General features: G+C 43.8%; 45 protein-coding genes (1 of these 45 running past the window's edge). 32 read left to right on the forward strand and 13 right to left on the reverse strand.

The annotated features are described in order from the left end of the window. Positions 1-798 precede the first annotated feature (798 nt). From AC58UU_RS35245 to AC58UU_RS35280, 8 genes are all read left to right on the forward strand, one after another. Positions 799-2,622 carry a sensor histidine kinase gene (locus tag AC58UU_RS35245; protein ID WP_497322156.1) on the forward strand — a complete coding sequence of 608 codons (1,824 nt, stop codon included), beginning with the start codon at positions 799-801 and terminating at the stop codon, positions 2,620-2,622. Beyond that, positions 2,612-4,135, forward strand: coding sequence for a response regulator (locus AC58UU_RS35250; protein WP_497322157.1), 1,524 nt, complete (start codon positions 2,612-2,614; stop codon positions 4,133-4,135). The genes AC58UU_RS35245 and AC58UU_RS35250 overlap by 11 nt, the downstream gene beginning before the upstream one ends. 173 nt (positions 4,136-4,308) lie before the next feature. Continuing rightward, the gene (locus tag AC58UU_RS35255) at positions 4,309-5,778 is read left to right on the forward strand and encodes an ABC transporter substrate-binding protein (protein WP_497322158.1); all 1,470 of its coding nucleotides are present in this window, start codon (positions 4,309-4,311) and stop codon (positions 5,776-5,778) included. Between the two features lie 77 nt (positions 5,779-5,855). Further along, positions 5,856-6,794 carry an ABC transporter permease gene (locus tag AC58UU_RS35260; RefSeq protein WP_029199042.1) on the forward strand — a complete coding sequence of 313 codons (939 nt, stop codon included), beginning with the start codon at positions 5,856-5,858 and terminating at the stop codon, positions 6,792-6,794. A 29-nt stretch (positions 6,795-6,823) separates the two neighbouring features. Beyond that, positions 6,824-7,741 carry a carbohydrate ABC transporter permease gene (locus AC58UU_RS35265; RefSeq protein ID WP_497322159.1) on the forward strand — a complete coding sequence of 306 codons (918 nt, stop codon included), beginning with the start codon at positions 6,824-6,826 and terminating at the stop codon, positions 7,739-7,741. A gap of 46 nt (positions 7,742-7,787) precedes the next feature. Beyond that, positions 7,788-9,107 carry a glycoside hydrolase family 125 protein gene (locus AC58UU_RS35270; RefSeq protein ID WP_497322160.1) on the forward strand — a complete coding sequence of 440 codons (1,320 nt, stop codon included), beginning with the start codon at positions 7,788-7,790 and terminating at the stop codon, positions 9,105-9,107. Then, positions 9,104-12,235 (forward strand): beta-galactosidase, encoded by a 3,132-nt coding sequence (locus AC58UU_RS35275; RefSeq protein WP_497322161.1) that lies wholly within the window; start codon positions 9,104-9,106, stop codon positions 12,233-12,235. Before AC58UU_RS35270 ends, AC58UU_RS35275 begins: the two co-directional genes overlap by 4 nt. A 3-nt stretch (positions 12,236-12,238) precedes the next feature. After that, complete coding sequence (locus tag AC58UU_RS35280) at positions 12,239-14,968, forward strand: alpha-mannosidase (protein ID WP_497322162.1); 2,730 nt, start codon at positions 12,239-12,241, stop codon at positions 14,966-14,968. Positions 14,969-15,133: 165 nt separating this feature from the next. On the opposite strand, the gene AC58UU_RS35285 is transcribed toward AC58UU_RS35280, so the two are convergent. Then, positions 15,134-15,736 (reverse strand): DUF2238 domain-containing protein, encoded by a 603-nt coding sequence (locus tag AC58UU_RS35285; protein WP_497322163.1) that lies wholly within the window; start codon positions 15,734-15,736, stop codon positions 15,134-15,136. Between the two features lie 206 nt (positions 15,737-15,942). Here AC58UU_RS35285 and AC58UU_RS35290 point away from each other — a divergent pair, with 206 nt between their 5' ends. The 6 genes from AC58UU_RS35290 (at position 15,943) to AC58UU_RS35315 (ending at position 22,950) form a co-directional block, all read left to right on the forward strand. Further along, on the forward strand, positions 15,943-16,347 hold the full coding sequence (locus tag AC58UU_RS35290; RefSeq protein WP_497322164.1) for an Rrf2 family transcriptional regulator: 405 nt from the start codon (positions 15,943-15,945) through the stop codon (positions 16,345-16,347). Between the two features lie 78 nt (positions 16,348-16,425). Next, entirely contained in the window at positions 16,426-17,328 is a 903-nt protein-coding gene (locus AC58UU_RS35295; protein ID WP_497322165.1) for an NAD(P)/FAD-dependent oxidoreductase, read from the forward strand. A gap of 227 nt (positions 17,329-17,555) precedes the next feature. Continuing rightward, on the forward strand, positions 17,556-18,611 hold the full coding sequence (gene gap / locus AC58UU_RS35300; RefSeq protein WP_497322166.1) for a type I glyceraldehyde-3-phosphate dehydrogenase: 1,056 nt from the start codon (positions 17,556-17,558) through the stop codon (positions 18,609-18,611). A gap of 154 nt (positions 18,612-18,765) precedes the next feature. Next, positions 18,766-21,447: a pyruvate, phosphate dikinase gene (gene ppdK / locus AC58UU_RS35305; protein ID WP_497322204.1), complete on the forward strand. Its 2,682-nt coding sequence runs from the start codon at positions 18,766-18,768 to the stop codon at positions 21,445-21,447. 80 nt (positions 21,448-21,527) lie between these two features. Then, positions 21,528-22,136, forward strand: coding sequence for a helix-turn-helix transcriptional regulator (locus AC58UU_RS35310; RefSeq protein WP_497322167.1), 609 nt, complete (start codon positions 21,528-21,530; stop codon positions 22,134-22,136). 13 nt (positions 22,137-22,149) lie between these two features. Beyond that, complete coding sequence (locus tag AC58UU_RS35315) at positions 22,150-22,950, forward strand: pyruvate, water dikinase regulatory protein (protein WP_497322168.1); 801 nt, start codon at positions 22,150-22,152, stop codon at positions 22,948-22,950. Between the two features lie 83 nt (positions 22,951-23,033). Here the strand turns inward: AC58UU_RS35315 and AC58UU_RS35320 are convergent, their stop codons facing one another. After that, complete coding sequence (locus AC58UU_RS35320) at positions 23,034-23,225, reverse strand: hypothetical protein (RefSeq protein ID WP_047679978.1); 192 nt, start codon at positions 23,223-23,225, stop codon at positions 23,034-23,036. A gap of 243 nt (positions 23,226-23,468) precedes the next feature. On the opposite strand from AC58UU_RS35320, the gene AC58UU_RS35325 reads away from it, so the two are divergent. The 5 genes from AC58UU_RS35325 (at position 23,469) to AC58UU_RS35345 (ending at position 28,784) form a co-directional block, all read left to right on the forward strand. Next, the gene (locus AC58UU_RS35325; protein ID WP_497322169.1) at positions 23,469-25,301 is read left to right on the forward strand and encodes an assimilatory sulfite reductase (NADPH) flavoprotein subunit; all 1,833 of its coding nucleotides are present in this window, start codon (positions 23,469-23,471) and stop codon (positions 25,299-25,301) included. 38 nt (positions 25,302-25,339) lie between these two features. Further along, positions 25,340-27,061, forward strand: a complete 1,722-nt coding sequence (gene cysI / locus AC58UU_RS35330; protein WP_497322170.1) for an assimilatory sulfite reductase (NADPH) hemoprotein subunit — start codon at positions 25,340-25,342, stop codon at positions 27,059-27,061. Positions 27,062-27,300: 239 nt separating this feature from the next. After that, positions 27,301-27,630 carry an ArsR/SmtB family transcription factor gene (locus AC58UU_RS35335; protein WP_497322171.1) on the forward strand — a complete coding sequence of 110 codons (330 nt, stop codon included), beginning with the start codon at positions 27,301-27,303 and terminating at the stop codon, positions 27,628-27,630. 18 nt (positions 27,631-27,648) lie between these two features. Next, entirely contained in the window at positions 27,649-28,158 is a 510-nt protein-coding gene (locus AC58UU_RS35340; protein WP_171689946.1) for an SRPBCC domain-containing protein, read from the forward strand. 476 nt (positions 28,159-28,634) lie between these two features. Then, positions 28,635-28,784 carry an aspartyl-phosphate phosphatase Spo0E family protein gene (locus tag AC58UU_RS35345; protein WP_084160547.1) on the forward strand — a complete coding sequence of 50 codons (150 nt, stop codon included), beginning with the start codon at positions 28,635-28,637 and terminating at the stop codon, positions 28,782-28,784. A gap of 69 nt (positions 28,785-28,853) precedes the next feature. Here AC58UU_RS35345 and cydS read toward each other — a convergent pair whose 3' ends face one another. From cydS to AC58UU_RS35385, 8 genes are all read right to left on the reverse strand, one after another. Continuing rightward, a complete protein-coding gene (gene cydS / locus AC58UU_RS35350; RefSeq protein ID WP_376769369.1) occupies positions 28,854-28,952 on the reverse strand; it encodes a cytochrome bd oxidase small subunit CydS family protein in 99 nt (32 codons plus the stop codon). A gap of 5 nt (positions 28,953-28,957) precedes the next feature. Continuing rightward, positions 28,958-29,989, reverse strand: a complete 1,032-nt coding sequence (locus AC58UU_RS35355; protein ID WP_497322173.1) for a cytochrome d ubiquinol oxidase subunit II — start codon at positions 29,987-29,989, stop codon at positions 28,958-28,960. Next, entirely contained in the window at positions 29,986-31,329 is a 1,344-nt protein-coding gene (locus AC58UU_RS35360) for a cytochrome ubiquinol oxidase subunit I (protein ID WP_497322174.1), read from the reverse strand. The genes AC58UU_RS35355 and AC58UU_RS35360 overlap by 4 nt, the downstream gene beginning before the upstream one ends. Positions 31,330-31,696: 367 nt before the next feature. Next, on the reverse strand, positions 31,697-32,020 hold the full coding sequence (locus AC58UU_RS35365; protein WP_497322175.1) for a luciferase domain-containing protein: 324 nt from the start codon (positions 32,018-32,020) through the stop codon (positions 31,697-31,699). 31 nt (positions 32,021-32,051) lie between these two features. Continuing rightward, on the reverse strand, positions 32,052-33,428 hold the full coding sequence (locus AC58UU_RS35370; protein WP_497322177.1) for an MFS transporter: 1,377 nt from the start codon (positions 33,426-33,428) through the stop codon (positions 32,052-32,054). 59 nt (positions 33,429-33,487) lie between these two features. Next, complete coding sequence (locus tag AC58UU_RS35375) at positions 33,488-34,057, reverse strand: TetR/AcrR family transcriptional regulator (protein ID WP_497322178.1); 570 nt, start codon at positions 34,055-34,057, stop codon at positions 33,488-33,490. Between the two features lie 148 nt (positions 34,058-34,205). After that, complete coding sequence (pdxR, locus tag AC58UU_RS35380) at positions 34,206-35,648, reverse strand: MocR-like pyridoxine biosynthesis transcription factor PdxR (protein ID WP_497322179.1); 1,443 nt, start codon at positions 35,646-35,648, stop codon at positions 34,206-34,208. Between the two features lie 227 nt (positions 35,649-35,875). After that, positions 35,876-37,108 carry a cysteine desulfurase gene (locus tag AC58UU_RS35385; protein WP_497322180.1) on the reverse strand — a complete coding sequence of 411 codons (1,233 nt, stop codon included), beginning with the start codon at positions 37,106-37,108 and terminating at the stop codon, positions 35,876-35,878. 116 nt (positions 37,109-37,224) lie between these two features. On the opposite strand from AC58UU_RS35385, the gene AC58UU_RS35390 reads away from it, so the two are divergent. Both AC58UU_RS35390 and AC58UU_RS35395 read left to right on the forward strand, forming a co-directional pair. Then, positions 37,225-38,049 (forward strand): LysR family transcriptional regulator, encoded by an 825-nt coding sequence (locus tag AC58UU_RS35390; protein WP_497322181.1) that lies wholly within the window; start codon positions 37,225-37,227, stop codon positions 38,047-38,049. Between the two features lie 142 nt (positions 38,050-38,191). Beyond that, positions 38,192-39,379: a benzoate/H(+) symporter BenE family transporter gene (locus AC58UU_RS35395; protein ID WP_497322182.1), complete on the forward strand. Its 1,188-nt coding sequence runs from the start codon at positions 38,192-38,194 to the stop codon at positions 39,377-39,379. A gap of 192 nt (positions 39,380-39,571) precedes the next feature. Here the strand turns inward: AC58UU_RS35395 and AC58UU_RS35400 are convergent, their stop codons facing one another. Genes AC58UU_RS35400 through AC58UU_RS35410 form a run of 3 tightly spaced genes read right to left on the reverse strand, consistent with a single transcriptional unit; the run spans position 39,572 to position 44,026 of the window. Further along, positions 39,572-40,762, reverse strand: a complete 1,191-nt coding sequence (locus AC58UU_RS35400) for an MFS transporter (RefSeq protein WP_497322183.1) — start codon at positions 40,760-40,762, stop codon at positions 39,572-39,574. A gap of 13 nt (positions 40,763-40,775) precedes the next feature. Then, a complete protein-coding gene (locus AC58UU_RS35405; RefSeq protein ID WP_497322184.1) occupies positions 40,776-42,287 on the reverse strand; it encodes a helix-turn-helix domain-containing protein in 1,512 nt (503 codons plus the stop codon). Then, positions 42,284-44,026: a cache domain-containing sensor histidine kinase gene (locus AC58UU_RS35410; RefSeq protein WP_497322185.1), complete on the reverse strand. Its 1,743-nt coding sequence runs from the start codon at positions 44,024-44,026 to the stop codon at positions 42,284-42,286. Before AC58UU_RS35410 ends, AC58UU_RS35405 begins: the two co-directional genes overlap by 4 nt. A 173-nt stretch (positions 44,027-44,199) precedes the next feature. On the opposite strand from AC58UU_RS35410, the gene AC58UU_RS35415 reads away from it, so the two are divergent. The 11 genes from AC58UU_RS35415 to AC58UU_RS35465 form a co-directional block, all read left to right on the forward strand. After that, the gene (locus tag AC58UU_RS35415) at positions 44,200-45,519 is read left to right on the forward strand and encodes an ABC transporter substrate-binding protein (protein WP_497322186.1); all 1,320 of its coding nucleotides are present in this window, start codon (positions 44,200-44,202) and stop codon (positions 45,517-45,519) included. A 204-nt stretch (positions 45,520-45,723) separates the two neighbouring features. Then, positions 45,724-46,563, forward strand: coding sequence for a carbohydrate ABC transporter permease (locus AC58UU_RS35420; RefSeq protein ID WP_497322206.1), 840 nt, complete (start codon positions 45,724-45,726; stop codon positions 46,561-46,563). Continuing rightward, complete coding sequence (locus tag AC58UU_RS35425; protein WP_497322187.1) at positions 46,560-47,372, forward strand: carbohydrate ABC transporter permease; 813 nt, start codon at positions 46,560-46,562, stop codon at positions 47,370-47,372. The genes AC58UU_RS35420 and AC58UU_RS35425 overlap by 4 nt, the downstream gene beginning before the upstream one ends. Before the next feature lie 169 nt (positions 47,373-47,541). Continuing rightward, positions 47,542-48,318 (forward strand): sugar phosphate isomerase/epimerase family protein, encoded by a 777-nt coding sequence (locus AC58UU_RS35430; RefSeq protein ID WP_497322188.1) that lies wholly within the window; start codon positions 47,542-47,544, stop codon positions 48,316-48,318. 201 nt (positions 48,319-48,519) lie between these two features. Further along, entirely contained in the window at positions 48,520-50,154 is a 1,635-nt protein-coding gene (locus AC58UU_RS35435) for a response regulator (protein WP_497322189.1), read from the forward strand. Continuing rightward, complete coding sequence (locus AC58UU_RS35440; protein ID WP_497322190.1) at positions 50,154-51,950, forward strand: sensor histidine kinase; 1,797 nt, start codon at positions 50,154-50,156, stop codon at positions 51,948-51,950. Before AC58UU_RS35435 ends, AC58UU_RS35440 begins: the two co-directional genes overlap by 1 nt. After that, a complete protein-coding gene (locus AC58UU_RS35445; protein ID WP_497322191.1) occupies positions 51,940-52,929 on the forward strand; it encodes a substrate-binding domain-containing protein in 990 nt (329 codons plus the stop codon). The genes AC58UU_RS35440 and AC58UU_RS35445 overlap by 11 nt, the downstream gene beginning before the upstream one ends. A 27-nt stretch (positions 52,930-52,956) precedes the next feature. Continuing rightward, positions 52,957-54,231 (forward strand): ABC transporter substrate-binding protein, encoded by a 1,275-nt coding sequence (locus AC58UU_RS35450; RefSeq protein WP_497322192.1) that lies wholly within the window; start codon positions 52,957-52,959, stop codon positions 54,229-54,231. A gap of 310 nt (positions 54,232-54,541) precedes the next feature. Beyond that, positions 54,542-55,918 carry an ABC transporter substrate-binding protein gene (locus tag AC58UU_RS35455; protein ID WP_497322193.1) on the forward strand — a complete coding sequence of 459 codons (1,377 nt, stop codon included), beginning with the start codon at positions 54,542-54,544 and terminating at the stop codon, positions 55,916-55,918. Between the two features lie 82 nt (positions 55,919-56,000). After that, complete coding sequence (locus AC58UU_RS35460; RefSeq protein ID WP_497322194.1) at positions 56,001-56,954, forward strand: carbohydrate ABC transporter permease; 954 nt, start codon at positions 56,001-56,003, stop codon at positions 56,952-56,954. 13 nt (positions 56,955-56,967) lie between these two features. Further along, a protein-coding gene (locus tag AC58UU_RS35465) for a carbohydrate ABC transporter permease (protein ID WP_497322195.1) crosses the window boundary here: on the forward strand, positions 56,968-57,671 show its 5' portion. It continues 145 nt past the right edge of the window; the window shows 704 of its 849 coding nt (coding positions 1-704); the start codon lies at positions 56,968-56,970; its stop codon lies off the right edge, out of view.

Here is a 57,671-nt window from a genome sequence, read left to right on the forward strand (position 1 = left end):
CGTTAGGGTACGAGACACCCCATCGATTTGAGCAGCTCTACTATGAAAACTTAGCTTCTTAATGCAACGGTTGTTCCATAAAAGTGTGTCTATTTTATTGACAGAAGTACACTCAACGACATAATCACCGAAATAACGGCTCCTCGTTCCCCGCGATCCTCAGATTTGCAGCCTAAATGTTCGAAATCACCCCACAGAGTTTCGCTTTCAAGCCGACCTATAATCCAGTGGATTTGACCACTTTTTTATTGTATTGGAAATTATGCAAAGCAGTAAATTTCTCGGACTCAGTGGGCGATCTTCGGCGCGCAGAGCTCTCGCTGTGAGCGCGTTTTTCGCGCTTACTTGTCCGGGCGCTCCAGATTAAGCGCGTTTTTCGCGCTTAATTTGCGTGGACGCGTGGGGATGGTCTGCTGAGAAGTCGATTTCCGGCTTCTCGGACTCAGTGGGCGAGCTTCCGCACGCAGAGCTCTGGCTGTGAGCGCGTTTTTCGCGCTTACTTGTCCGGGCGCTCCAGATTAAGCGCGTTTTTCGCGCTTAATTTGCGTGGACGCGCGGGGATGGTCTGCTGAGAAGTCGATTTCCGGCTTCTCGGACTCAGTGGGCGATCTTCGGCGCGCAGAGCTCTCGCTGTGAGCGCGTTTTTCGCGCTTACTTGTCCGGGCGCTCCAGACTAAGCGCGGTTTTCGCGCTTATTTGTTCTTTATTGGGGATGTTAACACATAAACGGATGCGAATTCATGTGCGATCTCTGATATGCTATAATGTACCCGATTAACAGCAGGAGTTGATGGCAGGATGGGGTTCCGCAAGATGTACAGAAATTACTTGAAAAATAACTTGTTTATGAAGCTGCTTCTCCTGTTCTCATTGATAACCGTCATTACGATTATTTCGTTTTCTTATTTCATGTATCATTCGATGTCGCAAGCGGCGATTAATCGTGAGCTGGATATACAGAAGAAGGCAATGACGAATGTGAACAATTATCTGGGGGGGAAATACGATTCAGCGCAGTCTATCGTGTTCGGCCTATATCGGGATAGTTCGCTTGCCGCGGGCATCTCTTTCATGCTGCAGCACCCTTTCCAGGAGTATGTGCAGCATGGTCTGGAGCAATACAATTTAGGCGGCAATAGCACGTGGAATGCCGGCCTGCAATATTTTAAAAATCGGGTGGAAGACGACGAAGATATTCGCAGTCTGATGCTGTACAGCGTGGATCAGATGACCTTATACGTGCTGGATCGTAACCGGCAATTGAAGATCGTTCCCACGAATGCAGCCCACTCTTACATTCCTGAAGTCATGGCGCTTGATAGCAAGAGTGTTACCTTGCCGAATATATGGGTTCGTGAAGCCGCAGGTCAATGGGATAACCATCTGTACTCGATTAGGACACCCATCAACGACAAGCAAACCTTGAAAAATATAGGGCAGCAAGTCGTGTACTTCAGCTCAGACGGCATTTGGAAGATTCTCTTGAATGATAAGGAAGAGTTAAAGGGGACGATTCTCGTTCTCTCACCGGATGGGGGCGTCCTTTTTGATTCTTCGGATCAGTATTATGGCAAGCCCTATCCTTTCATGGATCAGGTTAGTTCGTTATACGAGAATAGTGGTTCGAATCAAAGTGGCTATGTGACGAAGCTGACGCAGAGTAAAGGAGATTTTATTGTCGTCGGTATCATCCCGAAGAATGAACTTGAAGCATCCTCAAGGCGAATCGGGAGTACGATCTTTATGATTAGCGTGATATGTATTTTTTTCGCCATTCTGATACCTTCTCTGGTTGTAATGAATGTCTCTAAACGCACCAACCAGATCATTCGCTTTACACGGAAGGTCAAACAAGGCGATCTGAACGCACGGATTCCAGATGAGCGAGAGGACGAGCTAGGACAAATTTCTCGCAGCTTCAATGAGATGATTGAAGAGTTGAATCAATATATCGATAGGGTGTATAAGGCGGATATTAAGCAGAAGCATACAGAGTTAACGGCTCTGCAAGCTCGCGTCAACCCTCACTTTTTATACAATACACTAGAAGTCATTCGGATGCGGGCAATCTCTCATGGGGCTCATGACGTTGGTGAAATGATTTACAGCTTGTCGGCGTTATTCCGAAGCTTAGTACAGCAGAAAAAGATATACACACTGAAGGATGAGCTTGAAGCCTGCCGCTTATACCTCGAGCTGTTCCAAATTCGCTATAAAGACAAGTTCACGTATTCGATCGAATGGGATCGGAGGCTGGCACCTACACGTGTAATGAAAATGTCGCTGCAGCCCGTAATTGAGAATTACATCGTACATGGCTTGCGAAGCGAATGCACCGATAATGAGCTTCATATCCGTGTGAAACAAACGGAAGAGTTCCTTCATGTGCAAGTGGAAGACAACGGAAACGGCATTACGCCTGAGCGTTTGAGCGAGCTGGAATCCTTCTTACAAGCTGAGGAAACCGAAGGGGAATCCTTCGGCCTGCGGAGCATCAATCAACGCCTCAAGCTGCTCTACGGCAGCAAGTTTGGCGTGAAATTATTTAGTGAACCAGGCAAAGGAACGGTAATAGACATATGGCTGCCTATGGACGACGGAAAAGAGGGTTATGATGTTTAGGGTTTTTCTTGTGGACGACGAGCCTTTCATTATCGAAGGGTTGTATGACATTATCGATTGGGCCGAAGCGGGATTGGAAATTGTCGGACATGCCAGTAATGGGCAGAAGGCTTTGGATGCCCTGCAGGAAACATCGGTGGATATTTTGTTGACGGATATTTCCATGCCGGTGATGACCGGTTTGGATCTGATTCGCCATGCCCGAACGGTTCATCCCGATTTGAAAGTCATCGTGCTTAGCGGCTTCGATGAGTTTACCTATTTAAAAGAAGGCATGCAGCTCGGCATCGAAAATTACCTGCTGAAGCCCATCAACATCCAAGAGCTGAAGGCAACGCTACACAACACCGTTGAGAAGCTGAATACGTTCGAAGAAACTCGGCAGGTTCAGGCCTACAGCAAACAAGTATTGAAAGATAACACGCTTCATCGTTGGTTAACCCATCAGATTGCGCCTTTGGAATTTTACGAACGCGCGGACCTTCTGGGCATGAATCTCGATCGTGCCTATATGATAGCTACTGTACTCCGAGCGACATCTGATGCTGCCGAGGTTTTCGAGGTTATCTCCGATCGGGTGCAATCCTATGATTGGATTACTTCATTCTTCGATATGGATGGCGATATCGTCCTGCTTGCATCTATGGATGATGCTGACCGCGGTAAAACGGATTTGACCGCTTTGCTTCAGCAGCTTCAGGCTGATCTTCAGGATCGTGCTCTCCGCATATCTATGGGCAGTGTAGAGCTTCTCCCTGAACAGGCTGGACAAAGCTATGCGTCCGCGAAGAAAGCGCAGGAATATTTCTGGGTATATCCAGAGCTGAACATGATTGATTATACGGAGCTTGCGATGAATCAAGACAATCGAAAGGTCGATTTCTCCATCATTGATTGGCCGGTCTACGCGAAACTAATTATTGCCAAAGATCAAGAGAATTTGCGTGAGCAAATTCAAAACGATTTCAAACGGATTCAAGCATTACCTGGCATTACGCCGCATGATTTTCAGAATATCGCGTTTGAGATGATCATTCATTTCAAGCTGGAGATCAAAGCGATTCGCCATACCGAGGAACTAGATGCGTATAATCACGCTTTTCACCAAATCAGGAACGCGGTTACGTTGGAAGAACTGGAAACGGCCATCCTCGAGATTGCCCATACGACAATCGGTTTCTTAATTTCAGACGTTCGAAGTCCGATTGTGCAGCAGGTTTTAAAATATATCCATCAATCTTTTGCTGAAGAGCTATCGCTCAAAATGCTGGGAGCGCACTATCATATTCATCCCGTTTACTTGGGACAATTGTTTCATAAGGAAATCAACGAGACGTTTACGGAGTATATCAATCGGTACCGAATTGAGAAAGCAAAGGAACTGCTAAAGACAACGAATTCGAAGGTTCATGTCATTGCCAATGAGGTGGGCTACTCAGAATTGGGTTACTTTTATAAACAATTTAAAAAGTATGTGGGAATCTCCCCAACGGATTACAGAGGATTGCTCTAGGGAAAACTGAAGAGCAGTCCTTTTTTTTGCCGGAAAGGATAAATAGCCGCTTTTTTCTTAACTTTAGACAGGGTTCATTTAGTTTATCGTCTATTTGTAAATGCTTTCATGAGGTACTGTAAAGGTAGCCCAACGGGCGTAAACAATAGAGCACTTAACAGGGAGGATACAAAATGAAAAAACGTTTGGTCACCACACTAGGATTGACGCTAGCAGTTTCAATGGCTCTTAGTGCGTGCGGCAGCAAAGATGCCGGCGGTGCGAAAGGGAATGAAACGACAAATAAACCGGTAGAGTTAATCTGGTACACAATCGGAACACCACAAAAAGACGTGGACCGCGTAATGGCTGAAGTAAGTAAATACACGGCGGAAAAAATCGGTGTTACCGTGAAAATGAACATGGCGGACTGGGGCGACTACGCGCAAAAAATGCAAGTTATGACAGCATCCGGCACACCGATGGACATTATGTTTACGTCTTCATGGGCTTTTGATTACGTGCAAAACGTGCGTAAAGGCGCATTTAAGCCGATTGACGAGCTTCTTCAAAAAAATGGACAAGGTATCGTGAAAGCATTGGATCCTGCATTTCTTAACGGCTCCAAAGTGGACGGGCATAATTACGGCGTTCCTGCCAATAAAGAGCTGCCAGCTCAAGACGTATGGCGTTTCAATAAAAACCTGGCCGACAAATACAACCTTAGCCTAGATAATGTAAGCTCGCTTGAAAGTTTGGAGCCATTGCTTAAAACAATCAAAGAAAAAGAACCTAACATTTATGGACTAGCCGTTGATAAAAATTACATGCCATATGTGCCTTATGATTACATTATTGAGAAAATGCCGATGGCTGTAAAAGTAGAAAATTCGGATTTCAAAGTGGTGAACATTTTTGATACGCCAGAAATGAAGCAAGCACTTAAAACCATGAACAAATACTACAAAGCGGGATATGTTCCTACGGAAGCATCGACGCTTTCCTCGCTTAACGATGTACAAGTAACTGGCAAATGGTTCGCGGATAAAGCAACGAATCAGCCATTTGCGGACAACCTTTGGTCAGCTAGTTATGGCTATCCGGTTGTTTCCAAAGCGGCGAGCCCTGCTCTGATCTACAACTGGTCCGTTATGGGCTCCATGCAAGCGATCTCAGCTAATTCCAAATATCCGGAAAAAGCCATGGAATTCCTGAACTTGCTGAATACCGATCCAGTGCTTCGTAATATGGTTGATTCCGGTATTGAAGGCGTTCACTACAAAAAAGTCGATAACGACAAAATGGAAAATCTACCAGAATCCAAAAACTACGATATGCCGACTTTCTCACTCGGAAACGTTCTGCTGACATATAAAGATGTCAAAGATCCTGCGAACAAATGGGAAGAGTTCAAAAAGTTTAACGATACCGGCAAACCTGCACCTCTACTTGGCTTTAACTTCGATCCATCCAAGGTGATCAATGAAATCGCGGCGGTTCAAAACGTTAAAGAAGAATTCTGGGCAACCTTGATGACTGGTACTGTAGATCCGGATAAATACATTCCGCTAGCTAACGAAAAATTCAAAAAAGCTGGTTTGGATAAAATCATGGCTGAAGCGCAAAGTCAGATTGATGCTTGGAAAGCAGCTAATAAGAAATAATTTCAGGATAGTTGATTAGGCGAATGTTCAACATTCGCCTGATCTTTTTCACTACAATGATCTTGAGGGGTGATTTTATGAAAGGAATAGGAGCATTTTTTAAAGATGTTAAACAAAGTAGAGTTCTGCTGCTGATGGCATTGCCGGCGACGCTTTGGTTCCTGTTCTTCTCTTATTTGCCGATGGCCGGTATGGTGATTGCTTTTAAGCAGTACCGCTATAGCCGCGATGGTTTTTGGGCAAGTATTATGGAAAGCAAATGGGTAGGACTGCAAAATTTCAAATTTTTATTCAGCACCAATGACGCCTATATCATTACGCGGAACACGCTTCTCTACAATATTGTGTTTATCATTGCAGGGCTTGTGCTATCCGTAGGGTTAGCCATTGTGTTATCAGAAATCGTAAATAAAAAACTGGCGAAGCTGTATCAAACAGGGATGTTCCTGCCTTACTTCCTATCGTGGGTAATCGTCGGTTACTTCGTGTTCAGTTTTCTTAGTGTAGATAAAGGTATGCTGAATCACATTCTCTCTGGGTTCGGAATTGATCCGATCCGTTGGTATAACGACAAAACGTATTGGCCTCTTATTATCATTTTTGTTTACCTGTGGAAATCGGTCGGTTACAGCAGTGTTGTGTATTTGGCCGCGATTATGGGGATCGACAAATCGCTGTATGAAGCTGCGATGATTGATGGAGCGAGCAAATGGCAGCAAATCAAACACATTACCTTCCCAATGCTGAAGCCGCTCATGACGATCCTGACATTGCTGGCAATCGGACGCATTTTCTATGCAGACTTCGGATTGTTCCTGCAAGTGCCGAGAGATTCAGGAACGCTGTATTCAGTTACGAATGTTATTGATACGTATGTATATCGTGGTCTCAAATCTACGGGAGAAATCGGTATGAGTACTGCAGCCGGTCTATATCAATCGGTTATCGGTTTCATTCTGGTTATGACTTCGAACTATATCGTTAGAAAATTCGATAAAGATAATGCGTTGTTCTAAACTATTTTCTTGGAAAGGAGGACATTCAAATGATTGCTAAACCAATGAAAAGCCGTGACTTTCATAAATTGCCGCCTGCTTTGAATATAATTTTTAATCTTGTCGCGGGCCTCTTTGCGCTCGCTTGTATCTTTCCTTTTCTGTTTGTAACGATCATTTCATTTACGGATGAGAAGACGTTGAGTGCAAATGGATACCGCATTATTCCGGAAAAATGGAGCCTCGATGCCTATCGCTATCTCTTTAAAGCGGGTGATCAGCTGCTGCTTTCCTATGGAGTTACCATTCTAGTAACTGTGGTAGGGACGATTGTAAGCTTGCTTATCACAGCTACGTTTGCCTATGCGATTTCACGCAAAAGTTTTAAATTCCGCAATTCCTTCGGTTTTTTTGCTTTCTTCACGATGCTGTTTAACGGTGGACTTGTACCGACATATATCGTTGTTACACAATTGATGGGACTTAAAGATTCAGTTTGGGCTTTGATTTTACCGTTGGCCGGAAATGCATTTTATATTATGATTATGCGCACATTCTTCGTCACATCTGTTCCTGACGCCATTATTGAATCTGGGAAAATCGACGGGGCCGGTGAATTTGGGATTTTCGTCAAACTAGTGCTGCCGCTCTCGCTTCCGGGACTAGCCACTATAGGTTTGTTTAGTACTTTGGGATACTGGAACGATTGGTTTAATGCACTGCTCTATATCGATACACCGAAGCTAGTGCCTTTACAATCGATGTTGATGCGGATTGAGAACAGCATGCAATTCCTGCTCCAGAATACAAGCAACCCTTCTGTTGGCGTAGGCTTACTGCAATCGCTGCCGCAAGATACGTCCCGTATGGCGATGGTTGTTCTTGCAACTGGGCCGATTATTTTTGCTTATCCGTTCTTCCAACGGTACTTTATTCAAGGCTTGACGATTGGCGCCGTGAAAGAGTAACGTAAAAGTGCATTCTTCGAAACTAGAAAAATTTGGAGGACTTACCGTGGAACAATTCAGACTGCCGAAAATTCCGATGCCGAAACTGGAGCTGCCAAAGGCAATTCAAGAGGTATTGCTGGAGGCCGAAGAGAAGCTGGCGCATCGTCCGAAGCTGCTGCAGCTATTTAAAAATTGTTTTCCTAATACATTAGAGACGACGACCAAATTGATGGAGGATGGCACCACATTCGTCATCACCGGAGATATCCCGGCGTCGTGGCTGCGCGATTCTGTGGAACAAGTCATGCACTATGTGCCATTTGCCAAACAGGATTCTGATCTACAGCGCATCATTAGCGGCTTAATCAAGCGTCATATCCAATATATTCATATCGATCCATATGCCAATGCGTTCAACGAATCAGCGAACGACTGGCACTGGAACAAGGCGGATCAAACGGAAATGTCGCCATGGGTATGGGAACGTAAATTTGAACTGGATTCGTTATGCTTCTCGATGCGGCTGGCTTATGCGTATTGGAAGGAAACGGAGTTAACGGATATTTTCGATGCGGGATTTAAAGCTGCGATGTTTAAAATCTACGAATTGTTTAAGACGGAACAATATCACTTTGAAAAGTCCCCTTATCGTTTCACGCGCAATAACGGAATTCCGACGGATTCGCTGCGCAATAACGGGATGGGGATGCCTGTGAATTACACGGGCATGGTATGGTCAGGCTTTCGTTCAAGTGACGATGCCTGTGACTTCCATTACAACATTCCAGCGAATATGTTCGCGGTTGTGGCCCTTCGCCATATGCAAGAGTTTGCGGAATGGGTGTTTAGGGATATGGACTTCCTCCATGAGCTTAAAGCCCTTGAAGCGGATATCGACCATGGAATCCAACTGTATGGGATCTATCGCCATCCAACTTTTGGACCGATTTATGCTTATGAGACAGACGGCTTCGGCAACCACTGCTTGATGGATGATGCGGGCACGCCAGGGCTGATGTCGATTCCGTATCTGGGTTATGTATCGGCGGATGATCCGATCTATCAGAACACAAGACGATTCGCGTTAAGTAAAGAGAATCCGTTTTACTTCGAAGGCAAAGTTGCGAGAGGCATCGGCAGTCCGCATACGCCAGACGATTACATTTGGCATATGGCTTTGTCCATGCAAGGCTTGACGGCTTCCACCGATGAAGAGAAGCTGGCAATGATCGCTATGCTTGAAGCAACGGATGCAGACACAGGGTTTATGCACGAGGGCTTTCATGTCGATGATCCAACGATTTTTACGCGGAAATGGTTCGCCTGGTCGAACAGTTTATTCTCCCAGTTGGTGTATAAAGCGATGAAGGATGGTTTACTATGAGTCGACCGGTCATTATTTTCTATGATGCAGAATTCCCGATCAGCAATTCTTCTGAAGTGCATGCTGATTTACTTGCGTCGCAAGGTGCTATTGTTGTAGGTGCCGATGCACTGGGAGAAGCACTCCGAACGGCAGTTGGCGGATGCTTTGTTAATCTGCATGCTCCATATTTCCCTAAGTCCACATGGCCGGAGATCCTTGCATTCTTGAAACGCGGAGGCGGGCTGCTCAGTATTGGCGGCGCAGCCTTCAAACGTCCAGTGCGCCGGGAAGCTGATGGCTGGCATATCGAATCGGAGCAAACCGCCTACCATCAGCAGTTGTACATTCATGAAATACTTCGTGTTGAAGCCGTTCCAATTCGTTCCTATACCGCGTTAGAAACCTTACCGCTGCTTCAGGGGCAGGAATCGATGTTCGCGCTTGCAGATACGTGGAATCTGGTTCCGCATACGACACGCAACAGCGACCTGCCCGATCAAATGGGCGCTGCGGGTACCATGAGCACACAGATTTATCCGCTTTTGAAAAGCATTAGTAAGGAAGGCCGCGAAGTTGCTGCGCCTGTCGTTCTATGGGAAAACTCGCGCGGCGCGTTTATTGGTTCGCGCTGGATGTTTATCAATGTACCGCTTAGTCCTTCGTTTTGGAGCGAAGGCGGTGCCCAAGCTTTGATGGCGTGGGCGGCATTTTGCGCTAATGGCGTTACGGAGCTGTGGATCAAGCCGAATTATGCCAGCTTCGAGCCGGGAGAGCATGCGATGCTCGCGCTCCAAACTCAGCTAATTGGAGGGCGCCAAGCTGGAACTGCCTCGAAGCAGTGGACATTTGATCTCCGTGTAGCGCATGAGGGCAGCGCACAGGACGCGTGGACCCATCGTTTGACGGCCCAAGTGAATAAAGAATTCAACGTGGTGCGAATTCCGGTCCTGCTTGACATACAACCTGGTTTATACCGTGTGACTTGCACGGCAACGTCTGAGGATGGAGAGCTTCGAGTGCTTCGCCAAGGCTTCTGGGGGCACGACTCCTCGCTGCTCGCGGAGGGACAACCGATTACTTGCGATCGTGATTATTTCATCAAGGACGGACGTCCGCTGCCGATCGTCGGCATGACGTATATGACCTCCGATGTCGCTCGCAAATTCTTGTTCCTACCCAATAGTGATGTTTGGGATCGAGACATGGCCCAAATGGCCAAAGCGGGTATCAATTGGATCCGAACAGGGATTTGGACGGCTTACCGCAATATCATGCAGGTGGACGGACATGCTTCCGAAGAGGTTCTGAGAGCTATTGATGCTTTCTTCTTAACGGCTAAGAGGCACAATCTCCAGGTAACGTTCACTTTCTTCTCCTTTACGCCAGAAACTTGGGAGGGGGTTAATCCCTATCTCGATCCGCAAAGCGTAGAGGCACAGAAGCGGTTTATCCGCTCCATTGTTTCGCGTCACCGTTCGACGACGCATGTGGATTGGGATTTGATTAACGAGCCTTCCATGTTTGATCCTGCTCTGATTTTCTCCGAGGGACCGCGTTCCACTCGGGATATCTACGAACGGCAAGCTTTTGTTGAATGGCTTAAGCAGCGTCATGGCAGCATCGAGCTTCTTCAGGAGAGATGGAATATGTCGCCTGAACAGCTTCCGACTTTTGAAGCTGCGGCTATTCCCGAGGCTGGAGAAATCAATTTCGACGTACAGGATATGCACAAGGGCAAGAAAGGAACGCGCTGGCTGGATTACTGTTTGTTCTCGATGGAGATGCATAACCGTTGGGCCAAAGAGCTTTACAATACGATTAAAGAGATCAGTCCTGAACAGCTTGTTGTAGTCGGTCAAGATGAAGCGCTTGGCGCGCAGAGGCCTTCTCCTTTGTTTTATGAGGAGGCGGTGGACTATACAACCGTGCACTCGTGGTGGCTGAACGATAATCTCGTTTGGGACGGCATTTTTGCCAAAACAGCGAATAAGCCGAACGTCATTCAAGAAACAGGCATCATGTACGTGGAGACACCGGATGGGCGCGCTAAACGTTCGGAGAACGAACTGCGCAGCCTGTTGGAGCGCAAATATGCCTATGCATTTGCTACCGGAGGTGCCGGTGCGATTCATTGGATTTGGAATACTAACTTCTATATGGATAATGCCAACGAATCGCATATCGGTGCGCTTCGTGCTGACGGTACGGAGAAGCCAGAAGCTGATGTTTCTTACGATTTCGGGCGGTTTATGGCTGGAATCAGAGATTTGTTCCAGGATCGGGCGTTGGAAGACATCGTAGCGATTTTCCCTTATTCGAACGATTTCTCCAACCGGAAATTGGCATTTGATGCGACGACTAGAATGACGCGCGTGCTGTCCTATCAAATGAAGATGCCGTTCCGTTCGGCATCGGAATATCATTTGGATGCGCTGGAGAACCAACCGGCGAAGTTGATTCTTCTGCCGAGTGCGCATAATCTTGATGAACAAGCTTGGTTGAAGCTTGTAGATATTGTTCAGCGTACGGGTGCGACGCTGCTTGCGACAGGTCCACTCAGCCTTGATGCGTATTGGAAGCAAACGCCGCGTCTAATCGATGAACTAGGTGCAGCTGAGCTTCACAATGTACGCCGTGAAGAAATGCTTGGGCTGCAAGGTGAAGCGCTCCCGGTATCCTTTGACAAGCGCCGAATTGCTGAAGTCGTGAAAGAAGTGCGGGCTGGACGTTCGGAATCAGGTACTGCTTCTAGCAGTGCTGGCGATGCGGTTGTCGATATTCCCCTGGGTAATGGCAGACTCATTTGGAGTCCGCTGCCCGTTGAATTGAACGAGCGACTGGACACGGTTGCTAAACTGTATCGTTATGCCATCGATGCTGCGGTATGTGAAAGTGGATTGCAATGGCTGCAAGGTGGCGACATTGCAGGTGTATACGGTAGGAAGTTACGCTTTAAGAACGGCTTCCTTTATGTATTCGTATCTGAATTTGCATGGAACGTGAATATCGAAGTGAAGGATACGGATAGCGAGGCAACTTATACATTTACGCTAGAGAAAGAGCGTTCCGTTCTCTTTGCTGCAGATGCGCAAGGAAATCTCATCTCCGTATACCGTCCTGAGGAAGTCCATATTGAAAGGAGTTAAACGATGAGCACCAAGAGAACCGCTCATATCATTTCCCATACACATTGGGACCGGGAATGGTATTTACCATATGAGAAGCATCATGTTCGTCTCGTTAAGCTAGTAGATTCGCTGCTGGATAAAATGGATCAGGATCCGAATTATCGCAGCTTCTTTTTGGACGGACAAACGATCATTCTGGAGGACTATCTCCAAGTTCGACCGGATCAAAAGGATCGATTGACCAAATTTATTCAGGACGGCCGTATTTTAATAGGTCCGTGGTATATTTTGCAGGATGCATTTCTGACCAGCGGTGAAGCCAATGTACGTAATATGCAGATCGGGCATCAAGATGCGAAGAAATATGGCGATGTATCGAAGATCGGTTATTTTCCCGATACGTTCGGACTGGTAGGCCAAACGCCGCAATTGATGCAGCAGTCTGGGATCACGAATGCCTTATTTGGCCGTGGCGTGAAGCCTACGGGTTTTAACAATACTGTTTCTGACGGAGATTATGAATCGTCATTCTCGGAACTGCTTTGGGAAGGACCTGATGGTTCCCAGGTACTTGGGATTCTGTTCGCCAACTGGTATTCGAATGGAAATGAAATTCCAGTAGACCGGGAAGAAGCGAAAGCATACTGGGAGCGGAAGCTAGCGGATGCGGAGAAATATGCATCGACTGGTGAACTGCTCTTTATGAATGGCTGTGACCATCAACCGGTTCAGTTGGACTTGCCTGAAGCGATTCAAGCTGCGCGCGAGCTGTATCCAGATACGAATTTTGTTCATTCGAATTTTATCGATTACTTGCAGGCTGTTCAGCGTTCCTTGAAGCATGAGCTTTCTACGGTAAAAGGTGAGCTTCGCAGTCAACGGACAGACGGTTGGTCTACGCTCGTGAACACTGCTTCAGCTCGTGTTTACTTAAAGCAAATGAATCAGCTGGGGCAAGCGATGCTGGAAAAAGTGGCTGAACCGCTGGCTGCTTTCGCGCATGTTCTCGAAGTTGAGGAGAAATACCCGCATCATCTGTTCACATATGCTTGGAAAACATTAATGCAGAATCATCCGCACGATAGCATTTGCGGCTGCTCCGTAGACGAAGTACACCGAGAAATGGTGACTCGCTTCGAGAAAAGCCGTCACGTGGCGGAAACGATCGTCGATGACAGCAAACGAGCGATTGCTGAAGCGATCGATACGTCGAGCTTTGCGCAAGCGGGCGAAAGCGCCCTGCCGGTCGTTGTGTTTAATACCTCCGGTTGGGAGCGTACCGGCGTCGTGAGTATCGAGGTAGATGCCTTACGTTTGTACTTCCGTGATGGATACACGCTTGAAGAAGCAAGCAGTTTTGCAAAAGCGGCGGATCTTTCGGGCCGTGCGCTCGTGGACGAGCTGGGGAATGTCGTAGCATGTACGTTTGAAGACCTTGGACTGCAATTCGGATACGATTTGCCGGACGATAAGTTCCGTCAGCCTTATATGTGTCGTAAAGTGAAGCTGACTTTTGAAGCGGAGAAGGTTCCTGCTTTGGGACTCAAGACGTATGCTTGGGTTAAAAGGGATGAGGAGATTGTTGATTCCTCGCTGTTAGTGGGAGACCGAGTGCTGGAGAATGAATCGCTGAAGATCGAAATCGCGGATAACGGTTCATTCACATTGACAGACAAGAAGAATGGCCGATCTTACCGGGATTTAGGCGTGTATGAGAATACCGGGGATATCGGCAATGAATATATGTACAAACAACCGGATGGCGAGACGCCGCTTACAACACACGGTTTAGCTGCGCATATCGGAGTGTTAAAGGATACACCCTATCAAGCGTCTATTGAAATTGTACATGACTGGGAAATTCCTGCGTCAGCGGATGAATTACTTGAAGAAGAGCAGCGCGATTTGGTTTACTATCCGCACAGAAAAGCGCAGCGATCAGCCCGCATGGTACCTATGCAGATCCGTACCATTGTCAGTCTGAGTCGCGGCGGCAAAGGGGTAGAGATCGAGGCATCCTTCAACAATCAGGCCAAAGATCATCGTTTACGGATGTTGTTCCCAACGGATCTAAATACACAAGTTCACAGCGTTGACTCCATGTTTGAAATCCCGCAGCGCGACAACACGCCGACTGCTGAGTGGGAAAATCCAAGCAATACGCAGCATCAGCAGGCATTCATTGATGTAAGCGAGGCGGAGGCAGGTCTTGTTGTTGCTAACCTCGGATTGAACGAATACGAAGTTCTGCAAGGCGGACGCAATACGATTGCCGTGACGCTGCTTCGTGCAGTTGGCGAGCTTGGCGACTGGGGCTTGTTCCCGACGCCGGAAGCGCAGTGTCTGGGCGAGCACACCGTCCGAATGACCATCATTCCGTATAATGGAGAAGGCGAACAATACGGCGCTTATGAGCAAGCCTACCAGTTCCAAATTCCGTGGACGTTATGTCAAACGGGCATTCACTCTGGACGCATCGCACCTACGTATGCACCATTCCGTTGGGAAGGCGAGAAGATGGCTTTTTCCTCCATGAAAATGAATGAAGGAACTGGCGATCTGCTGCTCCGTTGGTACAACATGAGCTCCCAAAACACCGAGCTCAAGCTAAACTCCAATATACCTCTATACACCTTCTATAAGAGTACGATTATGGAAGTACACGGCCCGAGTATTGAAGCTGACGCCGGAGGCCAAATGTCTTTGCCGACTGGTCCTTGCGAAATTGTTACAATCGGGATTCAACGATAAGATTAGCTTACTGGTAAAAAAATGGGGCTGTCCTATAAGTAGATAAATCTACTTGAGGACGGCCCTTTAGGTTTGACCTTATGGTACCTTCGAATCGCATTCAGGCATCAAAATTGACAAAACTGAATATTCAAAATATGGATTTTTGGGACAGCCCCGGTGAGGTCAGGATTGCACGTCAATCAGAGGCATTTTTCTGTGCTTCGCCTTGAAAGCTAGATAAATACTAGTCGCTACGGCACCTATGGTTCCGCAAATGATATCCGTCATCGTGTCGACCAAGCTTCCGTTTTGCGAATGGAGTCCGAATAGTCCGTCCGTCGTAAACTCGTAAATTTCCCAAACACCCGCCATGGCGGTGGAAAAGAAAAGGCAAAACCACACGGCAACTTTCGCATTCGGCACGGCCGTTTTCTCGCCATTACTTGCTTTCATATAAATCAATAAACCGACGAAGCAAAGGATCAAGCCCGAAAAGATATGCTCGATTTTATCCAGATAAGGGATTACGCTGTAAAATCCAAACTCGTTTGCCAAAAACATTGTGATAAAAATGAACAATAGAACGGAAAACCGCAACGCTGCAAACATCGTGGTTTTTGTGATTTTGACCACGATTCGGATGATCAGCAGCACAGCAACAATCAAGACGGCCTGAAGCATCTTTGCTTGGCTGCCTTTCATCAAAAAATAAACAAAGCAGACTGCGGCAGTCACATACATGGCCAGTTCGAAGAGGTCGTTCCATTTGTCTTTGCGTTTTTCCATTTGCATCTCCATCACTCGCTTCGAAATCCTAAATTAGTCGTTTCAGTAAACATTAAACATTATATTTTACTCTTAAACAAGCCAGAACAATCATTGAAGAGATAAAAATGTACGTTGCTTCTTTAAATAATTGCCCGGGAAATTCTTGACACATTTACATTCGAACGATATTATAGACATATGAAGTCTGTAATTGAGGTGAGATCATGAAATTTTCAAAAGCAACCAATTATGCTTTGCATACGATGCTTATGGTCGTTGCTGCTTCCCCAACCAAGCCCGTAGGCGTTCAGCAATTAGCAGAGACTCAGGGAGTTTCACCAAGCTACCTTTCTAAGATTTTAACCAAGCTTGTGAAAGCAGGGATGATTGAATCGGCTTCTGGGGCCAACGGAGGTTACCGACTTACCCGAAAAAAAGATGAGATAACTTTCTTGGATATCATCCATGCCATTGAGGGGACAGCATCCTTATTTGACTGTGATTTTGACCACGGTACTGAATGTTTGATTCAAAAAGTGATGGTTGAAGCAGAAGATTTGATGGAGCAGCATCTCAAAAAAACAAGGATTATTGACTTGGCTCACAAAGTTAATTTCAGTTTGAGCTAAGTCGTTTTTTTAAAGCGATTATAGATATTAAGAGTCTGTTATAGCTTTAATAGAAAATTTGAATAGGAGATGATCATCTTGATTTATGATTGTGCCATTATTGGCGGAGGACCAGCTGGTTTGAATGCAGCACTTGTACTTGGTAGAGCTAGGAGAAGCGTAGCTTTGATTGACAATAATCAGCCTAGAAATGCCGTAACACACGCATCTCATGGATTTATTACGAGAGATGGCATAGCACCGGCCGAGTTCCGACGTATTGCCTATGAAGAAGTGCTGCGTTATCCATCAGTTAATCATTGGCAGACTGAAGTTACATCTGTTAACAAAACCGAATACGGATTTGAGATGTTCACTTCATCTGGTGTTAGCGTTCAAGCGCGAAAACTGATTTTAGCCACGGGTGTAAAGGAAATCTTTCCCGAGATCGAAGGGTTTTATCCGTTATATGGGAAGAGTTTGTTTAATTGTCCCTTCTGTGACGGCTGGGAGCTTCGGGATCAACCGCTTGTTGTTGTCTCCGAGTTTCCGTCTGCTTTCCACACGACCAAACTTCTTCTCAATTGGAGTAAGGATGTGGTGCTATGCACGAACGGTCATGCGTCATTGTCGGATCAGCAAAAAGAATGGCTTGAATCGAAGGGAATTAGGGTCATGGAACAACCTATTAAGGCCTTTATCGGTCAAAATAGATTGCTTGAGCAGGTCCAATTTACAGATGGTACTCATATCCTGAGAGCTGGTGGATTCGTTACCCCTAAATTTGTGCCAAAAGCATCTTTTGGAGAAAGCTTGGGCTGCGAATTGACGGAATTAGGTGGAATTAAGACAGATGGGTTTGGAAGAAGTTCGATTACGGGTTTATATGCAGCCGGGGATGCGTCGTATTTCATGCCTTCGCAATTAATTTACGCCGCGGCCGATGGCAGCAAAGCAGCTATGGGTGTGAGTATGGATTTGATGGAAGAATATTTCGACTAGGGCTTTTTACATCGGTGTGTGTCAATAACTGCAAATAAGCTCATACTCTTCGAGTATGAGTTTATTTGTTTATTACTTTGATCATTAGTTTTTATATATGACGTCATATATAAAATGTATCCCTATAATAGTGATGAATGATGATATTTATGTGAAATTAAAAATATATATTGTGTATTATATAACAATATGATACATTTATGACATACTAAATAACGAATTGGGGGATGGAGATGCGAGTTGGAATTAGTGGTACAGGTAGAATCGGGAGGCTTTGTTTGAGAAAAGCATTGACCGAGAAACAGCAGGGGTTTGAAATCAACGTGATCAACTCAACAAGCCCCATTCATGTATTGGCCCATTTGTTGAAATATGATTCAGTTCATGGCACTTGGGACGCGAAAATTGATGTGTTAAATGACAACTTAATGAGGATTAACGGAAAGCTGATTTCTGTCATTTGTGAAAGAGAACCGGATTTATTGCCGTGGGAGGATTATGGTGTTGAATTGGTTGTGGATGCAACCGGAAAGTTCAATCATAGGCACGGTGCTGAACGACACTTATTTGCTGGAGCCAAGAAGGTTTTGATTACTGCACCAGGGACGAACATGGACCTCACTGTTGTCATGGGGGTGAATGAAGAGAAGTATGATCCTAAGCAGCATCGCTTGATATCTGCAGCTTCCTGTACAACCAACTGCATCGCACCAGTTCTACATATCCTAGATGAAGCTTTTTCTGTTAAACAAGGTTGGATGACAACGGTTCATGCTTTTACGAATGATCAAAATCATATGGATAACCCGCATAAAGATCTTCGACGTGCGAGGGCATGCACAAATTCTATTATTCCGACTTCGACTGGAGTAGGAAAAGCACTAATCGATGTGATTCCGCATCTGGCATCCCAAATTCAAGGCGTCTCCGTTCGCGTGCCAACACAAGATGTTTCTCTGTTAGATCTTCAAGTGGTGGTCGGCCGTAAAGTTAGCGTTGAAGATGTGAAACTCGCCATCAAAAAGGCGATTGCTGGGCAAATAGGAACATTTGTTGACTACAATGAATTACCGCTTGTTTCTGCGGATTATATAGGTAATGAGAAATCTGCCATCATCGACGGTCTTAGCATTATGACGCACGAAAACCAAATCAAGCTGCTGGCCTGGTATGACAACGAATGGGGTTACACAAACCGAGTCATTGATTTAGTAGCTCATATGTCACGTGCCGAAAGCACACAACTAAAGGGGGAAACGAAATGTCTAACACAAACCATGTAACATTGGAGGCCATTCATCGGTATGAACTTGGTGTTATCATTTGTAAATCATGTAATGAGGTGATTGCAACGTTACCTACGGACGGATATAAAAAATTCTATGTCTTGTGCAATTCACCCTTATGTATCGATAAAAATAAGGAGGCTAACAAATGATGATTCAGAAACAAGTGGTACCCTTTCAAGAGGGAAATGCTTCAATGAAAGCTTTACTGGGAGGAAAAGGGGCTAATCTCGCTGAGATGACTCGTGCCGGCCTTCCCGTACCACCGGGGTTCACCATTACGACCGAGGCTTGCTTAGCTTTTTTTAAGGTTGGCAATCGAATCTCAGAGGAACTGCTTGAACAAATTGCAGCAGCTCTCAAGCAGTTAGAGAAACAGAAGGGACAAACGTTCGGGGATGCGAACAATCCACTTCTTGTTTCCGTACGATCCGGTTCTGTCTCTTCGATGCCGGGTATGATGGATACTATTTTGAATCTAGGTCTCAACGACTTAACTGTTCAAGGGTTGGCAGCGCTTACGAATAATGAAAAGTTTGCATATGATTGCTACCGTCGTTTGATGCAGATGTTTGGTAACGTGGTGCTTGGCATTGAAGGCTATCATTTCGAGCAGCTGCTGCACCGTCTGAAAGAAAAAGAGGGTGCCCTTCAAGATCAGGACGTATCAGCTGAGGGTTGGAAGAATCTAATCGAAGACTATAAGAAGTGCATTATGGCTAAAACAGGCCAAGCTTTTCCACAGCATGTCTACGAGCAGTTGCGTTTAGCCGTGGAGGCCGTGTTCAAGTCATGGAACAATCAAAGGGCTCAGATTTACCGCAAAATAAATCGGATTCCAGATGAACAGGGAACCGCCGTTAACATTCAAAGCATGGTATTTGGCAATATGGGCAGCAGTTGCGGCACTGGTGTTGTCTTTACGAGAAACCCATCCACGGGTGAGAATATATTTTTCGGTGAATACCTGATTAATGCACAGGGGGAAGATGTGGTTGCAGGTATCCGAACTCCGCTGGCGATCGCCGCGCTGAAAAGCGAAATGCCTCAGATTTATGAGCAGTTGTTTGCGGCATCCAAGCAGTTAGAGAAGCATTACAAAGATATGCAGGATATCGAGTTTACGGTTGAAAATAATAAGCTTTACCTGCTGCAAACCCGCAACGGGAAACGAAATGCCCAAGCTGCGCTCAAGATTGCTGTGGATTTAGTCCATGAAGGTTTATTGACGAAGCAGGAAGCCGTTGAACGCATCGAAGTGTCACATCTGGATCAACTGCTCCACAGAGGTATTGATGAAGAGGCTGTAAAGGATGTGTTGGCCAAAGGACTTCCTGCTTCGCCGGGCGCAGCGGTTGGACAGCTTGTGTTTGACGCAGACACGGCTGCAGAATGGAGCCGCTCCGGCAAGACGGTCATTCTAGCAAGAAACGAAACAACACCCGAAGATATTCATGGCGTGATCGCATCGGAAGGCGTGCTCACGAGCCGCGGAGGGATGACGAGCCATGCCGCTGTTGTGGCGAGGGGGATGGGCAAACCTTGCGTATGCGGCTGCGAAGAGGTCCGAATTGTGCATGATGAGAAGCGCATGTTTGCGGGAAGCAGAGTCGTAGAAGAAGGCGATTGGATTACGTTAGATGGCGCAAGCGGGCGCGTCATTATCGGTGCTATGCCTTTACATGAAGCGAGAATGACGGATGAACTTCTCGTTATGCTGAAGTGGGCGGATGATATTCGCACGCTGAAAGTGTACGCGAATGCTGACAATCCGGAAGACGCGAAAATCGCCAGACAGCTGGGTGCTCAAGGGATCGGTTTATGCCGAACGGAGCATATGTTTTTCTCACCAACTCGTCTGCCTGTCGTTCAACGAATGATCCTGGCGGATGACAAAGAGGATCGCTTACAGGCTCTTTCACAGCTGCTTCCCATGCAGCAGTCAGATTTTGAAGGCATGTTCGAGGAAATGGATGGCCTTCCGGTAACGATTCGGTTGCTGGATCCACCTTTGCATGAGTTTTTACCTAACCTCGAAGATCTGCAAAAAAGACATACCCAATTGACTTATGATAAAGGTGCGTCAGACTTAGAAAGAGAAGAGATCGCTCATCTTCTTCGCAAAGTGCAAGCTCTCCACGAGGCTAACCCGATGCTCGGACAGCGGGGCTGCAGATTGGGAATTGTATATCCGGAGATTTATGATATGCAGATAGAGGCCATCTTCCGTGCAGCTTCAGCCTGTATCGACAGAGGCGTCCGAGTTCTTCCGGAAATCATGATTCCGCTTGTGGGCCATGCCAATGAACTGAAAATCTTGAGGGAGCTTGTTGATTTTGTTGGGGAACAGGTGCTGGGGAAAGACAAACTTCGGGAATGTCCGTACAAGGTCGGGACCATGATAGAGGTTCCACGAGCGGCTCTAACTGCGCGCCAAATTGTGGCTTATGCCGATTTCTTCTCTTTTGGCACCAATGATTTGACGCAAATGACGTATGGTTATAGCCGTGACGATGCGGAGGGTAAATTTCTAACCCACTATGTTGATCAGAAGCTTCTTCCGCATAATCCTTTTCAAGTGCTTGATACAGAAGGAGTCGGACAATTGATTGACTTAGCCGTGAATGCGGGTAGGCTCGTTAAGCCGTCGCTCAAAACTGGCATATGCGGGGAGCATGGCGGAGATAAAGAGTCGATTTTCTTTTGCCACTTGATCGGATTGGATTATGTTAGCTGTTCCCCTTACCGAATTCCTTTGGCTCGAATAGCTGCAGCACAAGCGTTCATCATGCATGGTGTTCCCGGTGAACAAAAGGTAGCCCAAGCCATTTGATACAGCGAGAAAATCGGTTAAAATGGGGATGAACATGAAAGTTCGGGGAGGGAAATACGATAGAACTTACATCCCGTCAAATGGAAATCATTGAACGCGTAAAAAAACATGCTCCGATTACCGGAGAACACCTAGCAGAAATGCTCGGAATCGCTCGTCCTACCATCCGTTCCGACCTTGCCCTGCTTGTTATGCTAGGTTATTTGGATGCGAAGCCAAAGGTTGGTTATTTTCTCGGCCAAACGCTGGAACGTGAGGAATCATCGTACAAAAAGCTTGATGGCATTTATGTTAAAGATGTTATGGGTTTACCTGTCGTTCTTCAAGAAACAGCTACGGTGAATGATGCCGTCGTCTCTCTATTTCTTGAGAATGTGGGTACTCTGATGATTGTGAACAGTAATCGGGCATTAGTTGGCATTGTCTCTAGAAAAGATTTGTTAAAGGTAACGTTAGGCAATGCGGGTGCTCCTTCCATGCCGATTAGTCTTGTAATGACGAGACACCCGAACATCGTTACGGTAAGTCCGGAGGACCACGTCATTGATGCAGCGCGCAAAATGATTCATCATCAAGTTGACAGTCTGCCAGTCGTGAGTTTGGACTCAGAACAAGACAAAGATGGCGTTATCGGACGAATAACGAAAACAACCATGACGAAATTAATGTTGGAACTAGCTGCGAATTAGGAGGTATTCACGGGTGGAGGAGAAATTCCATACGATATTCGTTTGTTCGGACTCGGTTGGAGAAACAGCAAACACGGTTGTTCAAGCTACAATTCGTCAGTTTAACGCCAGTCGAGTTCATGTAAGGCGTTTTGGAACTATGCGTACGGAGGAAGAAATCCGAAGTATGATGGAGGAAGCTTCCCGACTAGGCAGTTTTGTTGTTTACACGCTTGTTCTTCCGGAATTAAGAGAGATGATGCGTCAAGAAGCAATTCGCTTAAACGTGACCAGCATAGACATCCTAGGTCCAGTTATGCAAGCTTTCATTGATACTTTTAATGATTCTCCCAAAAGGAAAGCAGGGTTACTGCACCAAATGGACGAAGAATATTATAAGCGGGTCGAAGCGATCGAGTTTGCTGTTAAAAGTGATGACGGTAAAGACACAAGTGCATTAAAGCAAGCTCATATTGTTCTGTTGGGCGTTTCAAGGACGTCGAAAACACCGCTAAGTATTTATTTGGCGCATAAAGGATATAAAGTAGCCAACTATCCATTAGTTCCGGAAGTAAAGCCTCCGCAAGGGTTGTTTACGCTTAACAAAAGCAAATTGATCGGATTGACAATGAGCGCTGAACAGCTTGTGAAGATCCGTACAGAACGGCTGAAAGCAGTTGGGCTGCCATTTGGCGCTAAATATTCGGCGTTAGAAAGAGTGGCGGAAGAGCTGGAGTATGCATTCGGCTTGTATAAGCAGCTTGGATGTACCGTAATCGATGTCACTGAAAAAGCCATTGAGGAAACGGCTGGTATCATACTGGACGCCATGTAACCGCGAATACTTGGTTTAATAATAAAATGCGAAACGAACTTTAGAAGGAATTCTAGAGGTTCGTTTTTTTGCTATTTTTTCGCTTATTTTCGGTCGTTTGGCCGTCGCTTCAAGCCGCTTAAACTGATCGGTTTTTCAATTTCCGCATAGTTATCATCGATATCACTACGAATCGAATTCAGCAGATGAAGAGCGTGGCTTCTTTCGTCGTACTCAGGAATCAATTGGATCAATTCTTCCAACCGTTTTAATCTCGTTTCTGTAACAAATCTCATTAGCGAAGCTCCCTTGCTTAAATCCTGTATCCTATACTATTCGTCTATGACTGTTTATATCGGTCTATACTTTTGACATCCGGTAATAGGTATTTATCCCTTTATCAGTATTACTGATAGATCATATAAAATCATTCTAATTGACCTATTTCGACATACATGATAGTTTCAAGAGAGTGAAAATAATGAGAAAAATGTAATATAGGAAATAATATCATTGCAGGCTATGAGAGGTGGATATTCTTGGTACTTCAAGTAACAAACAGTCCTTTTAATCAGGAACAAGTAGAATTACTTAATCGATTACTTCCTACACTAACGGAATCACAACGAATCTGGCTGAACGGGTATCTTGCAGCACTTCAGGGATCGGCTGTAGTGACGGCTTCTGGTGCAACTCCTGTAGCTCCCTTAGCGACTTTGGCGGCGAATGCGCCGGTAATCTCCAAAGAAGTGACCGTGCTCTTCGGATCACAGACAGGGAAATCTCAAGGGTTAGCGAAGAAAATGTCCAAAAAGCTAGAAGAGCTAGGCTTTCAAGTAGTGCTCTCCTCGATGGCAGACTTTAAACCGAATAACTTAAAAAAGATTCAAAACTTGCTTGTTCTAGTGAGTACCCACGGAGAAGGAGATCCACCGGATAACGCGATTTCCTTCCATGAGTTCCTTCATAGCAAGAGAGCTCCTAAATTGGAGGATCTACGGTTTTCCGTGCTTTCGCTTGGAGATACATCTTACGAGCTTTTCTGCCAAACAGGTAAGGATTTCGACAAACGTCTGGAAGAGCTTGGCGGCAAACGCCTTGCGCCGCGTGTCGACTGCGACGTGGATTTCGATGAGCCAGCAGCAGAGTGGATGAATTCCGTTTTAGGCTCTTTAAGTGAAGCTTCAGCGGGCTCGACTGTTGTAAGTGGCATTGGATCAGCGGTTGAAAGTGGCACTGAATCCGAATATTCGAGAACAAATCCGTTCCAAGCTGAGGTTCTTGAGAATTTGAATCTGAATGGCCGTGGATCGGACCGCGAAACCCGCCACATTGAGATCTCCTTGGAGGGGTCCAATCTTCAATACGAACCGGGTGACTGTTTAGGTATCTATCCGGAGAACCACCCACGCCTTGTGGACGAATTGATCGAAACAATGGGCTGGAAATCCGAGGAACTTGTTACTATTAATAAGAATGGCGAGAAGCGTTCATTGCGCGAGGCGTTGCTTCATAATTATGAAGTTACTGTATTAACGAAGCCATTGCTTGAGCAAGTGGCAAAGCTTACTTCAAGCAATGGGCTGCAAGAGCTGTTGGTTGCAGGACGTGAGCAAGATCTTAAATCGTACATCAATGGGCGCGATTTATTAGATCTGGTGCAGGATTACTCCCTTAAGGGTGTTCCCGCGGGCGAATTTGTAGCGATCCTGCGGAAGATGCCTGCTCGTCTGTATTCGATTGCAAGCAGTTCCAAAGCTTTCCCGGATGAGGTTCACGTTACCGTCCGTACGGTGCGTTACGAAAACCAAGGTAGAGAACGTTACGGCGTGTGCTCCGTACAGCTCGCTGAACGAATCAAGTCTGGCGAAACGCTGCCGGTTTACATTCAAAACAACCCAAATTTCAAGCTACCTGAAAACTCGGAAACACCTATCATTATGATCGGACCTGGCACGGGCGTCGCTCCGTTCAGAGCCTTTTTAGGAGAAAGAGAAGAGACTGGGGCCGAAGGTAAATCATGGCTCTTCTACGGTGATCAGCACTTCTCCACAGATTTCCTTTATCAGATTGAATGGCAAAAGTGGCTTAAAGATGGCGTGTTGACGCGCATGGATGTTGCGTTCTCCCGCGATACCGACCAGAAAGTATATGTGCAGCATCGGATGCTTGAGAAGAGTGCCGAGCTCTATAAATGGCTTCAAGAAGGGGCAGTCGTGTACGTATGTGGTGACGAAAAGAAAATGGCACACGACGTCCATGCGACCCTAGCAACAATTATTGAACAAGAGGGCGGTTTCAGCTCGGAAGAAGCAGCGGAGTATTTGACCCGTATGCAACAGCAAAAACGTTATCAGAGGGATGTTTACTAAGTTCAAATCCCAAAGATCGCGAGAGGAGAAAGGCCAATATGTCAGAAAACAATTTACTTTCAAAAAACAGTGCGCCGCACAGCGAAGTAGAACACATTAAAATAAGAACCAATTACTTGCGGGGGAGTCTCGAAGAGACTCTGAAAGACGCAATTACGGGGTCCATCCCCGAGGATGATAACCGTTTGATGAAGTTTCACGGAAGCTACATGCAGGATGACAGGGATCTGCGCAACGAACGGCAGAAGCAAAAGCTAGAGCCGGCTTATCAGTTCATGCTGCGTGTGCGTGCTGCTGGCGGAGTCGTTACGCCAGAGCAATGGTTGATGATGGACGAGGTCGCACAGAAGTATGCAAACGGTACGATCCGTCTGACGACTCGTCAATCTTTCCAACTTCACGGCGTGCTGAAGTGGAATTTGAAGAAGACGATCCGTGAAGTGAATGATTCGTTGTTAAGCACACTCGCCGCGTGCGGTGACGTTAACCGAAACGTCATGTGTAATCCGAATCCTTACCAGTCGGATGTGCATGCTGAAGTATACGAATGGGCCTGCCGCGTTAGCAACCATCTTGATCCACAAACCAAAGCCTATCACGAGATCTGGCTTGACGGCGAAAAGGTAGTGGACAGTCAAGATGGCGTAGAGCAAGAGCCGATCTATGGAAAAGTGTATTTGCCGCGTAAGTTCAAAATCGGTATTGCAGTACCGCCTTCCAATGATGTGGATGTCTTTTCGCAGGATTTGGGTTTCATTGCTATTGTTGAAGATGGACGTCTGAAAGGCTTCAATGTATCCGTCGGTGGCGGTATGGGGATGAGCCATGGCGATCCGTTGACTTACCCGCAAGTAGCCCAAGTGATCGGATTCATCACGCCGGACCAATTGGTCGATTTGGCAGAGAAGACGGTTACGATTCAACGGGATTATGGCGATCGTTCTGTGCGGAAACATGCACGTTTTAAATATACGATTGATGACCGCGGCATTGATTGGTTCGTTGGTGAACTAACCGCTCGTTTAGGTTGGAAGCTCGAAGCGGCGCGTCCATACCATTTTGATCATAATGGAGATCGCTATGGCTGGGTGAAGGGAAGTAACGGGAAATGGCATTTCAACCTGTTTATTCAAAACGGTCGTGTTAAAGACGAAGATAATTACCTGCTGATGACCGGACTACGTGAAATTGCCAAAGTGCATACTGGGGACTTCAGACTTACGGCGAACCAGAATCTGGTGATCGGTAATGTGAGCACTCAGAAGAAGAAAAAGATCGAAGAGCTGATCAAAGAATATGGTCTTGCGGATGGACTTCAGTACTCCGCATTGCGCAGAAGCTCTATGGCTTGCGTGTCTCTGCCGACTTGCGGTATGGCGATGGCTGAAGCCGAGCGCTACCTTCCCGACTTAATCGATAAAATCGAGCCGATGTTGGAAGAAGCCGGTTTAGGTGATAAAGAGATCGTCATTCGCATGACCGGTTGTCCGAATGGATGCGCCCGCCCAATGCTGGCGGAAATCGCGTTCATTGGTAAGGCACCAGGCAAATACAACATGTATTTGGGCGGTGGGCATTCCGGAAACCGACTGAACAAGTTGTATAAGGAAAACATCGGAGAAGCGGAGATTCTGGAGTCGCTGCGACCGATTGTTAATCAATACGCGAAGGAACGGCAAGATAATGAGCATTTCGGCGATTTTGTTATTCGCGCCGGCTATGTGAAAGAAGTCCGTTCCGGACAAGACTTTCATTCGTAAAATCAGGTTAACTAATTTCAATTATTGGAAATAGAAAGAAGTGCGTTCACTTAGACGCACTTCTTTTTTTTGCCTCTGTTTTGATTTTATGGTTGATTTTACAAACTCACAAAATTAATTCCGCAATATTCCTTGACAGGAATATTCACTTTGAGGTATATTGTAAATAGAAATAAGGTAACTTGCTAACGAAACGAGGTGGCCTGACATGACTAGAACTGGAACAGGAAATCACCATCATGGATAACACAACATTTAACGCACTGGCCGAACCCAACCGTTTACGCATTGTTGAACTCCTGTTAGAAGGTCCCTTGACAGTAGGGGATATCGCCGATGGCCTTGGGCTTCGCCAACCTCAAGCCTCGAAGCATTTACGTGTCCTGCTGGAGGCCGGACTAGTCGAGGTGCAGGCTGTTGCCAATCGCCGGAACTACAAACTTCGCTTGGAACCATTTCAAGAACTGGACACTTGGCTTGAAACCTATCGCAGTGTCTGGGATGAACGACTTGACGCTCTAGAGAATTACCTGCAGAAGCTGAAAGACAAACAAAACAAACAAAACTAAATTTTAGGAGGATTTTCAATGTCAAACAAAATGATTTCTAAGGTAGAGGGTCAGGAACTAATTTTGGAGCGTGTTTTTAACGCGCCGCGCGAGCTTGTATTCAAAGCATTCTCCGAGGCTGAGCATTTAAAGCACTGGTGGGGACCTCGCGGTTGGACGCTTACAGTTTGCAACGTCGATTTTCGTCCGGGCGGTATCTGGCATTACTGCATGAAGTGTATCGATCAGAACCAAGGGGATTTTTACGGATACGAATCTTGGGGCAAAGCAGTCTATGATGAAATCGTTGAGGCGGAGAAAATCATTTACGTCGATTACTTCTCGGATGCCGAAGGGAATGAAACGGAGGGTATGCCGTCGTCTCACGTAACAATGACTTTTGTAGAATTTGAAGGCAAGACGAAGCTTGTCAGCCGTTCAAAATACGCTTCACCCGAAGCACTCAAAACCGTCATGGAAATGGGAATGGAGCAAGGAATTACTGAAACTTGGGATCGTCTCGAAGAGCATCTGCAATCCATTCAATAATCTCTTATCACAAGGCCGTCCGGCATATAGCTGGCGGCTTACTTTTTTGATTAGTGGGTTAGCGACGTAGAAAGGCAAGTTGTATGGAGTACAACAATTCCCTTGATTTCTGCTTGGTAAGCTAAGAATATTGTATGTTATACAACAATTTAGTCTTTTTATAGGTTGTAGAGCTATTTTAGGCTGGAATTTTTGTATTTTTTTACAATCTTCGCGTGGATAAACACGGATTAGCTTGCTTATTGCTGTATAAAATACAACTTTGTCGTTCCATCCAACCATGTTCGATCATGTTAGTTACCCCTCAACAGCAAATGACATTAAGACGCAAAAAAACAGAAATATTATTCTATGTTGAAATAATATTTCACAAATTTGTCATAAAGTTTGTCCACCCAATCATTACCTTTTACAGCTTCCTGTTTTATAATAGGTATACAAACCATTATTGAACAGAATTGGTGTGAATAAGTGATATGGAACTACTACTATTAGAAAAAATCGAAGCATTACGCATTGAAATGATAGAAGAGGCGTATATACGCGGAAGTTTAACGCATGAGAAAGTAGTAGATCTTAGTCAAAAATTAGATGAATATATTGTTAACTTTCAAGAGTTAAAATGATAGTACTTTCATAGAGAATGGACCAGGGGATATGCAACTGCATATCCTCTTTTTTTTAGTTAAGTTCGATTATAACTTATCCTGCCCTCTTGAGAACATCATGAATAAGATCCCGAGGGAAAACGCCACAAGTAGAAGAGGCGCAATCATAAGCAGAAAGAAATCCATAATCATCACCCTTTCTTGGAGGGATTCCCTCGCACATATTCAGCATCGAACAGGAACAGGCGCATCAGTAGAACAAGTGATGGAATAAGCAGACATAATCCAGCAAGGAAAACGACAATTAGCGAGATAGCCATAGCATCGTTCGTGAAATTCTGGTGAATGGTAATGAACGGATAAAGGATATAGGGCAAGTGGGAAGCTCCATATCCGAAGAAGGCAAAGGCGAATTGCAGCATAACAAGTATAAAAGCCCAGCCAAAGCTTTTTCGTTTGAAAATCAGATAGACCGCAGCCAAGAAGCATAGTAACGAAGCAACGAACATCCAAGACAAATCAAGCATAGCTTGAAAATGCTCCGGATTGTGCCAGCGAATAGCGAAAAAAACAAATATACTGCACACGATTGTTGGCGGACTCCAACCTAGTGCGTAGCTTCGGACGATTTCTAGTGCTTCATAATCCTGCGCTTTGTTGGCATAGTAGGAAAGAAACATCGCAGAAATGTATAGAACACTAACAAGTGCAAGCAGTACAACCGACCAGGAATAGGAGCTTGTGAAGAGCTTGCTAAAGTGTAAAATAACCTTGCCATTCTCCTCTGTCATATAGCCACCTTCCGATATCGTCAGGACGGTCGATAAGGAAGCAGGAATGAGGAGGCCGGTTGCTCCATACAAAAATGTATACAAGTGGCTTTGTTTTTGCATTTGTCCATATATACTAAAAGCATAGTAAGAGCCGCGTATCGCAAGTAGAACAATAGCGATGCTGCCAGGCACCAAAAGGGCTGTTCCAAAGTAATACGAGCTATCCGGAAAGAAACCGACTATGCCGACAAAGAAGAAAACGAGGAAAACATTGGTTACTTCCCATACGGGTGATAGGTAACGTTTGATGATGTTTTCAACGAGATGTTTTTTTCCAGTAGCGTAGGAGTAATAGCTAAAGAAACCAGCCCCGAAATCAATAGACGCAACGATCAGATAGCCGTACAGAAATACCCATAGGACCGTAATGCCGATTAACTCGTACTTCATTGTGTAGGTCCCCCCTCAATACCTCTGCTCTTAAGTTCTTCTTGTACATCACTATTCTTGAACATTTTCCTAAGCACTTTGACCAAAGTTAATCCAATCGCTACATATAGGATGCAGAATAAAAGGAGCATCAGATCCACATGTGTGGAGGTGGTCGCTCCATGGACGGTCTTCATATAACCTCGAAGTATCCAAGGCTGTCGGCCTACCTCAGCATAAATCCAACCCAATTCAATCCCCAAAATGGCAAGGGGGCCAGAAAGGACGATCAACTTCAACAGCCAACTTGGATATTGGACACTCTTTAATTTGTAAACCATCCAAACAGATGCCATAGAAAGTACTGTAAGGAAGATGCCTATCGTGACCATCGAATCAAAGTAGTAATGAACAATAAGTGGGGGACGCTCAGCAACAGGTGTTTCATTTAAGCCTTGAACTTCGGAATTCGGGTTATCGTGAGCTAGAATGCTTAGGGCGAATGGGATTTTTAACCCGTATTTAATCTGATGATCTTCTGTTAAAATCCCCCCTAGAACAAGCGGCACCTGTCTAGCCGTCTCAAAATGCCATTCAGCGGCAGCCAGCTTCTCGGGTTGGTATTTGGCCAAAAATTTCCCGGAAAGATCTCCAATGAGTGCAGTTGTAATTGAAAAAATAAGAGCAGCGATCATCGTCAGCTTGAGTGCTTTACGGTGATAGAGCGAATCGCGCTTCTTAAGCAAAGCAGCGCCGGCTATCGCCGCAAGGACAAAGGCGCTAGTCATATATGCAGAAGAAAGCACATGTGCTACCTTCGTTGGAGTAGCGGGATTGAACATGGCTATAAGCGGCTTAATTTCTGTAATGGAGCCGTTGTTCAGCTTAAAGCCCTGCGGGGTATTCATAAACGCGTTGACGGTTGTGATAAAAAAAGCAGACGCTGAGGATCCGAGCATGACCGGAATACTGAGCAGAAAATGAGTGATGGGCTTGCGGAATCGATCCCAAGTGTATAGATAGATGCCTAAAAATATAGCTTCAAAGAAAAACGCGAAGGTCTCCATAAACAAAGGCAAGGCAATAGCTTGGCCGGCAACGCGCATAAAGCTAGGCCACAGCAGGCTGAGCTGGAGACCTATCGCGGTTCCAGTGACAACACCAACAGCAACGGTAATAACGAAGCCGCGGGCCCAGCGCCGCGCAAGAAGCAGGTAGTAAGGATCGTTTCGCTTAATGCCAGACCATTCGGCGAATGCGATCATGATCGGAATACCGACACCTACGGTAGCGAAGATAATATGGAAGGCGAATGTGAGCTCTGTGAGCATTCGGCTATAAAGCACGGGATCATAAGTCATATGTGATGTACTCCTTTTCAGCTTGAAAATTGCTTGGGAAAGCATTTATTACGAATATGCGATCATCTGTCGGAGCCAGGAAAGAAGCATGAGAGAAGCGACGATGATACAGAGCCATATTAACCATTTCTCTTGCTTTTTGTACTTATCTATATAGATCACCTACTGTAGGGGACAGAATGAATGGTTACATCCTATTAGAATGCCAATATTATGAAATTTTACTCCATGTACTTGATTGCCAATCCGACATTTTGGAGAATAGTAAAAACTATTGATATTCATACATACAGAAAAACCCTCAGGCAAAATGCCTGAGGGTTCTCCATCGACAACAAACTAAAAATAATATGGAGTGCTCTTATCATCATTCATTTCGTTTTGCCACTAGATAATCATACTTGAATCGTAGAAGTTCAATGGCGTTAGTAACATCCTCATTTGACGTTAAATAAACAGATACCCAACCAGAATCAGGATACATATGATGGGGTTGCGCACGCCCTGAAACTATAAGCTGATCACGAAACGATTTTGGCATGAGCAAGTCGACTAGATGATCTCCGTGTAGATGACCAATTTCTTTTCCGATAAACAGAAATTTAATCCCTCCGAAACGGTGTGGCTGCTGAGTTACTTCTGGCCATGAAAGCAATTGGTCGATAATAATTTGTCTCACATTACCATTCATCTTTATGTTCCCTCCCTAATCAATGATTTGTTCAATGTTCTATTGCAACGCTTGGTTTCTTGGTACGGAATTGTAAGTGGTAGAAGAACAAGATCCCCACATGCATTGCGGCAAGAACGAGATAAAAATTGCTGAATAGGTAACTGTTCGGATCGACATTCAACGGATTCCAATTAACGGAGGGACCCTGTGCAACCATAATACCGTAAACGCCTGCAGCTATTCCTTGGGCTATAAAACTGACCATAGAGAAAAGCCCCATCCCCACTCCAATCTGATCTTTGGGCAATGATCTTGAAATGGAATTGGACATTGCAATCTGCAAGAAAGATTGGCCTACATTACCGAAAATCAAGAAGAATGAAATCCATAGCGGCGAGATTCCTGTAAAGATGGACAACAAGACAAAACAGGTAATTAAAGAACTGGAAGCAACAGAGAATAGATAGGAATTACCTTTCAGATCCGCTAGTTTTCCGCCTTTTCTCCCCAGAAGGGCAGAGGCTGCCGCAGCAGGGACCATGGCGAAACCGATCCAATTGGAACCAAGATGATAAACTTGCGAAAACAGAATCGGAGTTAAAAAATACAAGGAAACGCCGATGCCGCTGATGAGAAACGCCAGTGTTATTGCGATGGTATATTTCTTGTTATGAAATAACCGAGGTTGGATAAAAGGTTCTTCAGCGGTACGAATACGTATGATGAAGAGGATTAAGATCGCTAATCCGATAACCAAATACCACAAGGATCGATTCGTGACCCCTAGCAGAAGCAGCGCAATAGATGCGGCGAGTAAGCTTCCGCCAAGCCAATCGAATTTGCGCGGAGCTTGTTTCACTTCATGCTCGAGATATTTTCGATACAGCGGCAGCAATAATAAAATCAATAGGGAAGGCAGAAACAGCCATCTCCAATTCGCAAAGCTGACGACAATCGCGGAAATAACAGGCGCAAGAGCGCTTCCGAGCGCAATCCCGACGGCTGTCATGCTTAATGCGGAGCCTCTCTTTTCAGGCGCAAAATATCTTACAGGGATAATCAATGCAATTGCCGGAATAGCCGCAGCCCCTGCAGATTGCAGACATCTTCCGAGTAGAGCGAACCAGAATGTTTGGGAAACGAGCCCCATTAGAGAACCCGCCGCAAACAACGTCAGACCGAACGTCAATAGGCTCTTCAGTTGAAATCTGTCCGCCAGCTTCCCATAAGTCACGGTTCCAAACGCGTAGATAAGCGTATAGGCGGATGACAGCCAGCTCACCTGAGCAAGGGTAAGATGAAACTCCTCGCTGATTTGCGGGAGCACAACGTTAAACATTAGGGCGCTCATCGATGACATCATAACAGTAAACATCAATAATCGCATTAAGATAGGACCTTTTTGCAGCATTGTTTCAGAATTCATGGTTTATCGCTCCTTTGTATGAATGCAAGTACATACTTGCATTGCGGTTTATAAAAAAGCTAGGGAGTTAATGCCCTAGCGAATATCCGCACGCTTTCTTCAATAAATTCGTCCAAATCTATGTGGGAAAAGTTGCTATTGAACGCACCATGATTCATCAACATGAAAGCATATGCCTGTATGTCAGGTTTTGAAGTTATCACTTTACCTTGCTCAGACATGGAAACCAAATAATTCGTTAAAAGCTTCCGAAGTTCCTGAGGATGGCGGTGGGCCTCTTGATATACTTCTGGAGGGAGGCTGCTGCTTCCTTTTTGAATGATCTGAAACAGTTTTCTATTCCGATTCATGAGATAATGATACTTGCGGCTAATTATAAGAAGGTCCTCATGTAGCTCACCTGTCAGAGATTCGTTAAAAAGCTTAGTCATCTCTAAGGCATAGTGATAACGATTGAAGGCAGCTGTTAGCAGCTTCTCTTTCGTTCCGAAATGGCGAAATAACGTGACTTCGTTCACTCCGGCAACAGCAGCGATTTCCTTAGTTGTCGTACCATCATACCCTTTTTCTGCCATGAGATCGATTGTTGATAATAGAAGTTTATCACTCGTACTTTGATTGTTGCTCATTTATCTACCCTTCTTTAATGCAAGTACTTGCTTACATTTCATATTGTATGAGAGCCATGCTGCAATGTCAAGGACTGGAAGCACAAATTTTTAAAATAATAAACTGCCCTTCCTATGTAAATAGCGAAGGGCAGCTTTCATAATCCTATTAACATTTCTGTGTTAATGCATGAAAAGCCTGAGCTAGTTTGGATATGCCAGGAGCGATCTCATCCATAGAGGGACGAGCAAAGCTTAATCTCAGATGTCCAGGCTCAGAGCCAAATACGGTTCCTGGCATAAACACAACCCCTCGTTTTATCGCTTCCTCCAATAACTTCTGATCGTCAAGCTTGTCCTTGATGGTGCACCATATATTTAGACCTCCTCGAGCGGGAGTAAAGCTGATTTGGTCAGGTAATTCTTGCTGAAGGGATCGAATCATGAGATGCTGCTTCAGAGAAAGGGAGTCTCTTAGGAAGTGCGTATGTTTATCAAACAAATCCGATCCTAGAAATTTATTAGCAAGCCACTGCGGGACAATGCTTAGGCCAAAGTCCATTTGCTGGCGAGCATCCGCTAATCGTTGTACGACAGCCTGGGGAGCTACCAACCAACCGATCCGTAATCCTGAAGCTGCAACCTTGGATAAAGAGCCGACATAGAGTACGGAACCGTGAGTATCGATGGATTTCAACGTATCAGGAGGACAATGATCAAAGGAAGTAAGGCTGAAAGGATCATCTTCTACGATGGGAATACCGAGTTCAGCAGCGATCTTCAGCAAAGCCTCTCTTTTAGATGAATGAAGGATCGTCCCTGTTGGGTTCTGATAGTTCGGATTCAAAAAAATCATGCGAATGCGATGTTGGCGGTACAAAGTCATAATGTCTTCGGGATCGATGCCATCTTCTTTTACGGGTAAGCGAAAAATGCGGAGCCCGGCAGATTGGAACATGGACAAAGAATAGTAATAAGACGGGTCTTCAATGGCAACCGCATCCCCAGGAGCTAACAAACATTGCATAATCAAATACAGAGATTGCTGTGAGCCGGAGGTGATAAGGATGGAAGCTTCTGTCGCTCGAATACGTAATCTTTCCTCCAGAAAACCTACAAGAGTCTCTCTAAGCGGCAAATACCCACTCGGATCGTCATATCCTAAGTAGGCTTCGAAAGGAATGTCCCTCATTAATTGCTTAATCGCATCATTAGGGAATAAGTCGGCAGATAACTCGCCACTAGCAAAGTCAATGATCGATTCTCGTTCACGTAGAACCTCACGGACCCGGCGGATATAGGGAAGATTGGGGGCAAATGTGCCACCTTCGACATATTGACGCCAATTAGGTGTTAAATTGGGCCTAATACCCCAAATATGGTTGCTGACCATGGTACCGCTTCCGCTGATACTTTCGACTATTCCTCTTGCACGTAATTCCTCATAGGCTTGTACGACGGTGCTTCGGTTTACTTCCAGTCGTTCGGCTAGCTTACGTTCAGAAGGCAAGAAACTTCCGGGCGGATATTCGCCATGTATAATACTCCTCTCCATCTCATCTGAGATCTGTTGATAGAGAGGTTTTTTACTCGTTCGGTCAGGTTTGCGCATGTATACCACCATCTTTGAGAAATATCAATTTATTCCATAGTATAATACAGTTCACGAATTCGTTGTTGAACTCTCGAGTAGAATATTTGACAAACTCGCTAATCTTTTAATAATGGTGGGGATAAAATGTGCAAGAATGAAGAAAGGGTCTGGTTATTATTCACGTGATAATTGAAAAATATTCCATGGAATTCGCAGTGGAGTAACCGCACAATTCCAACAAATTGTCATTGAGATACGTATTTGAAATAAGATATTGCCCGCTTTAAACCCTTTATGAGAGCATCAATGTCTTCTTCCGTATTGTAAATATAAAAACTCGCACGTGCCGTGGACGAAACATTAAGCCATCTCATCAAAGGCTGGCAGCAGTGATGGCCCGCTCGAATGGCAATTCCTTCCGAGTCCAGAACGGTTGCGAGATCATGGGGATGCACGTCTGACACATTAAAGGTGATTAAGCCGCTTCTAAGTTCTGGCTGCCTTGGGCCATAGATCGAAACTTCTTCAATCAATGAAAGCTGCTCCAATGCATAGTTGACCAGTTGATTCTCATGCTGACGAATGTTAGTTAGCCCGATTTGTTCTAGGAAATCGATTGCTGCACCAAGCCCGATTGCGCCTGCAATATTCGGCGTTCCTCCTTCAAACTTCCAGGGAAGCTCCTTCCAAGTGGATTCGTATAAGTCCACGTGATCAATCATTTCTCCGCCATATTCATAAGGCGTCATTTTTTCCAAGAGGGCTTTCTTCCCATACAGAACACCTATGCCGGTAGGGCCCGCCATCTTATGACCGGAAATGGCCATAAAGTCACAATCCAAATCTTGAACATCCAGCTGAAGATGTGGTGCGCTTTGAGCCGCATCAACGCAAATCACGGACCCATGACGGTGGGCAATTGCCGCAATCTGTTTCACCGGATGAATAGTTCCCATGACGTTGGAAACATGGGTTATGGATACGAACTTGGTTTTCGAAGTGATAGCTTCCTCGACATCTTCTAAGCGAATGGTGCCATCAGGTTGGATGGGAATATAGCGAAGCGTTGCGCCCGTTTTTTTAGCCGCCTGCTGCCATGGGATGAGATTGCTGTGATGCTCCATTAAGGTGATTAAGATTTCATCGCCTTCTTTAAGAAACTCTCTCACATAACATTGAGCGACTAGATTTAATGAAGCAGTCGTTCCACGAGTGAACACGATCTCGGCCGACTCCCTGGCATGGATAAACGATTTGACTTTATCTCTGGCATTCTCATAGGCATCTGTAGCTAATGAACCTAACGTGTGTGCACCGCGATGAACGTTGGAGTTGTAATTCGTATAATAATCCCGTAGCGCTTCAATGACAGCATAGGGCTTCTGTGATGTGGCCGAACTATCTAAATAGACCAGAGGATGTCCATTAACTTGCTGCTTTAAAATCGGAAATTGGTCTCTTATTTCTTGGATATTCATGGTGAAAACACTTCCCTTCAAAAGAATGACTATAGAATGACACGATTTGATCTATAATACAAATACTATTAATATTATATAATCATAATAATTTTGTTATATATCTGGGGGCGTTTATGAATACTAAACACTTGTCCTTGTTCATGCAGGTTATTAAAAAGGGGAGTATTACTCAAGTTGCAAAGGATACCTATGTGAGCCAACCTGCGATTTCAATGCAGCTTAAGCGTTTGGAGCAGGAAGTAGGAGTTCCCTTGTTTACGGTTGTTGGTCGGGATATCGCTGTGACGGATGCAGGACTTACTCTGATGGAGTATGCAGAGACCATGCTGTCCTTGGAAGGGCAGATTTATCGGGCAATGGAGGAATATCGGCTAGGGAATCGAGGCAAAATCATTGTAGCTGCCTCCCAAGTAGTCGCCGCGTATTTGCTACCGAAAATCATGTATTCGTTTACTCAAACATATTCCGATATCACAGTAGAACTGCAAACAAGAACGGATGAGGAAATTGAGAGATTAGTCAGAATGGGCAGCATTGATATCGGAATGACACTGCAGCCACCAGACGATCATTTTTCATTTCGAGTCACGCCATTCGCTCAGGAGCGATTGATAGGTATTCAGCCTTCGTTGTCATTCCATAGCCGAAAGATGATCGTTCCTCGAGATGTTGTATCCTTACCCATAAACGATACATGGGATATGGAGATCATGCCTCTCGATTCCACCGAAACGGTTAAACAATTTGTCATGCAAGGGATGGGGTATGGAGTGATTTTGGAATCAGCTGCTAGTTTAGAGCTATCTTATGGGAAGCTGCTGCCTTGGACAACGTTCACACCAATACCTGTGGTAGCGAGTGTTATTACAAGGCCTGCCGAGCGTCTGTCCAAGAGTGTTTGGTATTTCTTGAATCATCTAAGGAGTGGAGAGGACTGATGAGATGGGAAATAATGGCGGGATTGGTTGGGAAAGAAATCTCGAAATTGGGTGGTTACTTACCAATGAGGCTAAGCTACTATTATGTAAATAAGTAGTTACCTTTTCATAGGAAAAAACAATAGGATAGATTGGGGAGTATATGTCAGCTCTGAATACACAAAACCTATCGACCGGCGTTATGTCTGCGTTGATGGCCTGCACGGGTGGCGCCATCATGATCATAAATAGTGCTGAAACAGCGGGGTTTAGCCGCTCGCAGCTGATTTCCTGGTTGTTCTGTGTCTACTGCTTAGGCGGTATTCTAAATTTGGTATTGACGTGGAAATACAAGATCCCTTTTGCCGGGGCACACTCGATCACGGCTGTTGCTTTTCTAAGCACGATTGTTGATCAATTTAAGCTGAGTGAATTGGCAGGCGGTTTCATTATGGCGGGGGGACTTATCGCTATATTCGGCTTTACGGGATTATTCAGTAAAGCGTTGGATTTCATCCCAAAGCCTTTTATTGATGCTATGCTAGCTGGCTTGGTTCTTCAATATGTGGTGAATATCATTCCAGCGTTAAAGGATTCACCTCTTATTGGCGGAATGGCCATTTTAGGTTTTTTTATCGCACCCAAAATTTCGAAATCAATCCCACCGTTACTAGGGGTGATACTCTTTGGCGTCTTGGGGCTTTTTATTGGGTATGATTTCCCGGCAGTACCGGAGGCTGCTGAGTTTGCCTTACCTCAAATCATTATTCCTTCCTTTACCGTTCACAGTTTCTTCTCGATTGCGATTCCGATTGCCGTTCTGATTTTGACAAATGATATTGCAGTGGCTTTAGCTGCTTTGAAGAAAAACGATTATCAGCCTCCAGTTAACCAGACGCTTGTGCTTTCAGGGGTTGGCACGCTTATCGCCGGTTTTTTTGGAGGCCATGCCGTGAACATTGGGGGGATGATGACCGCGCTCTGCAGCAGTAAGGAAGCAGGGCCTAAAGAAAATCGGATAGGTGCGGCATTAGTTTCCGGAGGACTAGTTACTTTATTCGGTTTATTTGCTTGGAAAGTCATTGTGATTATTGAAATGCTGCCTTCCGCTTTTATTACGATGTTATCAGGATTTGCTCTCATAGCTGTATTGTTAAATAGCATGCAAGCTGCATTCTCGGAGTCGTCTTATCGATACTCGACTTTGTTTGCTTTTCTAATCGCGATTTCAAATGTCTCATTTGTTGGGGTATCCTCTCCTGTGTGGTCTTTGTTGGTAGGGATTATTTCAGCGCAAATTTTCGGTGAAGGAAAGTTTAATAAGAGAATAGTGCGGGGAGAGCAGACTTAAGCCGTTCCAAATGAGTGAGTGATAAGAAGGTCCATCGGACTTTTTGTTGTCATGAGTTTACGCCTGGCGCGCATACTCAAAAGTTAAGAACGCTTTACGATTACCTGCAAAAGTAAGGGAATTTGAAATTAGTGAATTCGAGGAATAGCAAATAGCGCATTTTACCGTGATGGACGGTGGATGCGCTGTTTGCTATCCTCCTAAAGATCCTGATTTCAAAATTCTCTTCTCCTTATAAAGCACGTTCATAATAATAACTAGCGCAACCATCACCAATGTGATCGGTATGATAAAAATAGTTGGTGATATACCTCGGATCAATACGGGCAGTAAGTAGCCGATGAGTGATGCTGTTTGGGAGATAAAAAGGTACAAACTGGCCCCAAAGCCTGTGTGGTTGATAAACATGCGCTGAACGTAACCCATTGCTACTCCATATAAAATGGAGATGGATAAAGAATAGACAGGCTGGACCGTAAAAAACAGCGCTAAAGGAGAAGACAGTGTATACACGATATAAGTGACGAGCGCACATATGCCGCCTAATACCATGATGGGTTTGCTCCCGAACTTAGCCGCCCAATAACCTGTCAAGGTCATGAATAACAGTTCAAAAACGGCCTGGCCGCTCCACAGGTACGACATGAGATCTGGCTTTCCGAACCTTTCATTGAAAACTAAAGGTAAATACAATCCACGGATGGCGTCAGCACATAAAAGCATCAAGAGCGCTATCAACATGGCCAAAGAGAACGGTTCACCGGCCTTGATGGCTGCGGTTTCGTTCGTCCCTTTAACTTCGCTATAAAACAGCAGCAGTAAGAAGAGACCAGCAAAACCTGCAACATTGCCCCAAAGTACTCCTTGGAATCCTGTAATCAGATACAGATTTGCACCGAACAACAGGCCCATAAAAAAACCAACGCTATACCCAGCACGAAGCCAAAGCATCGCTATTTCCATAATGGATTCGGCTTGTTTTTTGAAATGATTGCGGGCCATAGCAAAGAGTTGTCCCATGATCAATCCAGATGGGCCCACGGCAATCGACATGCCAGTTAGAGCTTCTATATAATTGTCAGCATGCATGTAGAAGATGAGCCCGCTTGCGCAAATTACAGCAGCAATCATCGGAATTGGTTTTTTCCTCTTGATCCTGTCACTCATAATGCCGACGGATAACGTAATGGCCATATTCAGAAACAATGAGATAGAGAAAATGGACGCGATTTCGCCTTTAGATAAACCTAGATGATCCTTCAAATATACCGCATTCATAGGAGCAAGTATGCCAGTGCCGATCCCATAAATAACGATAGCTAAAAGTAGATATCCTGCTCCCTTAATACGCAGAAATAATTTGATATCTGATTTCAATTGCATGTTCTACGTCCTTTCATTGTTTGGTTATATGTTCAAGATACTGCTCTCTAAATTGAGAGGGGGAAGAGCCATGAAATTCCGAAAAGGTTTTGATGAAATGACTAGTGCTGTAATAACCAAGTTGTTTAGCTATTTCTTGAATTTTCATGTTCGTTTTTTCTATCAATATCTCCTTAGCTTTATGCATACGAATCTGGGTAATGTACCGCGAAAACGTGACACCGCATCGTTTGCTGAAGAGTGTGCTCAAATAGTTAGGTGTAATATTGAATTGAGTCGCTAGTTGATGGATGCCGATATCATCCATATAATGCTGCTCAATATGGCGAATGACTTGATTAATCAAATCCTGATTGGCCAAGTCTTTATTAGCAGAAGTAGGTAACAACTTCTCGCCGAGTTCCCTGAGTTTATCTATCCATATTTTCGACTGACTGTTAGGGTCAAACGCTCTTTTGATGGTCGTATTAAAGAATTCACAGATGGCGTGGATGGTTTTGATCTGATGCAGGGGAAGAGAAGTTAATTGTCGCTCCAGGGTGTCGATTTCTTTCTTATAGAATAAGTATTCATTGTTTTGATAAAAACGGACTACCTTTTCAGCAGTTCGGCTGATTTCAACGATAGGCTGATCGTTATTTTGATAGAAATCCAAATCTTTCTTTAACCATACGCCACTATGAGGTAAGACGGCCCTTAGCGGAGCTGAGTTTTGAAGACTTGAAATTTGTTGAATACATGTTTCCAAGTCATCACTAATATCACTTTGCAAAGCAGTTAATGAAAAATAGTCGGTTTTATATTCTATCATCTTGGATTTAATAAAATTAACTAACTCTGAGCGTATACTCATCATAATTGAACGATGCGAAGGATTCCAGGCTGTTATAATCGCATAATCGCCATTACGTAGCGTAATTTTGGCATACCTGATATCTTTATGATTCATCGTTTTTTTCATATGGGTCTGTATCTCTTTCAACCATGTTTGTATCAGCTGCAGCTTTAAAGATTCAGATAAGGAACTGTCTATACAAATAAGGGTGCCGGAAAACTGATGAGATTGGATACCTGATAAATCCTGTAATGTTCTGTTGCCCCATATGAAAGAGGAAATTAAAAACTCAAATTCATCATTACCTTTTACCAAATCATGATTATAATCCTCTGAAATCTCCTCTACACACTCTGACAATGATTGTGGGTCAACTGGTTTTAACAGGTAGTTTTTAACGCCTAGTCGAATGGCCTCTTGCGCGTATTTGAAGTCGGATGAACCTGACAAAATGACCCATCTAGTTTGAGGTGACAGCTCTTTCGCTACTCTGATTGCCTCAAGACCATCTATCTTTGGCATACGGATGTCTATGAAAGCGAGCTGAGGCTGATGCAATTGAGACATTTCAATCAATTCTTCGCCATTGCATGCTTCTCCAACAATATCGAGAGGCATGTCTAGCTCCAGCAGCATATTCTTAATTGTCGTTCTAACCCAAGTCTCATCATCGGCAATGATAATTCTCATAAATGTGCTCCTTTTAGCGGAATGGTAATATGAATAGTTGTCCCCACTCCAGGTCTACTCTGAATCATGAAACTAGCATCAGGATAAAGCATTTCTAATCTTGCCTTTACGTTAGATATTCCAATTTGCTGCTTGGTTGATTGAAAGTCACTCATTTCGAATCCGACCCCAGTATCACGTACTTTGATTTGGATGAATTCCTTATCTTCATGAACATAAATAAGAGCTTTAGCTTCAACAAGACCTGGTTTTTCGCTAGGTTCAATGCCATGAATGATCGCATTCTCCACAATCGGTTGAATTAAAAGCTTAGGAATTTGAAAAGAACCTACAATTTTCTCGTAACCGATATCAATTTGCAGTTTCTCGTTGAACCGGAGTTTTTGAAGCAAGGCATATCCCTGCAAAATTTGAAACTCTTGTTCAATTGTTGTGGTTTGATTATTGGCAAGAATATAGCGGAGCATACCGCTCAAGGCAAATGTGGCATCTTCAAGTTTTCGCTTTTCACCTATTTGATTCAAACCTATAAATCCTGTCAATACATTGTAAAGAAAATGAGGTTGAATTTGTGATTGAAGTGCTTGATATTCTGCTTCTTTTAAGGAAAGGGCCGTCTTATATTCGCGGTTAATCATATCATCCAATTGAAAAATCATCTTGTTTAAGGATTGTCCGAGCTGTGAAATCTCATCCTTTCCGATAGAAGTAAAACGTGCTTGTAAGTTTCCTGTCCGGACTTCTTTCATGACGCCATTCATTTGTTTAAATGGTGTTACGATCCATCTGGTTAAATACATAAAAAGAATGAAAGTGACCACGATACCACCGGCCGAGACAATGATAGCAACAGTGGAAATCCATTGTATTTTAGAATTCATTTCTGACTCAGATAGAAGTACGACAATATTCCAATTCGCAGATTTTAAGTTTTTGGAAAGGGTTACATATTTTTGGTCACCGATTGCAATCTTGCTGCTTTTGTTAGAGAGTTGAGTCACCAAAGTGTCGGGCACTTCTTTATTGGAATAAAGCAGTTGATTGTCCTCATCCATAATGACAATCATGGAATTCATACTAAATGAAATATCTTCAGTTATTTTGCTAAGCGCCCCATAATCTGCATCTGCTATGATAACTGCTATAGGTTCTTTGGAATCGGGATCTTTGATCATACGAGCAACTGAGAATACACGAGTGTTCATCGTTCCGGATAAGTAGTCTTGTTTATGGGATCCTACAAAAGCTGCATTACCATTAGCTAGAAGTGCCTTCTGGAACCAATTTTGCTTCTGATAAGGAAAGCCCTGCACAAGATTAGTCGCATCAAACCTACTACTCAAATGTCCTTGTCCATCATTAGTCACAATAACCGTGTTTAAGATCTCTTTTCTTGTACTGATCAAATAACTGGGCAAGGCCCCATTAAGAGCACGAGAGGTTTTTAGTTTGGTATAATCGTCCAAGCTCGAATTGGACTGGTATGCGGTTATTTTGAGAGCTTGTATAAGTTCATCGTTATAGTAAGGTAATAATGTTAGACGATCCAAGTCATCCAAATACGTTTCTAAGTTTCTTGATAAGGAGTTCATGGCGCCGGAGGTTACATGCTGCGTTTCTTCACTAATCAAGCTTTTGAAATAATAAGGTAGAATAATCGCTAGAGTAAGAAAAGGCAAAATAATGGTTGCCGTAAAAATAATCATTAATTTATTGCGAAGAGATAAGCTGATTGTCATGAAAGCGCCTCCTAAGAGACAAGCATATAGTGAGGGGGCCGACGTGTCAATCCATGTTGAACAGTGTAGAAAATCACAATCAGAGTGTAGATATCCATCATTGAAAACGTTATTACTCATGTTAGGATATGAATGTAAGCAGTTACAAAACATATTTGAGGGGGAAGACAAAGATGAAAAGTGTAAAATGGCAAGCTACATTGTGCGTATTAATCGCTACTACAGGAATTTTGTCCGCTTGTGGCGCTAACAAACAGGTAACCGATATCAAACCTACTGCTACAACGGAAACAAAACAAGAGGATAAGAAGGATTCAGCTAAGCCAGTCACGATTAGTGTTGCAACAAACGTGGTCGGTGAACAAGCCAAAGTCTTACAAACTATCGCTGATAATTTCACGAAAGAGAATCCTACCATCAAGGTTGAATTCAGTGCTCCAGGTAAAGATTACGAAAACATGATGAAAGTAAAAATGGCAAGTAATGATTTACCCGATGTTTTCTCTACGCATGGTTGGGCCAAAATCAGATATGGACAGTATTTGGCTGATTTGAAAGATCAAGCTTGGGTGGGAACTCTGGATGATGCTATTAAATCTGCTGTAACTGACGATAAAGGTAAAGTATACGTTTTGCCAATGGATCAAGATAAATCAGGAATTGCTTACAATGTGGATGTATTAGAAAAATATAACATTGCAGTTCCTAAAACGTATGATCAAATGATGCAAGCGGCAGAAACAATTAAAACCAAAAGTGGTGGTACAGTAGCGCCTTTCCATATGGGAGGTTCAGATAATTGGCCAGTGGGACAGTATTTTGACTATTTTGCTACTCCGCTTTATGCAAGTGCCGCTACAAACAATTCTGCCCAGCTGCTAGATGGTACTTTTGATTGGAATAACTGGGATAAATTCGCTCAAATGTTTGCTGATCTATACAAAAAAGGTTACTTAAACAAAGATGTCTTAACGGCTAAGTACAATGATGATGCGAAAGCATTAGCAGAAGGCAAAACGGCCTTTCTTTTCTACGGAGCTTATGTGATTGAAGAAGCAAAGAAAGTGAATCCACAGTTGAAAGCTGGTTTCATGCCAATTCCATCTATCGTTGAAGGTGACAGCCCTACCTTTGTCGGCGGGGAAAAAACAACCTGGGGAGTCTCTAAAGATTCCAAAAACATAGAAGCAGCCAAAAAGTTTGTCGCTTACTACGCAAAACCTGAGAATGCTCAATTGGTGGCTGTCTCCAATGCATTGCCTTCAGGAATCAAAGGTGCCAAAGTGGATGCCGGTGATTTAAGCAAATACTATGAGCAGTATAAAGACGTGCGTGTACTTCCGTATTTTGACCGTGTATTTTTACCGAACGGTATGTGGGATGTTATGTGTAAAAATGGTCAAGATATCATTGCTGGCGGAATTACAGCGAAGCAATTCTCTGAAAATATGAAAAAAGAATACACTCGTTTAAGAGCAACAGTTACAAAGTAAGGATACATAGATGGAAAAAGAATAGCCCCTAATCGTGCATTTATGTTTATGGGCTATTCTTGTTCCGCCTCGCAGTGGTTTAGGAAGGAGAGAGAAAAATTGAATACTGTAGATACGAAAGCGATACAAAATAAAAATCGCGTAGAAATACATAAATCTAGTTGGATTAAGAAGCTGCTTTTGTCTCCAAATGCGTTAAACATCATGTACTTACCTGCCTTACTTTTGTTTGGTTTATTTATTTTTTATCCATTGGTCAAAGGAATTAGAATCTCTTTTACGGATTGGGATGGCTACTCACCAACGTTTAACTGGATAGGTTGGGATAAATATACCCAGATGTTCACGGATAAAAAAATATTCATTACAATGAAGAATACGCTTATATATGGGCTTGGAAGCACACTGTTTCAAAACCTGTTAGGGCTTGCATACGCCTTGTTCCTGGATCAGAAAATACGTGGAAAAGGCTTGGTCAGAACTATTGTTTATCTGCCAGTTATTATTAGTCCGTTGATTATGGGTTACATTTGGTATTTCTTTTTTCAATATGATGGTGGAGCCATTAACGATATTAGGATCCTGTTTCATCAAGCTCCCGCCGATTGGCTCGCTAATGGCCCTGTGGCTGTAGGGATTATTACTTTTGTTAATACCTATCAGTTTATGGGAGTAGCGATGATTATTTACTTGGCAGGCTTGCAATCGATACCGAAAGATTATTATGAAGCTGCTTCAATCGATGGTGCCAGATGGTTTGCACGATTCCAAAATGTAACGTTACCGTTATTGATGCCATCGATTACGATTAATGTTGTCGTCAATATCATTGGTGGTCTGAAGCTATTTGACGTTATTGTGGCTCTGACCAACGGGGGGCCTGGCTATGCGTCTCAATCTTTATCTACGATGATGTACAACTTGTACTTTGCACGACAAGATGCCGGGTATGCAGCTGCTCTAGGTAATGTGATGTTCATACTCATTGGTGTAGTCAGCTTGACCTTATTGAGAATGCTACGTAAAAAGGAAGTGAGCTTATGATTAAGAACATTTTGAAGTATTTACTCATAGGGCTCATCTCGATTGTGCATATTATTCCTTTCTATATTTTAATAAACTTATCATTTAAAGGTGCAAGCGATGTAAGTTCCAAGTGGCTTCCAGCTACATCATTAAGTCTTAGTAACTTTGTGGACGTTTGGAAGCAAGCGCACTTAGGTAAAGCGATTCTGAACAATATAATCATCACAGCTGTCGTTCTTGTGCTAGTTATTCTAATTGGTTCAATTGCTTCCTATCCGCTGGCTAGACATAGAACCAAATGGAACAATTTTATTTACACCGTCTGTATATCATGCTTAATTATCCCTGCACTTACGATTCTGGTACCTCTGTATAAATTGATTGTGGATATTGGAGGTATTAATACGTACTGGGCGATCTCATTAGCGCAAGTAACTTTTACTCTTCCAATGACCATTTTTCTCTACACTGGCTTTATAAGTACAATTCCAAAGGAATTGGACGAAGCAGGCGTCATTGACGGTTGCAATCAATATGCTATTTTCTTTCGTCTTATTTTGCCATTATTAGAACCCATCACTGCGACTATTGTTATTTTAATTGGTGTCCAAGTTTGGAATGATTATCAATTCTCCTTATTTTTTCTGCAAAAAAGAGAGTTTCAAACGGTTCCCGTTGTTCTATCCATGTTTATTTCACAGTTCCAAAGTAATATAAATTGGGTAGCAGCCGGATGTTTGATGGGGATGTTACCAATTACAGTCGTTTATCTGTTTCTTCAAAAGTTTTTTGTAAAAGGTATGGCGGATGGAGCCATTAAAGGATAGGTGAGAATGCAACATACCGTAGGCAGAGGCTTGGGTTTGCGGGTTTGCGGCTCTGCGCAACAATTGCGACTTGTAGGCGACAAGGATTGAATCGTATATTGCAAATATCAAATTCTGCGCAGGCCGCAACAAGAGGTTGTTTCAATATTCTATGAAAGCGAGTGACAAAATGAAAACAGCAGCACAGCTTTATACAATAAGGGATTTTCTAAAAACGCCCGAGGACATTTCTATCAGTCTGAAAAAGGTTAAACAAATCGGATATCACGCCATTCAAGTTTCAGGAATAGGTCCTATCGGTAATAATGAATTGAAAGAAATTGCAGACCGTGAGCAACTGACGATCTGTGCGACCCATATTCCATATGCGGATTTAACCAATAACTTGGATGCTGTTATTGAGAAGCATAAGATTTGGGATTGTAAATATGTGGGATTAGGAGGTATGCCGCCGGGAAATCGTAGCAGCAAAGAAGGATATATAACTTTCGCCAAAGAAGCATCGGACATTGGAAGAAAATTAAAACAGGCAGGATTACAATTCTTTTATCATAACCATTCTTTTGAGTTCGCGAAATTCGATGGGAAAACCGGGCTAGAAATCCTCATGGAGGAGACTGACCCAGAAGACTTTGAATTCTTACTTGATCTCTACTGGGTTCAATCTGGAGGAGCAGATCCGATAGAATGGATAAACAAACTGAAGGGAAGAATGAAACTCGTTCATTTGAAAGATTTTGCAGTAATGAGTGATATGGAGCAGCGATTTGCCGAGATTGGTGAAGGTAATATGAATTATTCCCGGATTTTGGAGGCTTGTAAACAAGTTGGTGTTGAATGGGCGCCGGTTGAACAAGACGACTGTTATGGTCGAGATCCATTTGACTGCTTGGCGACCAGCTTCAATTATTTGAAGAAACTTGGTTTTGCTGGGACAGACCAATAAAGTCTTGAAGCAATAAATTAAGTTTTGAAGTAATTAGGCGTTCACTCTATTGGGAGAACGCTTATTATTTATGTTGTATGGAGGAGTCCTTAGGCGTATAGTACAAAATAAACTTCTTCCCGATGAGAGTAAAGACTTGTATAATATTAGAAATAAAACTTGGGAGTTTTTGAAAGCGTTCTCCTTCGATAAGCCGAATTAATGGAGGTGTACACACTGTATAGAATTGTGATCGTCGATGATGAAGCTGAAGTGAGAGAAGGAATAAAGGAGAGTATAGAGTGGGATAGGCACGGTTTTGAATGTATTGGAGACTATCGGAATGGCAAAGAAGCTTTGGAAGCCATTTCAGAACTCAAGCCAGACCTCGTCTTGTCTGATATTTGTATGCCATTTATGGACGGAATTGAATTGACTAGACAAATTCATTTGAATTATCCCTATATCAAGGTGATCATCCTTACCGGTCATGATGAGTTTGACTACGCCCAGAAGGCACTGCGCTTGAAAGTACACGATTTTATCGTAAAACCTATTACGGCAAACGAACTTCGCAGTCTGCTTGATAAAGTGAAATTAGAGATGGATAAGGAAGCGGAAAATCGCGAAAATCTCTCTCACCTTAAAATGCAACTTCATCAAAGCTTACCTTTATTAAGAGAGCGCTTTCTTGAGCAGTTAATCAACGGGACATTAAGAGATGTAACCATTCACGATAGATTTCAATATTTCAGCCTTCCGCTGATATCTCCACCTTATCTTGTTGTAGCAATAGACATTGACGACTTAGACGAAATAAAAAAAGAAAGATGGCAAAACGATCCTGAGCTTTTCCGATACGCGGCCTTTAATATTGTTCAAGAAGTTATGGAGGGTAAAGATGTAATCGTCTTTCGAACGAGGGAAGAACGAATTATCGTTATTTTTTCCGGGGAGGCGGAAAAAGGACTCAATGAAACTGCGATCAACTTATCTGAAGTGATTCGCTTCTGCATAGAGAAATATTTGAAATTTACAGTAACGGTTGGTGTCGGTAAGCAGTGCAGCACCTTAAACGAGCTCCCTCTTTCTTACAAAGGGGCAATCTCCGCACTCGATTACCGCTTTTTGCATGGTAAAAATAAGGTCATCAGCATCCTGGATATGGAAGGCGCAAATAAGCCAGTGCAGCAACTTGATATCGAATGGAACCGCAGGTTTTCTACGTTGATAAAAACGGGGACGTTCGAGGAAGCTCAAATTCTAATTGGGCAATTAATCAGCAAACTAAAGGATTCCTTGATGTCATTGGGAGCCTGTTATTTACAAATTCAAGCGATTATTATTGCTATTATGACTATGATTCACGAGTTGGTTGGAGATGACAGTGCTCATTTTAAAGGACATGAAATCCTACTAGAAGATATCAATCGATTCAAAACGCTGGATGAAATTGAAACATGGCTCAACACGATTTGTAAAGAAGCAATTTCATATATTTCAGAGCAAAGAAACGATCAAACGAAAATGCAAGTTCTGAATGTGATTGCCTATATCGAGAAGCATTATTCTGATGAGAACCTTACTGTCGATGACCTCTGCCGCCATGTACATTTGAGTAAAAGCTACTTCAGTACTGTATTTAAGCAGCATAAGGAACAAACGATTATGGAATATGTAACTCGAGTTAGGATTGAAAAAGCCAAAGATTTGCTGCAGCATACCCCAATGAAATCCTATGAAGTTGCGTCAAAAGTAGGCTATGGCGATCCCCAATACTTTAGTGTGCTGTTTAAAAAAAATACGGGGACAACCCCTACCGAATATCGAGAAAAGTTGTTGAGGGAGAAAATTTAATGAGAAAAGAAAGGGATGTCGGGTTGTTTCTTTTCAAATTTAGAAGCATCCAATCCAGTATTTCTGTCGTCTTTTCTTGCTTAATCTTATTTTTAATCGTAATCACGAGCTACATCTCCTATCGTCTCTCGGCTGACGCGGTAGAAACGAATTCTAAACATTACATATCTGAAATTATCCAACAGATTAATATCAACATCCAATCCTACATAACCAATATGGAAGATATCTCTATGCTGGCATCAACGAACAAAGACGTGAAATATTACATTACGGAGACGAGCTTCATAAACGATGAGGAACGTAGGCCGTATGAGAAAAGAATATCCGATTTATTTCAATCGATATTAATTACCCGTAAAGATATTGCCTCGATCATGGTTTTTGGGTATAACAACCGATTTGTCTCAGACCGCAGAATTACAAGTTTGAACATAAACGCGAATATTGAGGAACAGCCTTGGTACAAAAATGCGAAGGCAGAAGGTGGTAAATCTGTCATCTCTGCCCCGCACGTCCAAAATATTATCCAGAATGAGTACCGTTGGGTTGTTTCATTAAGTCGGGAGCTAAAAAGTGCAGACGGCATTACGGGAGAAGGTATTTTCTTGGTTGATTTGAATTTGAGTGTCATCAATGAAATTTGTAATCACATTAACCTGGGAAAAAGAGGATATGTATTCATCGTCGACAAGCAAGGAAGCATCGTTTATCACCCTCAGCAGAAGCTTATTAACAGCAATCTAAAGACGGAGATGATCGATAAGGTCAAACAATCCAGCAGTGGCAGCTTCATAACGGGAGAAGGAAACAAAAAACGGATTTACACAATCCAAGAGACTCATTTCGGATGGAAAATCGTCGGCGTCGCCTATGCAAGCGAGCTGATTGCCAACCAGTATCAAATCAATTTGTCTTATTTTTTATGGACGATTTTAGCTTTAGTGATCGCTTTGTACCTCTCCTTTTTCATCTCCCGCCACCTTTCGCGACCCATCAAGATGCTCCAAAGCAACATGAAACAAGTGGAAAAAGGAGACTTCAGCATCCGATCGGAATTTCGGAGCAAGAATGAAATTGGACAATTGAGTCATACCTTCAATATCATGGTGGGTCGAATCAGAGATTTAATGAATCAAATTATTCAAAATGAGGAAAGCAAACGAAAGAGTGAAATGAAGCTGCTTGAAGCACAGATCAATCCCCATTTTTTATACAATACCTTGGATTCGATTATATGGATGGCGGAACGTAAAAAGCACGATGAAGTTGTTCTGATGACTTCTTCTTTAGCCAAGCTGTTTCGCTCAATTATTAATAAAAATAATGAAACGGTCCCCGTGCGAGTTGAAATTGAGCATATCACCAACTATCTGTTGATTCAAACGATGAGATACAAGGACAAGCTTGACTTTCAGATCGATGTTGATCCCAGTATATTTGAAGTTCATATTCCCAAAATTATTTTACAGCCTATTGTTGAAAATGCAATCTATCATGGTATCAAAAATAAGTTGGAGTCTGGCTTAGTTAAAATAACTGGGAAAGCAGACGGGGATACCATTGTATTTGTCGTCGCGGATGATGGAGTAGGCATGGAACAGGAAAAGCTGGACCAAATTTTGAAGTTGAAAGAGGGTATCATCGGGGGGATTGGGGTCAGCAATGTGAATGAGCGAATTAAATTATTCGGGAAAGAGTTTGGTCTTACCTTTGAGAGCGAAAAGTGGGAAGGTACTAAGGTTACGATCGTACTACCCAAATGTGTCCAGAAAGGAGTTATAGATGGCACATAAGAAGCCTGTTTTTTTGGCCGTACTTCTCGTTATTGTGATCGGATTTATAGTGGTATATAGCGTGGAGATGCTGCGAATCACGAAACAAAGAAAGTTTGAGATCGCTGTCGTGTTGAAATCGAACAATATTCGCTCAGACTATTGGCAGATGGTTAGTACAGGTGTAAAGGCAGCAGCAAAGGAATTCGATGTAAATATCGACATTACGGGACCGTTATCGGAATCGGATACAGTTGGACAAATTCGCAACGTGGACGAGGCTCTTGTGAAAAAGCCCGACGCTATCATCCTTGCAGCAACAGATTACGATCGGCTTACACCTACCGTCCAAAAAATAAAGGAGTCCGGCATCAAGCTTATCTTGATCGATTCACCGATCCATACCCATGAAGAGACAAGCCTTATTGCAACCGACAATACGGAAGCAGGGAGAAAAGCCGGAATGATATTGGCCGGAGGGCGGAATGGCAAATTATATAAAGTAATGACGCTAAGCAGCGGCACAGGATCGATAGCTGAAAAGGAACGTAAGGACGGATTTAAGGAAGCAGTTGCGGATTCTCCAGGAATTGAATATGCAGGTAATTACGAGTTTAATGGGACAGAGGATGCAGCGTATGACCTGGTGAAGAATCTGCTATCCATGTATCCGGACATTCAAGGCATTGCCGGTTTGAATGAATCGGCTACTTTAGGGGCAGCCAGGGCTGTTAAAGAGAAACAATGGATAGATAAAGTCAAGATTGTCGGTTTCGACAGTTCCATTTACCAGATCAAACTTTTGGAGGAAGGCGTCATACAGGCGACAGTTGTGCAAAAGCCGTTCAATATGGGTTATTTGTCCGTTGAAACGGCGGTACAGGCCCTAAACGGGATCAAAGTGAACCCAAAGGTGAATATAGATGCCATTGTCATTACGAAAGAAAACATGTATACCCAGGAAAATCAAGAGCTTCTATTCCCTTTGGTGGAAAAGTAGCGGTGTGACGGAAGGGTGGATCAATTAATGAGCCAATTACATAAAAGAAAAATGGGTTCTTTGCTCGTACTCCTTCAATTTACGACAATGCTGCTCACCGGATGTATGTGGGGGGACGCTCATCATCCAGTTTCGACCGATACCGACGCTAAAGCGTCTATTACGTTTGTGGCTCCTGAGTATAGCGCGTCTACTAGACCTTATTTTGAAAACTTAGTGAAAGAGTTCGAGAAGAAGTACCCTAACATAAAGGTCGAACTCCAAGTGATTAACTGGGACATATTAGATAGTGCTTACAATACCATGATCAGCCGCAATCAACCTCCAGATTTGCTTCTCACTAATATATACGCGCATTTCGCTAAGGATGGACTGTTGAATCGTATGGAGGACCTTCTTTCTCCCGAATTGAAGGATAAATTTTACCCTTATCTTATGGATAGCAGTAAAATGCAGGGCATTCAATATACGGTTCCCTATGTTACGACCATCCGTGAATTATATTATAACAAGGATATTTTCAATGAAGTTGGCATTACAGAGCCGCCGAAAACATGGAAAGATCTAGAGGAAGTTGCACGCAAAATCAAGGATACGAGACAAGTGAACGGTTTCGGTGTCGATTTGACGGATAATGAAATTTGGGCGTATCTCTCCTATTTTTTTTACGGCGCTGGAGGAGGCTGGATGAAGGATGGCGAGTGGGCTATCAATTCTCCTGAAAATGTGGAAGGCATTACGTTTCTAAAGAACCTTTATGAAAAAGGTTTAACGGACCCGGAGCCAGCGATCACGACGCGCGACGAAAAACAGCGAATTCTAGGAAACGGCAAATTGGGGATGCTCATTTCCGGCAATTATTTTGAGGCGGTCGTACCACATGAATTCCCAGGGTTAAAATGGGCGAAAGGGCCGATTCCGGTAAAAGAGGGGCAGACTCCTCTGGTACTAGGTGTGCAGGACGTTTGGATGTCATTCAAAACCGATCATACCAACAAGGAGGCGTTGTCTAAATTTCTCGATTTTATTTATGAGGATGCACGTTATGAAGAGTTTGTTCTTAGGGAAGGATTTCTTCCTACAATTCGTACGGTAGGCGATAAATTAGCGGCTAATGATACATTCATGAAACAAAATCTCAACTCTATCCAAAGCGCAAGGTTTTACCCGATTAATCATCCAGCGTGGTCTGCCGTTCTTAACGCGACCAGGAATATGGGGCAAACCGTTTTGCTCGGTCAGATGACACCCAAACAAGCACTCGATCGGCTGCAGCAAATCGCTCTCGACAAAAGTCACTAATCCATGTAAGAACGAAGGTCAGGAAAATATTCCTGGCCTTTGTTTTTGTCCGTAGATAAGAAAGTATAAGTTTTATACTTTTGCTTCGCATCTACCTTGACAAACGCGCTCGTCCCAGAAGGACAATGGAGTCGTTTATCCTTGAAAAGTTACAAAAGACAGTACATTTTTAACTATTTACAGTACTAATTTCAATGGTTGTATACCGGGAAAATCAATATGATAAAGGTGCACGAACCAATAGACAATTGTTCGAAGTGGATGCTTCCGAAACAGGTATGCTCCGCAAAATTCTAGGGAGGTCGTTTCAATGATTAATTCAAAAAAAGCAATGGCATGGAGTATGGTTTTGTCGACTGTTTTTCTTACACTAACGGGTTGCGGAAGTAACAATGCGGGTACGAAGCCCGCTGAAAGTGTAAAACCGATCGAAAGCACCAAACCGGCTGCTAGCGCAAAGCCAGAGGGAACAAAGCTTGCTGGAGACTTTGAGATCCAGTATTTTGTTGGTGGGTATGGTGACGCGTGGTGGAAACAAGCCATTGGCGATTTCCAGAAGTTAAACCCAGACTTGAAGATCAAAGAATCCGCTGGAGCGAAAATTAATGATCAAATGAAACCGCGCTGGATTCAAGGGAACCCGCCAGATTTTGTTTACATCGATGGAGCCGGCTCCAATACAAGACAAATGGTAACCGATGACCAACTTATGGATATTACAGACTGGCTGAAGGATGCGAAGAACGTAGATGGGAAGAAAATTCTCGATCTCCTGATCGCTCAGCCTGAGGAATATAAGCCAGGAAAAGCATTTGCCGTTCCGTTAGTCTTCGGTTCTTGGGGGACGTTCTACGATAAAGCGTTATTCAAGAATAAAGGCTGGCAAGCGCCTGCCGACTTCGAAAGCTTCATGGCTTTAGGAGAAAAAATTAAAGCTGATGGCAAGATGAGTGACTACATCCATACAGGGGTTTATCCGTACTACATCAACGGGGGCTTATTAGACCCAACGATTATTGCAATGAACAACTATGATACATCCATCTTTAAGAAAATTAACTCCCTCGAAAAAGGTGTTTGGAAAAGCGAACCCGTTATGAAATCACTTGCTAAAATTGTGGAAATGAGAGACAAAGGCCTCATCGACAAAGGGTCACCGGCTCTGAATCACACGGATTCCCAATCCCAATGGCTGCAGCACAAAGCGGCTTTCATACCGACTGGCATTTGGGTTGAGAGTGAAATGGCGAAGGACATTCCAGCAGGATTTGAATTTGGATTCTTACCTTCCATTGGTCAAGACAAAGGTGGTAAATTCGTAGCGAATCCATACACTTCTACTGTAGGAATAGCAAAGAAAGCGAAAAACCCTGAAGCAGCCAAAGCGTTCATGCAATTTATTTTTACAGAAAAGCAGAGTAAGGCATGGGCAGAGCTTTCCAAAGCCCCTTCGAACATCAAGGCGGATCTCGAAGGAACGAATGCTCCTGCTCTAACGAAAGAGGCAGCCAAATTCTATAATTCACCGAATACCGTTGTTGCGCCTGAAATCGTTATTCCAGAGGAACTAGTAACAGCGAGAAACAACGCAACTGTTGCTCTTACCAAAGGTGAAATTACACCGCAGCAGTGGGCAGATCGCATGGAAGAAGCGACTGATAAAATTCGCTCCAAAGAAAAGAAATAAGCCATATTAAGGATTTGAATGATAATGAGGGAGATCATCAGATTCCCTTATTATCATTCAGAAATTTAGATTGGAGGAAAGTATGAAAGAGAGCAAGACAGCCGTTACTGGCATGATCGATCAGAAAAAAAGTGTTAGAATCGGCACTGCGAAGATGAAGCGTAATATCTTCATTCTTTCCTTTACCCTTCCAACCTTGCTTCTTTATCTCGTATTTACCGTTTACCCGATGTTCAAAGGTATTTATCTTAGTTTGTTTGATTGGTCGGGCGGCTCTGAAACCTATAACTTTATCGGTCTTGGAAATTTCAATGAGATGATGCATGACAGTGTGATCATGAAGACAATTCGAAACGATTACATTCTAGTCTTCGGCAAAGTCATTGGTTTTATGGTCCTATCCATGTTCTTCGCGGTAGCGCTAACCCGTTTCAACATCAAAGGCGCGGGTATTTATCGGATCATTTTCTTTATACCTAATGTGCTTTCTGTTGTTGTGGTTGGCGTCCTATGGCGTTATGTGTATAATCCAAACCTTGGATTTTTGAATTCCTTTATTTCTTTATTTACAGATAAAAAGTACGATTTCGCTTGGTTAGGCGATAAATGGTCGATATTTGCGCTCTTGCCGCCATCTATTTGGGCGGGTATAGGTTTTACGATCATATTGCTGGTCGCAGGTATTCTTAGTATCCCATCTTCGTTATTTGAATCAGCTGACATTGATGGGGCGTCACAATGGCATCAGTTTTGGCTGATTACCCTTCCCCTGTCGTGGGAACAAATCAAGACATCCGTTCTATGGATTGTCATGACGACACTCAATGGATCATTCGTCATCGTCACGATTATGACCTTTGAAGGCGGAGTAGATAACGCCACACAGGTTATGGGCTCCTATTTGTATTTGAATGCATTCAAATTCGGTAAATTCAGTTATGCGTCAGCGATTGGCGTCCTCATTTTGGTTCTCTCATTAATAACCACAGCAACCCTTCAGAGGCTGATGAAGAGAGAAACCATTGAATTAACGTAGAGGAGTTATTCTTATGGGTCAAGGTGTAGTCAATCCTGTATTTCGGTTATTTTTCAAATTCAGCCTTATTGTTTGGTCGCTATGTATACTTTATCCGCTGCTTTGGACAGTCTTTAGCTCTTTAAAGGATAATCAGCAGTTTTTCTTAGGCAAACCGTGGGATCTGCCAAAGCTCCCTTTGCTTTGGTCCAATTTTTCATTTGTGTGGGAAAAATATAACTTTGGTCAAAATTTTATGAATTCATTAGTAGTAACCGTTGTAAGCACGGTATTTGGAGTGCTCTTATCGGCTACGACGGCCTATGTGATTGCCCGATTTACGTTCAGAGGAAATGGTTTATTGTACTATTCGTATCTTTCCTACATGATGATCCCAACATTCCTTGGCATTATTCCCTTATTTTTTTTGTTGAATGATCTCCATCTTACGAACAATTTGTTCGGCCTCATTTTAGTATACATGGTCACTGCAGTGCCGTTCGCCGTTTTCGTCTTAGTCAGTTTCTTCAAATCACTGCCAAGTGAGCTAGAAGAAGCGGCCTCTATTGATGGTGCTTCCCATTACGGAATTTTTTTCCGGATCATGCTTCCACTCGCTAAGCCGGGATTGATGTCTGTGGCTATTATTACTGTGCTGAATATATGGAATGAATACGTTTTTGCACTTGTGCTTATTAATGATCCAACGAAATATACAATACCGGTTGCTATTGCGGT

The organism is Paenibacillus sp. JT22N1 (assembly GCF_059692155.1).

Excerpts from the sequence above, each read along its gene's own strand:
- AC58UU_RS35340 (WP_171689946.1), top strand. The coding sequence starts at position 27,649 with ATGTCAAACAAAATGATTTCTAAGGTAGAGGGTCAGGAACTAATTTTG.
- AC58UU_RS35320 (WP_047679978.1), bottom strand. The coding sequence starts at position 23,225 with ATGAGATTTGTTACAGAAACGAGATTAAAACGGTTGGAAGAATTGATC.
- AC58UU_RS35385 (WP_497322180.1), bottom strand. The coding sequence starts at position 37,108 with ATGAATATCCAAGAAATAAGAGACCAATTTCCGATTTTAAAGCAGCAA.
- AC58UU_RS35435 (WP_497322189.1), top strand. The coding sequence starts at position 48,520 with ATGGAGGTGTACACACTGTATAGAATTGTGATCGTCGATGATGAAGCT.
- AC58UU_RS35275 (WP_497322161.1), top strand. The coding sequence starts at position 9,104 with ATGAGTCGACCGGTCATTATTTTCTATGATGCAGAATTCCCGATCAGC.
- cydS (WP_376769369.1), bottom strand. The coding sequence starts at position 28,952 with ATGGATTTCTTTCTGCTTATGATTGCGCCTCTTCTACTTGTGGCGTTT.
- AC58UU_RS35415 (WP_497322186.1), top strand. The coding sequence starts at position 44,200 with ATGAAAAGTGTAAAATGGCAAGCTACATTGTGCGTATTAATCGCTACT.
- AC58UU_RS35355 (WP_497322173.1), bottom strand. The coding sequence starts at position 29,989 with ATGAAGTACGAGTTAATCGGCATTACGGTCCTATGGGTATTTCTGTAC.
- AC58UU_RS35265 (WP_497322159.1), top strand. The coding sequence starts at position 6,824 with ATGATTGCTAAACCAATGAAAAGCCGTGACTTTCATAAATTGCCGCCT.
- AC58UU_RS35260 (WP_029199042.1), top strand. The coding sequence starts at position 5,856 with ATGAAAGGAATAGGAGCATTTTTTAAAGATGTTAAACAAAGTAGAGTT.
- AC58UU_RS35455 (WP_497322193.1), top strand. The coding sequence starts at position 54,542 with ATGATTAATTCAAAAAAAGCAATGGCATGGAGTATGGTTTTGTCGACT.
- AC58UU_RS35420 (WP_497322206.1), top strand. The coding sequence starts at position 45,724 with ATGTACTTACCTGCCTTACTTTTGTTTGGTTTATTTATTTTTTATCCA.
- AC58UU_RS35360 (WP_497322174.1), bottom strand. The coding sequence starts at position 31,329 with ATGACTTATGATCCCGTGCTTTATAGCCGAATGCTCACAGAGCTCACA.
- AC58UU_RS35255 (WP_497322158.1), top strand. The coding sequence starts at position 4,309 with ATGAAAAAACGTTTGGTCACCACACTAGGATTGACGCTAGCAGTTTCA.
- AC58UU_RS35250 (WP_497322157.1), top strand. The coding sequence starts at position 2,612 with ATGATGTTTAGGGTTTTTCTTGTGGACGACGAGCCTTTCATTATCGAA.
- gap (WP_497322166.1), top strand. The coding sequence starts at position 17,556 with ATGGAGATGCGAGTTGGAATTAGTGGTACAGGTAGAATCGGGAGGCTT.
- AC58UU_RS35245 (WP_497322156.1), top strand. The coding sequence starts at position 799 with ATGGGGTTCCGCAAGATGTACAGAAATTACTTGAAAAATAACTTGTTT.
- AC58UU_RS35450 (WP_497322192.1), top strand. The coding sequence starts at position 52,957 with ATGAGCCAATTACATAAAAGAAAAATGGGTTCTTTGCTCGTACTCCTT.
- AC58UU_RS35375 (WP_497322178.1), bottom strand. The coding sequence starts at position 34,057 with ATGAGCAACAATCAAAGTACGAGTGATAAACTTCTATTATCAACAATC.
- AC58UU_RS35280 (WP_497322162.1), top strand. The coding sequence starts at position 12,239 with ATGAGCACCAAGAGAACCGCTCATATCATTTCCCATACACATTGGGAC.
- AC58UU_RS35425 (WP_497322187.1), top strand. The coding sequence starts at position 46,560 with ATGATTAAGAACATTTTGAAGTATTTACTCATAGGGCTCATCTCGATT.
- pdxR (WP_497322179.1), bottom strand. The coding sequence starts at position 35,648 with ATGCGCAAACCTGACCGAACGAGTAAAAAACCTCTCTATCAACAGATC.
- AC58UU_RS35390 (WP_497322181.1), top strand. The coding sequence starts at position 37,225 with ATGAATACTAAACACTTGTCCTTGTTCATGCAGGTTATTAAAAAGGGG.
- AC58UU_RS35345 (WP_084160547.1), top strand. The coding sequence starts at position 28,635 with ATGGAACTACTACTATTAGAAAAAATCGAAGCATTACGCATTGAAATG.
- AC58UU_RS35460 (WP_497322194.1), top strand. The coding sequence starts at position 56,001 with ATGAAAGAGAGCAAGACAGCCGTTACTGGCATGATCGATCAGAAAAAA.
- AC58UU_RS35310 (WP_497322167.1), top strand. The coding sequence starts at position 21,528 with ATGGAAATCATTGAACGCGTAAAAAAACATGCTCCGATTACCGGAGAA.
- AC58UU_RS35335 (WP_497322171.1), top strand. The coding sequence starts at position 27,301 with ATGGATAACACAACATTTAACGCACTGGCCGAACCCAACCGTTTACGC.
- AC58UU_RS35370 (WP_497322177.1), bottom strand. The coding sequence starts at position 33,428 with ATGAATTCTGAAACAATGCTGCAAAAAGGTCCTATCTTAATGCGATTA.
- ppdK (WP_497322204.1), top strand. The coding sequence starts at position 18,766 with ATGATTCAGAAACAAGTGGTACCCTTTCAAGAGGGAAATGCTTCAATG.
- AC58UU_RS35440 (WP_497322190.1), top strand. The coding sequence starts at position 50,154 with ATGAGAAAAGAAAGGGATGTCGGGTTGTTTCTTTTCAAATTTAGAAGC.
- AC58UU_RS35405 (WP_497322184.1), bottom strand. The coding sequence starts at position 42,287 with ATGAGAATTATCATTGCCGATGATGAGACTTGGGTTAGAACGACAATT.
- AC58UU_RS35290 (WP_497322164.1), top strand. The coding sequence starts at position 15,943 with ATGAAATTTTCAAAAGCAACCAATTATGCTTTGCATACGATGCTTATG.
- AC58UU_RS35430 (WP_497322188.1), top strand. The coding sequence starts at position 47,542 with ATGAAAACAGCAGCACAGCTTTATACAATAAGGGATTTTCTAAAAACG.
- AC58UU_RS35395 (WP_497322182.1), top strand. The coding sequence starts at position 38,192 with ATGTCAGCTCTGAATACACAAAACCTATCGACCGGCGTTATGTCTGCG.
- AC58UU_RS35400 (WP_497322183.1), bottom strand. The coding sequence starts at position 40,762 with ATGCAATTGAAATCAGATATCAAATTATTTCTGCGTATTAAGGGAGCA.
- AC58UU_RS35445 (WP_497322191.1), top strand. The coding sequence starts at position 51,940 with ATGGCACATAAGAAGCCTGTTTTTTTGGCCGTACTTCTCGTTATTGTG.
- AC58UU_RS35410 (WP_497322185.1), bottom strand. The coding sequence starts at position 44,026 with ATGACAATCAGCTTATCTCTTCGCAATAAATTAATGATTATTTTTACG.
- cysI (WP_497322170.1), top strand. The coding sequence starts at position 25,340 with ATGTCAGAAAACAATTTACTTTCAAAAAACAGTGCGCCGCACAGCGAA.
- AC58UU_RS35285 (WP_497322163.1), bottom strand. The coding sequence starts at position 15,736 with ATGGAAAAACGCAAAGACAAATGGAACGACCTCTTCGAACTGGCCATG.
- AC58UU_RS35365 (WP_497322175.1), bottom strand. The coding sequence starts at position 32,020 with ATGAATGGTAATGTGAGACAAATTATTATCGACCAATTGCTTTCATGG.